Below are 55,538 nucleotides of genomic sequence, written 5' to 3' on the forward strand. Positions count from 1 at the left end.
GTCGAAGTCCAGCACGCCCTCGAATGCGGCCAGGCATTCGTCGAAGGCGGCGCGGAACACGGCGTCGGACGCGTGCAGTTCCCGTCCCATGCCGGCGTACTGCGCCCCCTGGCCGGGGAACATCAGCACCGGCTGCGGCACCCGCGCGCCGGTCGAACCCGTGGCCGAGGCCGGTGAGTCGTTGCGCAGTGCCGCGGCGGCCGCGACCGCGTCGCCGGCGACGACGCAGGCGCGGTGCGCGAAGGCCTTGCGGCCGACGCGCAGCGTGTGGGCCACGTCCGGCAGCGACAGGCCGGGGTGGGCATCGAGGTGATCGGCAAGCCGCTGGCGGGCCATCGCCAGCGCGGCCGGCGAGCGCGCGGACAACAGCAGCAGCTGCGGCGCCGCGGAAGGATCCGACGCGGCGCGCAACGGCGCCTCTTCGACAATCACGTGGGCGTTGGTGCCGCCGACGCCGAACGAACTCACGCCCGCACGCCGCGGCGTGTCGCCGCGCGGCCATGCCTGCAGCCGGTCGTTGACCCGGAACGGCGTGGCCTCGAAATCGATGGCGGGATTGGGCGCCTCGAAGTGGATCGATGCGGGGAGCTGCCCGTGGTGAAGGGACAGCGCGGTCTTGATCAGGCCGGCGGCGCCCGCCGCGGTGACGAGGTGGCCGACGTTGCTCTTGACCGAGCCGATGCGGCAGAAGCCGGTGTCCGGCGTCTCGCGTGCGTAGGCCCGGCGCAGCCCCTCGATCTCGACCGGGTCGCCCATCGGCGTGGCGGTGCCGTGCGTCTCGACGTAGGAGATGCTGCGGGCATCCACTCCGGCAGATGCCAGCGCTGCCGAGATCACGGCGGCCTGGCCATCGATGTTGGGGGCCGTGAAGCTGGCCTTGGCGCCGCCGTCGTTGTTGACCGCCACGCCGCGCAGCACGGCATACACCGGGTCGCCGTCGGCCAGCGCGTCGCTGAGCCGCTTGAGCATGACCACGCCCGCGCCGTCGGAGAACACGGTGCCCTGCGCCTTAGCGTCGAAGCTGCGCGTGTGGCCGTCCGGCGAGAACATGGCGCCCTCTTCATGGAGGTAGCCGCTGCGCGGCGGGCAGGTGATCGCGATGCCTCCGGCCAGCGCCACGTCGCATTGGCCGGAGCGCAGCGCGTGGAAGGCCTGGGCGACAGCCACCAGCGAGGTCGAGCAGGCGGTGTGGATCGCGATCGCCGGCCCGGTCAGGTTGAGCCGGTGCGCCACGCGCGTCGCGATGTAGTCCTTCTCGTTGGCGAACAGCACCTGCAGGGCGCCGAACTCCTCGACCATTTCGGGCTGCTTCTGGAGGTGCTCCAGGAAGTAGGTCGCGGTGTGCATGCCGGCATAGACGCCGACCGATCCCGGGTAGCGGTCGGGAACATAGCCCGCCCGCTCGATGCATTCCCAGCAGACTTCGAGAAACAGGCGCTGCTGGGGGTCCATCAGCTGGGCTTCCTTCGGGCTCATGCCGAAGAAGGCGGCGTCGAACCATTCGACGTCGTCGATGACGCCGCGCGCGGGCACATAGTTCGGGTTCGCCCTCAGCGCCGCGTTGACGCCGGCGTCGAGCGTGGCGTCGTCGAAGAAACTGATCGAATCGCGACCGGCGCAGAGGTTGTCCCAGAACTGCTCGACATCGGCAGCGCCGGGGAAGCGGCCCGCCACTGCGATCAGCGCGATCGGCTCCTCGTCGCGGCCGGCGGTGGCCGGCGGCTGCCGCTGCGGCAGCGCGCGCGCCTGCGCGTCGCCCTCCAGCTCCAGTGCCAGCGCCTGCGGCGTCGGCTGCTGGAAGAACAGGTTCGGAGTCAGGCGCTGGTCGGTCGATGATTGCAGGTCGGCCAGCACCGACATCACGAGCAGCGAATCGCCGCCGAGGTCGAAGAAGTTGTCCGCGCGGCCCACCTGGTCGATTCCGAGCGCCTTGGCGAAGGCGGCGCAGATGCGGGCTTCGGCCGGCGTGCGGGCCTCTTCGTAGGGCACGCTCAGCTCGGGGCGTCCGGTGTCCGGCTCGGGCAGGGCCTTGCGGTCGATCTTTCCGTTCGGCAGCAGGGGCAACGCGGGGAGGACGACGACGTGCTGGGGCACCATGTACTGGGGCAGGCGCGACAGGAGGATCTGGCGCAGGGCGGCGCGGTCGTAGACGGCGCCTGGCGCCATGGCGAGGTAGGCGACCAGCCGCACATCGCCGGGGCGGTCCTCGCGGGCCAGCACGACGCTGGCGGCCACGCCCGGGGCTTCGTTGCAGCGGGCCTCGATCTCGCCGAGCTCGATGCGGTAGCCGCGCACCTTGACCTGGAAGTCGAAGCGTCCCATGTGCTCGAGCAGGCCGTCGTTGCGCCAGCGGCCGCGGTCGCCGGTGCGGTAGAGGGTGGCGCCGGGGCTGCCCCAGGGGTCGGGCACGAAGCGCTCGGCGCTGAGCTCGGGGCGCTCCAGGTAGCCCAGCGTGACGCCGACGCCGCCGATCACGATTTCGCCCGGCACGCCGATCGGGCAGCGCTGGCCGTTGCTGTCGAGGATCCACACGGTGGTGTTGGCGATCGGCTGCCCGATGGAGACGCCGCGCTGCGCCACCTGCACCGGATCGACCCGCCAGAGCGTCGACCAGATCGTTGTTTCGGTCGGCCCGTACATGTTCCAGAGCTCGCCGCAGCGCTGCAGCAGGGACTGGGCGAGCTCCGGCGGCAGGCCCTCGCCGCCGACCAGGGCCTTGAAGGCGGGCGTGCCGCGCCATTGCGCATCGAGCAGCAGCCGCCAGCCGCTGGGCGTGGCCTGCATCATGGTGGCGCCGCTGTCCTCGACCAGCCGGCGCAGCGCCTCGCCGTCCATGGTGGTCTCGCGCGGCACCAGGATGACCTCGGCGCCGGCCGTGAGGGGCAGCATCAGCTCGAGCACGGCGATGTCGAACGACAGCGTCGTCACGGCCGCCAGGCGGTCGTCGGCGGTGATGCCGGGCAGCTGGCGCATGCTCTGCAGGAAGTTCGCGACCGCGCGATGCGGCACGCACACGCCCTTGGGCTTGCCGGTGGAGCCGGAGGTATAGATCACGTAGGCCGCGTCTCGCGGCAAGGCGTCCTGGGGCGAAGGCGCGAGCGCGCTCGAGGGCTGGTCCAGCCATGCGGTGTCGCGGTCGATCGCGAACACGCGCCGGGCCGCGTCGGCGCACCAGCTGGTGGGCGCCACGGTGACGTCGGAGCCGGTCAGCAGCAGGCTCAGGGCGGCGTCCTCCGCGTAGTAGTCCAGGCGCGCTTTCGGGAAGCCCGGGTCCAGCGGCACGTAGGCGGCGCCGGCCTTCAGCACCGCCAGCAGCGCCACCATCATGTCGGCATTGCGCTCCAGGCACAGGCCCACGCGCTGGCCGCGGGCGACGCCGCGCTCGCGCAGGGCGTGCGCGAGCCGGTTGGACTGTTCATCGAGTTCGCGGTAGCTCCAGCGGCGGCTGCCGTCGTTCAGGGCGGGGCGTTGGGCATCCAGCGCGGCGCGTTCGACGAAGCCGGCGTGCATCAGCGCCTGGCCGTGCAGCGGCGTGGCCGCCGGCTGCAGGGCGTCGAGCTGGCCGGCCTGGGCGTGCGACAGCAGCTCGAGCTTGCCGACGGGCTGCGTGGGGTCGACCGTCACGCTGCGCAGCAGGCACTCGTACATGTCGAGCCAGCGGTGCACGCTGGCGTCGTCGTAGAGATCGGCGTTGTACCGGGCCTGCATCTGCAGGCCGCCGGGGACGGCGACCAGCTGGAGGAACAGATCGAAGTCCTCGCTGCCCGGGACGGCCTTCGGCCCGGGGAAGTCGCCGTCATCGGTGGCGGCGTCGAACAGCACGCTGACCAGGGGCAGCCGGCTGGGGTCGCGCGGCACGGGCAGCTTGTCGAGCAGGGCGGCGTAGCTCAGGGACTGGTGCTCGAAGGCGTCGAGCAGGTGGCCGGCAGATTGGCGCAAGAGCGCATCGAAAGGCGTCCGGCCCTCGACGGCGACGCGGATCGGCAGCAGGTCGGCAATGCCGACCACGAGGTCGTCCTGGGCGCTGAGCCGGTGCAGGGTGGCGGCAAAGGCGGTGAACAGCGTCGCGAAGAGGCTGGCGCCCGAGGCTCCGCCAGTCTTGCGCAGGGCGTCGATCAGGGCCTGGTCGAGCAGGCGGTCGATGCGCCCGGAGCTGAAGGTGCGCACGGCCGCGCGCGGGTGATCCTGGGGCAGTTCGAGCACCGGCAGGCTGCTGCCCGCGAAGCGCGAGAGCCAGTAGTCGACATGGCCCTGCATCTCGGGGCCGGCAGCAACGGCCGACTCCGCGTCGAAAGGGGGGGGCGCATGATGTTCCATGGGATACCTGCTGATAAGTCCCGTTACAAAATCTCACATAAAGGCGCGTAGTTGTGCAACACCTTGTCGTTGAACCGTATCGTTATGCAAGCAATGGTGAGCAATGGGAGACCCCTTGCCAACCCCCCAAAGGCATAGCCTCTTGAGGGACCTACCCCACCGACCGGGATATGCCGGATGCAATTCGTTTCCATTAACCGATTGACAACGCCGGCTACAGAGTCATTTTGCATCCGTTTTTACATTTTGAATACTTAGGATTGACAGAATTCGCTGAGAAATTGGCTCTATCTGATAGAAAAGTTCTATGTGAGCCGTCGGCCGTCGCGGATCAGGCCGTTGCTTCGTCGAGCGGACCTGTGTTCAGGTGCCCGACATCGCCCCAGCCGACCAGGGTGAAGCCCTGCGGCGTCCAGAGGAGGCGGTTGATGGCGGCGTTTCCGAGGTGCCAGGTGCGGGGTGCCTGCAGTTCCTGGCCAGTCGCCGCCCGGTAGAGCACGTCCATCACGCCCCCGTGCGCGACCAGCACCACGAGTTCGCCCGGATGCAGCGCCGCCAGCCCGGACGCCGTGGCCGTGACCCGATCCCTGAAGGCGAGAAGCGACTCGCCGCCTTCGGGCGCGAACTCGGGATCCCGGGTGCGCCAGAGCCGGGCCTGATCCGGCAGGTTGGCGTCGATGTCGGCGAAGGTGCGGCCCTCGAACAGTCCGAAAGCGCGCTCGCGCAGGCCGGGTTCGGCGCCCACGTCGATGCCGCGCGGTCCGGCGATCGCCTGTGCGGTCTGCCAGGCGCGCGACAGGTCGCTGGCGTAGATGGCCCCGATCTGCTCTTCCTCGAGCGCCCGGGCGACCTGGTCGGCCTGCCAGAGCCCGATTTCGTTGAGCGCTATATCGAGCTGGCCCTGAAGCCGGGTATCGACATTCCAGGCGGTTTCGCCATGGCGTACGGCGATGACGCGGGTGGCCTCCATCTTGACGGATCAATCCTGGCGGGTGGCCCGCGGGATCTCGATGTTGACCCGGCGCACCCCCAGCGGAGGATTCGGAAAGCCCTGCAGCGAGGCCTGGAACATCACGGGCAGGATGGTGGCGCTGTTGCTGTAGGGACCGTCGTTGCGGGCATGGGTCTCGAACACCACCCGGTTGGACGGCAGTTCGCGCAGCACGATGCTGACCTCGCGCGCGAACCAGGGAGTGGGCGGCGGCCCGAAGGCCGGTCCGTACCAGCCCCCGCCGTACCATCCGCGCGGGCCTCCCCATCCGCCCCAGCCGCGCCCGCAGCCCCAGGCGCCGGCGCAGCCCCAGCCCGGACCGGGCCCGAACCAGGGCCCGCCGACCAGCCACGGGTCGGCCCAGGGCGACAGCTCGGCGCTCACGCGGGCGCCGATCAGGGCGCTGAGCTGCGGCGCGGCGTCGCCGCGCCGCAGGCCCACGCCGTCGAGCGCCGCGCCGGCCATCGCTTCGAGCTGCTGCTGCGTCGCCTCTTCGACCTGCTGGGAGGGCAGGCGCTCGAAGCGGTAGGTGGCACCGGCGGGGACGCCGGCCATGCTGGAGAAGGTCCGCACATCGCTGTCGACCACCCAGCGCGTGGCGCAGCCGCTCAGGGCGGTGGCGGCCAGCAGGACAGCGAGGATCTTCTTCATGCTCAGAGTTGGACGATGCGCAGCGCAGAGGGCGCCGGCAGATCGGGCGGATCGAAGGCCTTGTCGCCGTTTTCGTCGGCCACGCCGGTCGCCTTCAAGCCCTTGAAGTCGAAGGCCTTGGCGTCGAGCAGGTGGGAGGGCACGATGTTCTGCATGGCGTTGAACATGTTTTCGATCCGGCCCGGGAATTTCCGTTCCCAATCGCGCAGCATCTCGCCGACCTGCTTGCGCTGCAGGTTCTCCTGGCTGCCGCACAGGGTGCACGGAATGATCGGGAACTCGCGGTGCTGGGCCCAGCGGACCAGGTCCTTCTCGGCCACGTAGGCCAGTGGCCGGATCACGACGTGCCTGCCGTCGTCGCTCACCAGCTTCGGCGGCATCGACTTGAGCTTGGCGGCGAAGAACATGTTGAGGAAGAAGGTCTGCAGCATGTCGTCGCGATGGTGGCCCAGCGCGACCTTGGTGGCGCCCAGTTCGTCGGCCACGCGGTACAGGATGCCGCGGCGCAGCCGGCTGCAGAGGCCGCAGGTGGTCTTGCCTTCGGGGATCACGCGCTTGACGATCGAGTAGGTGTCCTGCTCCTCGATGTGGAAAGGCACGCCCAGCGCCTTCAGGTAGCCCGGCAGCACGTCTTCCGGGAAACCCGGCTGCTTCTGGTCGAGGTTGACCGCCACGATGTCGAAGTGGATCGGCGCCCGGGCCCGCAGCTTCAGCAGGACGTCGAGCAGCCCGTAGCTGTCCTTGCCGCCCGAGACGCAGACCATGACCTTGTCGCCTTCCTCGATCATGTTGTAGTCGACGATCGCGCGGCCGACTTCGCGGCACAACCGCTTCTCGAGCTTGTGGGTCTCGCGCTCGATCTTCAGGTCATTGGTGGACGAGGGCGTTTCGTCGATCCATACGGCACTCATGTCACTTGCTCCGGAATACTTCGACGCCTACTGCGTCACAGTCGGGGTAGACGTCGGGCTTGGCGGTCGATACCCGCGCGGCCTGCACCTTCGGATGCGCCAGCACCTGCGTCAGGATGTCGTCGCACAGTGTCTCCTGCAAGTGGATGTGGCCCTTGCTCAGGCGCGTGGCGACCGTGCGGCGGATGAAATCGTAGTCGACCACCTCGTCGAGCTCGTCGGCCTTCGGCGTCGAGACGGCCAGCGGCACATAGAGGTCGACATTGATGATCACGCGCTGCTCGGCGCGCTTCTCGAACTCGTGCACGCCGATGTTGATCCAGACTTCGTAGTCGCGCAGGAAGACGCGCCTGCAGGTCAGCAGAAGGGGGTCGAGGGCAGCGGTGGTCATGGTGAAGCTTTCAGCAGTTCGTCGACGACGAACATGATGTCGCGCGCCAGCGGCACCAGGTGCTGGCCGTTGTCGACGCAAAGGGTGGTGCCGGTCACGCTGGGCGTGCCGGCAAGGAAGACGCAGGTCCGGGCGACATCGGCCGGATCGATGGCGCGGCGCAGCAGGTTGGCCTGCGAAGCGCGCGCGAAGTTGGCCTCGTTCTGCGGGCCGCTCGGGTAGAGGATGCCCGGCGCCACGCCGCAGACGCGCAGCGCGGGCGCCAGCGACTGCGCCTGCAGTGCCACCGCGCGCTCGAGTGCCAGCTTCGACACGGTGTAGGAGAAGTAGTCGGGGTTCAGGTTGTAGACCTTCTGGTCCAGCACGTGAATCGCCGAGCGGTCGATGCCGTCGCCGGGCGAGGCGCGCCGGGCCAGCAGCCGCGCGAAGGACAGCGGCGCGATCAGGTTCACACCGAGCTGGCGCAGCGCCGCGTCGGCGTCGAAGTCGAGCCCGGTGTCGGGCTCGAAGGCCGAGGCGTTGTTGACGATGCAGGCCAGGGGCCCGCCGGCCGAGGCCTCTTCGACCAGCGCGATGCGGCCCGGCTCGCTCCCGATGTCGGCTTCGATGGCGGTTGCCTCGTGGCCCTCGTCGGCGAGGCGCGCGCACAATGCGAGCGCCTGCACCCGCGAGGCGCGGTACTGGCACCATACGCGCCAGCCCGCCCGCGCGAAGGCCTCGCAGACCGCGGCGCCCAGGCGCTGGCCGCCGCCGGTCACGAGCACGCCTCGGCGTGGGGTCGATTCAGCCATCCTGATAGATTTCCCTTATTTATGAACCTGGAGCAGGGCGCCGAGCGCGCCACCCCGTTGACCCGAATTATCGACGCCGCGCTGGAGCGTGCCGGCGGCTGGCTGCCCTTCGACCGCTTCATGGCCCTGGCCCTGTACGCGCCGGGGCTGGGCTACTACGCGAGCGCGAGCCGCAAATTCGGCCAGATGCCGGCTTCGGGCAGCGATTTCGTGACCGCGCCGGAACTGACGCCGCTGTTCGGCCGCACCCTGGCGGTGCAGGTCGCCGAGGCGCTCGAGCGAACCGGCACGCAGGAGGTCTGGGAGTTCGGCGCCGGTACCGGAGCGCTGGCCCTGCAATTGCTCGATGCGCTGGGCGACCGCATCGGGCGCTACCGCATCGTCGACCTGTCCGGCACGCTGCGCGAGCGCCAGCAGCAGACGCTCGCCAGGCACGCCGGCAAGGTCGAGTGGCTGGCCGAGCTGCCCGGGGAAATGCACGGCGTGGTGGTCGGCAACGAAGTGCTCGATGCGATGCCGGTGCAGCTGCTGGTGCGCAAGGGCGGCCAATGGCACGAGCGCGGCGTGGTCCGCCAGGGCCAGGGCTTCGGCTGGGACGACCGGCCCACCGCGCTGCGGCCGCCGCTCGAGGTCGACGGCGCGCACGACTACCTGACCGAGATCCATCCCCAGGCCGAGGCCTTCGTCGCGACGCTGGCCGACCGGCTGAAGCAGGGCGCGGCCTTCTTTATCGACTATGGCTTCCCCGAGGCCGAGTACTACCACCCGCAGCGCCACATGGGCACCGTGATGTGCCATCGCGGCCACCAGGCCGACGGCGATCCGCTGGCCGATGTGGGCGCAAAGGACATCACGGCCCACGTCAACTTCACCGGCGTGGCGCTGGCGGGGCAGGATGCCGGCTTCGCGGTGCTGGGCTACTGCAGCCAGGCGCGGTTCCTGCTCAATGCCGGCATCCTGCCGATGATGGAACAGGCCTCGCTGGCCGAGCGCGCGATGGCCGCGCGGCTGATCCACGAGCACGAGATGGGCGAATTGTTCAAGGTGGTCGGCTTCACCGTCGGCGAGCCCTGGGACGCGATCGGCTTCGCCGAAGGGGACCGCAGCCACACGCTGTGAGGGCGATCGCGGCACCGGAGCTGGGTTCTAATCCCTCCATGAGCTCCACCTTCACACCGGCCGACGACCTGCGCGTCGCCCAAGCACTGGCCGATGCGGCGGCCTCGCACTCGCTGCGCCTGTTCCGCACTCCGCTCGACGTCATCTCCAAGGCCGACGAAAGCCCCGTGACCCAGGCCGATCGCGCGGCCGAGGCCGCGATGCGCGAGATCCTCGGCGCCGAGCGTGCGGCCGACGGCATCTTCGGCGAGGAGCATGGCCTGGAGCGCATCGACGCCGAGCGCGTGTGGGTGCTCGACCCGATCGACGGCACGCGCAGCTTCATCACCGGCTCGCCGCTGTGGGGCACGCTGATCGCGCTGGTGCGCGGCGGCCGGGTCGAGCTCGGCATGGTCGACATGCCGGTGCTCGGCGAGCGCTGGATCGGCCAGGCCGGCCTGGGCGCGCAGCGCAACGGCCAGCCGGTCCGTGCAAGCCGATGCAGCCTGGTCGCCGAGGCCCGCATCGTCACCACCTCGCCCGACATCTTCAACCCGGCCGACTGGCAGGCCTTCGACCGCCTGAGCCGGAAGTGCGCGATGCGCCGCTTCGGCGGCGACTGCTACGGCTACGCCCAGCTGGCCGGCGGCACCATCGACCTGGTGGTCGAGACCGGCCTGCAGCCCTACGACTACCTCGGCCCGACCGGGCTGATCGAGGCCGCCGGCGGCATCGTCACCGACTGGCAGGGCCAGCCGCTGGGCCTGCAGTCCGACGGCCGCGTGGTCGCAGCGGCGACGCGCGAACTTCACCGACAGGCGCTGGACCTGCTGGCGTCCTAAACTGCATCCATGATTCGCTGGCTGATCGTCGTCGTCCTGGCGCTGGTGCTGATGAGCGGGCTCACGGCCTGGCTGCGTCGCTTCGGCTTCGGGCGGCTGCCCGGCGATTTCGAGTTCCGTGCCTTCGGCCGCGACTGGCAGCTGCCGATCGCGAGCACGGTTTTGCTGAGCATGATCGCGGCCCTGGTCGCACGATGGATCTGATTCGATGAGCGCAGTGCAGAGCGTGGGGGACCACCGATGAGAGCTTGTGTCGATCTCGGTGGCACCAAGGTGGCCGTGAGCCTGTCGGCCGACAGCGTCTCGCCGCTGATCGGCCGCCGCAGCGAACCCACCGCCAAGACCGGCGACAACGACGCCGTCGCGCTGCAGATCATCCGGCTGGTCGAGGAAGTCTGTGCCGAGCAGCGTATCGACGCCGCCAGCGTCGACTGCGTCGGCGTCTCGACCGCCGGTCCCTTCGAGCTGCGCGATGGCGTGGTCGAGCTGGCCACCCCCAACATCTGCGGCGGCATCGCCGGCCCCGCGCGGGGACTGCCCAACCAGTGGATGACGGCGCTGCTCGAAGCGCCGCTGCGCCGGCGCTTCGCCCGCGTGCGGGTCGAGAACGACGCGGTCGCCGCGCTGGAGGCCGAGCGCCGCTGGGGTGCGCTGCAGGGCGTCGACCATTGCGCCTACGTCACCTGGAGCACCGGCGTCGGTGTCGGGCTGTGCGTCGATGGCCGCGTGCTGCACGGCAAGAACGGCAACGCGGGCCATGCGGGCCACAGCTTCGTCTCCGACGACGACAACAGCGCGCTGTGCGGCTGCGGCAACCTCGGCGACGTCGAGGCGCTGGCAGCGGGCAACGGCATCGCGCGGCGCTTCGGCGCGCCCGCGGCCGACCTGTTCGCCGCCGCCGCGCGCGGCGAGCCGCAGGCGCTGGCGACCACCGACGCGCTGTGCCGGATCATGGGGCGCATGCTCTTCAACCTGATCGCCACGCTGGACCTGCAGCGCATCAGCCTGGGTGGCAGCGTGTTCTGGAACAACCGCGACTTCCTGCTGCCGCGCCTGCAGGCCCAGGTCGACGGCAAGCTTGTCGCGCTGACGCGCGGGGCCCTGCTGGTGCCGGCCGGACTCGGCGACAGGGTGGGGGACTACGGGGCCTTGGCGTTGGTCGACTGACGGATCGGGATCAACCGCATATGAAGCTTGGCAGGATCGTTCTCGGCGCGTTCGCCGTCGCCGCCGTGGCCGCCACGGCAGCCTGGTTCAACCTGGACAAGGAAACGCGCGGGCTGCTCGCCACCCTGCCGACCGACCGCGACGTGCTGTTCTGGAGCCAGCCGCAGCGCGATGCGGCATTTCGCGCGCTCGACCGGCTGCCCGTGCTCGCCAAGGCGCGTGCCGTCCCCGCCGGCGCCACGCCCTTGCCCTTGCCGCCCGGCCCGCCGCTGGTGCTGCCGCTGGATGTCGACGCCTACATGGCGCAACAGAGAAGCGCCGCCCTCGTGATCCTGCACGACGGCAAGCTGCGCCTGGAGCGCTACGGCCTGGGCTTCGACCGCGAGGGGCGCTGGACCAGTTTCTCCGTCGCCAAGTCCATCACCTCCACGCTGCTCGGCGCCGCCGTTCGCGACGGCCAAATCCGCAGCCTCGACGACAAGGTCAGCGACTACATCCAGGAGATGAAAGGCTCGGCCTATGACGAGGTCAGCATCCGCCAGTTGCTCACCATGACGTCCGGCGTGCGCTGGAACGAGGACTACGCCGATCCGAATTCCGACGTGGCGCGCTTCAACAACCACAAGCCCGAAGAGGGCGTCGATGCGCTGGTGAGCTACCTTCGCAAGCTGCCGCGTGCGGCGCCGGCCGGCACGCGCTGGAACTACAGCACCGGCGAGACCAACCTGGTCGGCGTGCTCGTCACGCGGGCGACGGGCAAGCCGCTCGCGGAGTACCTGTCGGCAAAGATCTGGGCGCCGGCCGGCATGGAGCAGCAGGCGACCTGGATCCTGAGCCGGACTGGGCAGGAGATCAGCGGCTGCTGCATCCAGGCGGCCACGCGCGACTTCGCGCGCTTCGGGCAGTTCATCCTCGACGGCGCGCGCCTCGCCGGCAAGCCCATCGTGCCGGACGATTGGCTGGCCCAGGCCACCGCACGTCAAGCGGACATCGGCCGACCGGGCCGCGGCTACGGCTTCCAGTGGTGGACCTACGACGACGGCAGTTTCGCGGCCCGCGGCATCTTCGGGCAGGGCATCTTCATCGATCCGAAGCGCAGGCTGGTGATCGCCTCCAACGGCAACTGGGCCGGCGGCGCCACGGGCGCGGCCGAGATGGCGGCGCGGGAGGACTTCTACAAGGCGGTGCAGAAGGCCGTGGCCGACGAGGCGGCGGGCAAGGCCGGCGGCTGATCGCCGCCTGCGGTCGCCGAGTTCGACTGGAGCTAGGCGCCGGCGCCCAGGTCAGCCAGAAAATCCCGAGCACGCTCTGACGACCTGGAGACAAGATTCATTGCCTGGGAGGCAGCCAAAGCAACGCGAGGACGAGCGCCTTCATCCAAGTCGGCTACAGCGGTCGTGAGCCAGTCTGGAAACTTCTCCATCAGCGCGTCGATCAGCACCGTGGCCTGTCGGCGGTCCTTGTCAGCCTTGAGCGCGCGCGACGGGTCTCGAAGCGTGCTGACGATGAGTTTATGAAGGGCAAACCTGGCAGGGTCCGGCAGCATCACCGGGACCACATGTTCCTTGCCAAGGACAAAGCCACGCGTTGCGTCTGAAATCAGATAGCCGAAGTAGGGCAATCCCGTCGCGTGTGCTCGTATCTGGGGCAAGGGCTTCGTTTCGTACGCCTCGGTGCCCGGCACGAGCAAGTCAACCTTGAGCGGGCGACCGCGGGCCTTGAAGGCGGTCGAGGGCTTCTGAGGATCCAGCTCCGGGACCTCGAAGAAGGCAACGCCGCTGTCGCGAAGGATGTCGAGAAAGCTGCGCTCCTGGGGAATGGCCACGGAGATGGACCCGGCGCTTCCGATGTCGATGTCTTCGGTCGCGTAGTTCGCGGCAAGGCGAACGCCCAGGCTGTTCAGCAGCGCACCGAATGCATGAGAGCCGACGAGGACCCCCCCGTGGCTGAAGATTCCGGCATTGAAGAGCGTGGCGAGAGTCAGCGCCGACGAGTTGTCCGCGGCTGCAAAGCCCGCCTTGCGCAGAAGCTGGACCTCGCTGGCGAGTTCGCGCATCTCGGCGCTCTCGAGGCGCTTCTCTTCGAGTGCCGCTTCGCAACGAGGATCTCCCACGCGGCCCAGCGAGGTTTCCTTGTGTTTTCCGGACGCCAGGTACACCCGCCAGTAGAGGTATGTCTTGCCGGCCACAGTCTTCTGGGCGGCGGACCCGGGAGAGTGCAGCGGGATGCAGGACTGCGCGCTGGCGCGCTCGCTGACTGAGGCATACAGCGTCTGTAGCGCATCGTTGTGGAAGCTGGCCATGGTCGAGATTTATACCTCAGTGTTTGGTTTTGAGGTATAAATTCCTTGCACAGCCGCGCATTCCGCCAACCGTCGCGACTCAACGCCGTCCCTCAAGCCGCCATCCGCCCCTCCACCCCTCGCACCACCCTTGATTCGCAAGCAATCTCCCCCAGCCGTCGCAACCCGCCTTCGATCGCGTCGGTGAAGGGCCAGCCGCAATTGATGCGCAGATAGTGGTCGAAGCGCGAGGAGTTCGAGAACAGCGCGCCCGGCGCCACCAGGATGCCCTCGCGCAAGGCCCGGTCGAACACGGTCATCGACGGCAGCCGGTCGGGCAGCTCCACCCACAGCTGCAGTCCGCCCGGCGGCAGGTTCAGCCGCGTCCCGGCGGGGAAGTGCGCCGCGATGGCATCGGCGGTGCGCTCGCGCTGCTCCCGCAGCCGGTCGCGCAGGCGCCGCAGGTGGCGGTCGAAGGCGCCGGTGCCCATGTATTCGCCGGCCGTCCACTGCGACAGCTCCTCGTTGCTGCGGGTCTGCGTGTACTTGAGCATCTCGACCCGCCCATGCCAGCGTCCGGCCGAGATCCAGCCGAGCCGCATGCCCGGCGCCAGGATCTTGTGCAGCGAGGCGCAGTGGATCACGTTGCCCGTGCGGTCCCATGACTTGATCGCCCGCGCCGGTGTGTCGGTGTCGAGCAGTTCGCTGTAGGTGTCGTCCTCGATCAGCGCCACGCCGCGCTGCTCGCAGAGCGCGACCAGGCGCTGCTTGTGCGCATCGGGCATGACGCTGCCCAGCGGGTTCTGCAGATGCGGCACCACCACCACCGCCTTGATGTTGTCATAGGCATCGAGCGCCATCTCCAGGGCCTCGACCGACAGCCCGGTCTGCGGGCTGGTGGGGATCTCGACGGCGCGCATGCCCAGGCTCTCGAGCACCTGCAGCAGGCCGTAGAAGGTCGGAGATTCGACCGCCACCGTGTCGCCGGGCTGGGCCACGGCGCGCAGCGCGAGGTTGAGCGCCTCGATGCAGCCGTTGGTGGACAGCACCTCGTCGGGCGCGAGCGTCATGCCCGCGCGCATGCCGCGCCGCGCCGCGGCTTCGCGCAAGGGCGTGCGGCTGCGCGAGGGCGCGGCGGTCGTCAGCAGGGCGGGCCGCTGGCGCAACAGCCGCATCATGATCGTCTGCAGCGCCTGCGCGGGATAGAGCTCCGGCGCACCGCGGGCCAGCGAGAAGTCGATCCGCACCGCGCCCTGGCGCCTGCGGGCGACGAATTCCGAGACCTTCCCATGGATGCCGACGTACTGCGCCGGGTCGGGCGCCACATCGGCGGCCGGCTCCTCCATGGCCGCGATCGCGAGCCGCCGCGGGCGCTTCACGAAGTAGCCCGAGCGATCGCGGGCCTCGACCCAGCCTTCGCCTTCCATCGTGCGGCACAGCTGCAGCGCGGTCGACAGGCTGATGCCGTGCAGGCGCATCAGGCTGCGCAGCGAAGGCAGCTTGTCGCCCGGCTTCAGCGAGCCGGCACGGATCGCGTCCAGGTAGTGGACGGCCAGTTGGCGATAGAGCGGTGACGGTTCCATGCGGTCGATGCTCGCGCAGACGGCAGCGGGGAAACAGATGCAGTTCGGCGGGAATGGGACCATAACAGATGGACATGCAGAGCCACTGTTGTGGCCGGGAAAGCCATTCTCTGTGCCTGTTTTTCAGGCACTGCGATGCCTACGATGAAGTCATTGCAACTCTTCGACAGGGCACCTGCGATGACCACCGAACTCCCCGAATCCACCTGCCTGCAGCGCGGCCAGACGCTGCGCATGGCCGTCGATGCCGGCTTCGCGCTGAGGGTCGCCCAGGGCAGCGTCGACCTGAGCGGACCGCCTTCGTGGCTGGGCGAATCGGTCTTCAGCGTGAAGACGCGGCTCGAGGAGGGCCAGGTCCATGTGGTCGAGCGCGGCGGCTGGATCGAGGTGAGGGCGCTGGCGCCCGCGCGGGTGGGCCCGGTGGCGATGCCCGCGGCCAACGGGCCGGCGGCGGCTTCGCGGCTGGCGCGCCTGGTGCATCTGCTGGCCGGCCGAATGGCCTGGCGTTGACAAGGCCGCCGCCTAGCGCTCGCTCGCGGCTTCCCGCAGTGCCAGCAGGAAGCCGTTGCGCCACCAGTGCACGTCCTGCTCGCGGATGCGCGCCAGCAGTTTCTGGTGGCGCTCCCGGCGTTCCTCCAGCGGCATCTGCAGCGCCTGCTGCACCGTCTCGGCGGTGCCGTGGGTGTCGTAGGGATTCACCAGCAGCGCTTCCCTGAGCTGCTCGGCCGCGCCGGCGAAGCGCGACAGCACCAGCACGCCCGGGTCGGCCGGGTCCTGGGCCGCGATGTACTCCTTGGCCACCAGGTTCATGCCGTCGCGCAGCGGCGTCACCAGCCCGACCGCGGCCGCCCGGCAGAGGCCGGGAACGCGCTTGCGCGCCACCATGCGGTGGATGTAGCGCACCGGCATCCAGTCGAGCTCGCCGTAGTCGCCGTTGATCGCGCCGCACAGCGACTCGAGCTCGCGCCGGATGTCGCCATAGGCATCGACGGTCTCGCGCGTCGGCGAGGCGATCTGGATCAGGGTCGCGCTGCGGCGGTTCTCGGGGTAGTTGGCGAGCAGCTCCCGGAACGCCCGGACGCGCTGCGGAATGCCCTTGGAGTAGTCGAGCCGGTCGATGCCCAGCAGCAGGCGCCGGCTCGAGTACTCGCGCCTCATGGTCTCGTACATGTCGCGCGATTCCTTGGCGTGCGTGAGCGCCGCGAACTCGTCGACGTCGATGCCGATCGGGAACGCATTGCAGCGCACCTTCTGCCCGTAGGCGCGGTACATGTGGTCGGCCAGGATCTCGCCGTGCGCCTCGTTCTTCACGTAGTGCTCGAAGTGCTGCACGTCCTGCTCGGCCTGGAAGCCGATCAGGTCGTAGGCGAACAGCGAGCGCATCAGCCACTCGTGCTGCGGGATCGCGGCGATGATGATCTGCGGCGGCAGCGGGATGTGCAGGAAGAAGCCGATGCGCTGCCTGCAGCCCATCGCGCGCAGCTCGGCCGCCAGCGGGATCAGGTGGTAGTCGTGCACCCAGATGATGTCGTCGTCCTGCAGCAGCGGCATCAGCTTGCGCGCGAACAGCTGGTTCACGCGCCGGTAGCCGCCGATGAAGCCGGCATCGAAGTGCGCCAGGTCGAGGCGGTTGTGGAACACCGGCCACAACACGTCGTTGCTGTAGCCCAGGTAGTAGCTGTCGTGGTCCTCGCGGCTCAGGTCGATGGTGGCCAGCGTCACCTTGCCGGCCTGCTGGCGGTGCAGCTCGCCTTCGCCGGTCGGGCCTTCCTCGACGATCGCGCCGCTCCAGCCGAACCACATGCCGCCGGTCTGCTGCAGGCTCTCGCCGAGCGCCACGGCGAGGCCGCCGGCGGCCGGCTTGCGCGGATCGGCCACCCGGTTCGATACCACCACCAGTCTGCTCATAGGCAGGCCCCCACGTTCGGCACTGGCGTGTCCCCGGCGTCGCTCATATGCACGAATCCCAGGGCGCCGACAGTCTCACTGCCGCATTGATGATGCCGACCATCGAATAGGTCTGCGGGAAGTTGCCCCACATCTCGCCGGTCACCGGGTGGGTGTCCTCGGACAGCAGGCCGAGCGGATTGCGCGCCGCCAGCATGGTCTCGAAGATCTGCCGGGCCTCGGCCTTGCGGCCGATCTTGGCCAGCGCGTCGATGCGCCAGAAGGTGCAGATGTTGAAGGCGGTCTCGGGCTTGCCGAAGTCGTCGGCGGCCTCGTAGCGGCGCATGTAGGGACCGTCGCAGAGCGACTTCTCCATCGCCTCGACGGTCGAGATGAAGCGCGGGTCGCGGGCGTCGATCAGCCCGACCTCGACCATCAGCAGCACGCTGGCGTCGAGCTCGTGGCCGCCGAAGCTCTCGGCGAAGGCCTGCCGCTCCTCGCACCACGATTTCTCCAGGATCTCCTCGCGCATGCGCGAGGCATGGCCGTGCCAGTAGGCGGCGCGCTCGGGCAGCTCCAGGGTGCGCGCGATCTTCGCGAGGCGGTCGCAGGCGGCCCAGCTCATCAGCGCCGAGCTGGTGTGGATGCGGGCCCGGGTGCGCAGCTCCCACATGCCGGCGTCGGGCGTGCCGTAGACCCGGATCGCCTGCTCGCCGACCGCTTCGAGGTAGGGAAACTCGTTGACGCCGGCCCGGCTCAGCAGCCGATGGTCATGGAAGGATTGCGCCGCGCCGAGCACGATGTTGCCGTAGACGTCGTGCTGGAAATGCTCCTGGGCCTGGTTGCCGACGCGCACCGGCCCCATGCCGCGATAGCCGCCCAGGCCTTCGACGAAGGATTCGGGCAGTTCGCGCTCGAGCCCGATGCCGTAGAGCGGCTGGATGTGCTCGCCGTGCGAGCCGATCACCACGTTCGACAGCCAGCGCAGGTAGTCCTCCATGGTGCCGACCTCGGACAGGCTGTTGAGCGCGCGCACCACGAAGAAGGCGTCGCGCAGCCAGCAGTAGCGGTAGTCCCAGTTGCGCTGGCTGCCCGGCGCCTCGGGGATGCTGGTGGTCATCGCGGCGACGATCGCGCCGGTGTCCTCGTAGAGCGAGAGCTTGAGCGTGATCGCGGCGCGGATCACCGCTTCCTGGAACTCGAACGGGATCGCCAGCCGCTTGCTCCAGGTGCGCCAGTAGGCGATGGTCTCCTGCTCGAAGTGGCGCGCGGTGTCGGCGATGCCGTCGGTCAGCGTCTCGTCGGCGCCGAGCACGAAGTTGTGCTCGCGCGAGAGCACGAAGGGCTGGCGCGAGAGGATGTGCGAGACCGAGGCGTCGGTGTTCAGCCTGAGCGTGAAGTCGGGCCCGACATAGCGGATGTGGTTGCTGCCGCGCGTGATGGTGGGCGGCATCGCCCCCCACTGGAAGCGCGGAGTCAGCGCCACGCGGATGCGCGGCGTGCCCTTGATCGGCTTGACCCGGCGCACCATCGTCAGCGGCCGGAAGTAGCGCGAGCGGCTGTGGAAGCGCGGCGCCAGGTCGGTGATCTCGATGCCCTGGCCGGCGCTGTCGAAGAGCTGGGTGCGCAGCACCGCGGTGTTCGGCTCGTACCACTGCTTCGAGGACGCGAAGTCCTCGATCTCGATGGACCAGGCGCTGGCATCGGCGCCGGGATCGAGCAGCGCGTTGAAGACCGGATCGCCGTCGAAGCGCGGCAGGCAGCACCAGACCACCCGGCCGCGGGCGTCGACCAGCGCGCTATAGGCGCAGTTGCCGATCACGCCGACATCGAGCGAAGCCGGCGCCGGCGGCAAGAAGCCGCCGTGCGGCATCGGGGTCGAGGTGCCGGCATGGTCTTCGGCGATCGCCTCTGCGTGTGGGGGGGTCATTCCTCGGTCCTCCTCGGGGTGTCGTTCTTGTTGTTCGGCGCTGCCAGCAGGTCCCGCGCCGCCACCAGCCACTCGAACACCGCGCGCGGCGAATCGAGCCGGTGCAGCGCCTGGCTGGGGCCGGAGCCCACCTTGATCGCGATGCCGCCGCGGGGCTGCACCACGGCGAAGCCGTTCTCGTCGGTGGTGTCGTCGCCGGCGAACACCGGCGTCCGGCCGGCGAATGGCGCTTCCTCCATGAAGGCGGCGATCGCGACGCCCTTGTGGATGCCTGCCGGCTTGACCTCGAACACGAACTTGCCGTGCATCAGTTCGAGTTGCGGCTGGTCGAAGATGATGCGCGCCATCGCGTCGCGGCAGACCGCTTCGAGCTGCGGCGCCAGGCGGTAGTGGAGCGCGATGGCGGCGTGCTTGCGTTCCACCAGCAGGCCTTCATGCACGCGCGCGAGTTCGTTGGCGGCGTCGAGCACCCGCGTCAGCTCGGGCGCGCGCTGCTCCTGCATGCGGCCTTCGGCGTCGCGGCGCTGCACGCCATGCTCGCCGGCGGCCGGCAGGCGCAGCGGGGCGAGGAAGCGGTCGAGCACGTCGATCTGGCGGCCCGAGACGACCGCCAGCGCGCCGCCGAGCAGGTCACGCAGGTCGCCGAGCAAGCCCACCATGGCAGGCGGGACGTGGATCGCCTCGGGGGTCTCGGCAAGCTCCACCAGGGTGCCGTCGAAATCGAGGAAGAGGGCCGCGTCGGGAGTAAGTCGGGGGGGCGTCTGCATGGAGGGAAAACCATAGCAGACTCGAAGCCCCCGCAGCGTCGGTCAATGTCGATAGATCGCTCTGCGCCCGATCTCAGGGCGCCGGCAGCGCCGCCGCGATCGCTGCGATCCGGGCGCGGGCGATCGCCTCGCCGATCTTCGGGCCGGCGGCACCGGCCGCCTGGGCTTCGCGCGCGATCGGCTCGGTGGCCACCGCGCGGGCGGCCGCCAGCGCCGCGAGCAGCCGCTGGCGCTGCGGATAGGGCGCGTCTTCGAGGCCCAGACGCCCGCGCGCATCGCACTCGCAGGCCAGCAGCACGTCGTCGAAGCGCTCGGGCTTGCGGAAGGCGTCGCAGCGCTCGAGCAGCCGCACGAGAGCGGCCGCGTTGAGATCTGCACTGCGGTGGATGTTGCCGTGCTCGCGCGCCACCACGTCGGCCAGCTCGCGCAACTCGACCGGCACCCGCCAGCGCTCGCACACCGCGCGCAGCAGCTTCGCGCTGCGCTGCTCGTGCCCGATGTGGCGCGGCAGCGCGTCGGCCGGCGTCGTGCCCTTGCCGAGGTCGTGCACCAGGCAGGCGAATCGCACGCCCAGCGGCGCCGCCAGCCGCGCCGCCATGTCGAGCACCATCATCAGGTGCACGCCGGTGTCGACCTCGGGATGATGGGCCTCGGGCTGCGGCACGCCCCACAGGCGATCGACCTCGGGCAGCAGCACCGGCAGCGCGCCGCAGGCTCGCAGCAGCTCGAACATCCGGGACGGCGAGCCCTCCATGAGGCCGCGCGAGAGTTCCTGCCAGACCCGCTCGGGCACCAGCGCGTCGACCTCGCCGGCCGCCACCATCTCGCGCATCAGCGCCATGGTCTCGGGCGCCACCCGGAAATCCGCGAAGCGGGCTGCGAAGCGCGCCACGCGCAGGATGCGCACCGGGTCCTCGCGGAAGGCCTCGGTGACGTGCCGCAGCCGCCTGTGCTGCAGGTCCTGCTGGCCATGGAAGGGATCGATCAAGTCGGCCGGGTCGAGCCCGAGCTGGTCGGCGGCTACGCGTTCGGCCGGCAGTGCGATCGCGTTGATCGTCAGGTCGCGCCGCGCCAGGTCCTGCTCGAGCGTGACGTCGGGTGCCGCATGGACCACGAAGCCGCGGTACCCCGGCGCGCTCTTGCGCTCGGTGCGCGCGAGGGCGTATTCCTCGCGCGTCTCGGGATGCAGGAACACCGGGAAGTCGCGCCCCACGGGCAGGAAGCCGCGTGCCGCCATCTGCTCGGGCGTGGCGCCGACGACGACCCAGTCGCGGTCGCTGCCGGTACGGCCGAGCAGTGCATCGCGGATCGCGCCGCCGACGAGATAGGTTTGCATCCCGCGAGTCTAGGGCGGACACGCCCTGGGCGAAGCAGGCAGGTTCAGCGGCCGCTGCGGTAGGGCTCCTCGAAGGCAAGGAAGTCCTTCTCGGCCAGCGCGTCGTCGATCCAGGCCTTGACCCCCGGCAGGGCCTGCACGCGTTCGATATAGGCCGTGATGGCGGCGGGCACCGGCAGCCCGTAGGTTTTGATGCGTGTGCCGACCGGCGCGAAGTACGCGTCCGCGATCGTGAATCCGCCGAACAGCATCGGCCCGCCATGCTGCGCCAGCAGGTCTCCCCACATCTGGACGATGCGTTCGAGATCGGATTTCACCTCCGGCTGCTCGCGCAGCAGCCGGGCGCCGACTTCGGGCAGCGAGGCCTCGATGTTCATGCCGCAGTGGCTGCGCAGGCCGCCGAAGCCCGAGTGCATCTCGGCGCAGATGCTGCGCGCGCGGGCGCGGTCGGCGGCCGCCTGCGGCCACAGCTTCTTGTCGGGATGGGTCTCGGCCAGGTACTCGGCGATCGCCAGGGTGTCCCAGATCACCAGGCCACCGTCGACCAGCACCGGCACCTTGGCGACCGGGTTGAGCGCGCCGATGGCGTCCTTGAACTGCGAGCCGGCATCGAAGGAGTCGAAGCGCAGGATGACTTCGTCGAACGGGATGCCGGCCTGCTTCATGAGCACCCAGGGTCGCATCGACCACGACGAGTAGTTCTTGTTGCCGATGTAGAGCTTGGTCATGACGGGCCTCCTGTTGATGCAAAGCCCTCGATGCTAGCGGCGTTGCCGCGAAAGATTGATGCCGTTGCGGCCCGGAATTGATGTCAGGGCCCGGGCTTGTCGTCGGGCGAGGCGATCACGCGCGCCGGGGCACCGGCTTCCGCCGGCGGTCCGACCACCTTTTCGATCAGCGCCACCAGCCTCGGCACCAGCGACAGCACCGCCAGCGCCAGCAGCGCGCTGAGCACCGCCGTGACCTCGCGGCCCAGCCCGCAGGCCATGCCGATGGCGGCCGTCATCCAGAGGCCGGCGGCGGTGGTCAGGCCCTGGACGTTCTGCTCGTCCCGGCCCTGCTTGAGGATGGTGCCGGCGCACAGGAAGCCCACGCCCGCCACCAGTCCCTGGATCACGCGGCTCATGTCGGCCGGCGCGATCCCGGCCTGCTGCGGCACCAGCACGAACATCGCGGAGCCGATCGCGACCAGCATGTGGGTGCGCACGCCCGCGGCCTTGCCCTGCTGCTCGCGCTCGAAGCCCAGCATGAAGCCGAGCACGGCGGCCAGCAGCAGGCGCACGAGGATGCGCAGCACTTGCGCGAGGTCGGGAACGTCGGAGAACTCGGCGGCGAGCACCTCGGTGGTCGCGGCCCAGAAAGATGCGGCCATGCTGCGGCGGGAAGTGGGCGAGGCCGCAGTGTGGCCCGGGTGCCGCGCGTCTGACTGTAGGACGGCGGCACTTTCGGCGCGCTCAGGCGGGCGGCTGCGGCTGCGAGGCGGCCGGCGGGACCAGCTCCACCGTGCGCGGCAGTGCGGGGGCGCTGCCGTGCCAGCGCCGCACGGCGCGCTGGAAGAACATGCTGTTGGGGATCTTGAGCGTCGTGCCTTCGTGCGCGCTGCCGCTTTCCTCGAGCGTGGTGAAGACCAGGTTGATGTCGAGCACGCGGCCCTTGAGTCCCGGCTTCTCGCCGTTCTCCAGCACCTCCACCGTGTCGCCGGGCCAGAACATGCGCGTCATGAAGATCAGCAGCGCGCAGAAGATGTTCGACAGCACGCTCCAGGCGGCGAAGAAGGCCACCGCGCCGACGGCGGCGAAGCTGGTGAAGGCGGTCCACAGCACGCCGCCCGAGACGCCCAGCCGCTCGAGGCCCCACAGCAGGGCGCCGCCGTAGATCAGGAAGGCGGCCGCGCGGCGCGTGACCAGGTCCACGTTGGAGGGCAGCGCGTAGCCCGTGGTCACGCGCAGGATCAGCCGGCGCGCGAATCGGTACAGCAGCCAGGCGCCCGCCAGGATCAGCGCCACCTGGGCCATCGGGATGATGATTTCAAGCCATTCGACGGCCCAGGGCGGGAGCTGGGCGCGCAGGCTCTGCAGGGTTCGGTTCACGCCCGTCCCTCAGGGCAGGTCTTTGTTGGGCTCGGGTTCGCCGGCGTTGCGCGGCCCCACGTTGCCCAGGCGGGACTTGAGCGACTGCGGCTGGCCGCTGATGACGGCCGCGTAGTTGGTGGTGTTCGCGAGCACCTTCTTGACGTAGTCGCGGGTCTCGTTGAAGGGCACGTTCTCGGCCCAGATCGCGGCTTCCATGACCGGTCCGTTGCGCCAGTTGCGCGGCCGGCCGGGGCCGGCGTTGTAGGCCGCCGCGGCCAGGGCCATCGAGCCGTCGAAGTCGTCGAGGGCGAGCTTCAGGTAGTTGGTGCCGATCGTGATGTTGGTGTCGCGGTCGTTGATCTGGCCCGGCGTGAAGTCGCCCATGCCGATCTTCTTGGCCGTCCAGCGCGCGGTGGCGGGCATCACCTGCATCAGTCCGGAGGCGCCGACGCCCGAGCGGGCATCCATGATGAAGCGGCTCTCCTGGCGGATCAGGCCGTAGACGTAGGCCGGATCGAGGCCGATCTCCTGGCTCTTGCGGATCACGGTGTCGTGGAAGGGCATCGGGAAGCGCTGGTCGACGTCGATCACGCCCTTGGTGCGTTCGCTGGTGTTGATGCAGCGGTCCCACACTTCGCGCTGGCAGGCCAGGTCGGCGGCGGCCAGCAGTTCGCGGTCGGCCATGCCGCCCTTGTCGTGCAGGTTGGTGGCGTAGTTCCACTCGCGCGTGCCCTCGGGGCGCAGCCCGATCGCGATCGCGTACAGCGCGCGGTTGAGCGCCGGGTTGCCGCGGGCGGCAGCCTTTTCTTCCGGGGTGAGCGGTGCCGGCCTGGTCGGCGCGGCAGCGCGCTGGCCCAGTTCCTCGAGCGCCAGCAATTCGTAGAAGCCGCGCGTCCCGGCGATGCTCTCGAACAGGACGCGGGCCTGCTCGCGGCGCGCGTCGCCGCCGCCGGCGAGCAGGCCGCGGGCCTTCCAGTAGACCCAGGTCGGGTCTTGCTGCTGGGCTTCGCTCATCGCGTCGATGGCGGCCTGCACGTCCTTCCAGCTGCGCGTGCGCAGGGCTGCGCGGGCCTTCCAGGCCAGCATGTCGTCGGTCAGGTCGCCGAGCTTGGTGACGTTGGCGAAATAGGCGTTGGCCTGCGGCGAGAGCTTGATCGCGAACTGGCGGCCGATCGAGCCCCAGAGCCAGTTGCGCTCCTCGTTCGACAAGGTGGTGTCCCACTTGCCCTCGAGCTGGGCGGCGGCCACGCCCGGGTCGGCGGCGGTCATCTTGAGCAGGGCCAGCACGACCAGCTCGCGGCGCGACTTGGCGACCGCGGTGACCCGGCCAGCCAGGAACTTGGCCGGGCTGGCATTCATTTCGTCGAACAGCGCGATGGCATCCGGTGCCACCAGCATCACGGCGGCGCGCGCCGCCTGCGGCCGGCTGGCCTCGATCGCCAGCCGCGCCTTCTTCCAGGCGTCGTTGGGCGACATCAGGCGGGCGCCGATCATGCGGTCGGCCGCGGTCAGGCAGCCGTCGTCGAGCTCGCGCTGGGCGAACCAGTTGCGCCTCACCTCGTCGGCCTGGGCCTGGGTGGCGCTGCCCGAGCGCAGCGTCTCGACCAGGATCGCGTAGCAGCGCACCTGGGCGTCGTCGTTCATGCGGTATTCGGGATGCAGCGCGCCGAAGCTGTCCCAGTCGCGGCGCTGGCCGGCCAGCAGCAGCCAGTCGTTGCGCATCCGGTCTTCCTGGTAGGTGCCGGCATAGCGGGAGAGGAAATCCTGCACCTCCTGCGGGCTGGTCTCGCCCAGCCGCGCCTTCAGTTCCCAGTAGGCGGCCCAGGGCTCGAGCACGTGGCCGCGCGCCTGCGGCAACAGGGCCGCCAGCCGGGCCTTGTCGCCGCGCTGCGAAGCCTGCTTCATCTGCAGCAGGACGTCGTCGCTGCCGCTTTGCGCGTGGGCCGGCTGCAGCCATGCGGCGGCGGCCAGGACGAGCGAAAAGGCGAGGGTGGAAAAAGAGGCCTGGGGGAGGCGTCGCGCGGATGCCAAAATGCTTGCGAACTGCATCGGGGGATTATGGACAAGTCAAAGGGTGCCGACACCTCGTCAACGGCCACTTTTCTCAAGGGACAACTGCGTGCGGCGCTGATCGAGCAGCGCCTGGCGATGCCCGATCGCCTGGCGCGCGCCGACCTGCTTCAGCGCGTGATGCGGATCTGGCTGGTGGGCCGGCCCGACACCGTGATCGGCGCCTACTGGCCGATCAAGGGCGAGTTCGACCCGCTGCCGGCGCTGCACCGCTGGAAAGAGGACGGCGAACTGCTCGACGAGCCGCAGCGCCGCCGCATCGGGCTGCCGGTGGTCGACCGGGTCCACAAGACGCTGACCTTCCATGCCTGGTACCCGGGCTGCCCGATGGAAAACGATGCCTTCGACATCCCCAAGCCCAAGGACACCGAGCTGATCGTGCCGACGCTGCTGTTCGTGCCCTGCCTCGGCTACAGCGCCGGCGGCTACAGGCTGGGCTACGGCGGCGGCTTCTACGACCGCACGCTGGCGGCGCTGGAGCCGCGGCCGTTCACGGTCGGGCTGGGCTTCGGCAACGGTTTCATCGACGACTTCGAGCCCGAGGCGCACGACCTGCCGCTCGACGCCATCCTGAACGACAACGGCGTCGTCTGGCCGATCGGTTGAGCTCGCCCCCAGCTTGCCCGGCGCTGCGCCGGCCGCTTGAAGTCAATCGATGTTGTCGACGGTGTCGGGGTCGGGCACCTCGCCGATCGTTTCCCGGGTCGTCACGGCCTGGGCCTGCAGCCATTCGCAGAAGGCCTGGATCTCGGGCCGCGGCGCGCTGCGCGGGCCGGTGATCAGCCAGTAGGCCATCGGCGAATCCATGCGGTGCTGGGGCAGCACCTCGACCAGGTCGCCGTTGGCCAGGCTTTCGGCGATCAGCGAGCTGCGCGCCAGCACCACGCCTTGCCCGGTGAGCGCCGCCTGCACCATCTGGTAGGCATAGTTGAAGTAGAGCCAGCGCCGGGGCTGGGCGCGCGGCATGTCGTTGACCTCGAACCAGCGGCGCCAGGTCAGCCACTCGAGGTGCGTGCGATGGGCGTCGCCGGCCTCGATCAGGGTGAAGCGGGCGATGTCGGCCGGCGCCTTGATCGCCGGATTGCTCTTGATCAGCCAGGGGCTCGCCACCGGGGTGATGGTTTCGCCGAACAGGCGCAGCGCCCCGGCCGGCATGTTCTCGCGCGGGCCGTAGCGCAGCGCGATGTCGACATCGGCGACGTCCATGTCGAGCGCGACGTCGCTGGCGTCGATGCGGATGTCGATTTCCGGGTTGTCGCGCTGGAAGGCCTCGAGCCGCGGGATCAGCCACATCGAGGCGAACGAGGCGAAGGTGGTGAGCGACACGCTCTTGCGGCCCGCGTTCTGGCGGATCTGGCGCACCGCACCGTCGATCCGCGGCAGCGACTGCTGCACCGCCAGCAGCAGCTGGGCGCCGGCGCCGGTCAGTTCGACCGCCCGCGTGTGGCGCAGGAACAGGCCGACCCCCACCTCTTCCTCGAGCGACTGGATCTGCCGGCTCACGGCCGATTGGGTCAGCGCCATTTCCTCGGCGGCGGCGCGGAAATTCAGGTGCCGGGCCACCGCCTCGAAGGCTCGCAGGTGGCCGGCGGAGATCGGGCGGGAACGCAGATGGGTCTGGGAATGAAGCACGGCGGGGGGCCTCGGCCAAGGATTGATTGATGCGAAACCGGAATCAGTAGGCTACCGCGTTTTCATTGGACTGCCAACGAGCCGAGGAAGATCATTCATTCCCGAAGCGCGCCATTGCGGAGCGCTCAACCAGGAGTCCAACATGTCTGCCGTCTGCACCACCACCTCGCTTTCGTCCGCCGCCCTGGCTCGCCCGGCCGCCGTGCCGCCCGCGGTGCGTCGCGGTGCATGGCAGCTCGATGCCGGCCACGCGATGAGCCTCAGGGCCGCCAGCGCCAGCGTGCTGCGCATTCGGCAGGGCAGGGTCTGGGTGACCCGCGACGCCACCGCCCACGCCGGCAGCGAGGATCTGGTTCTGGCACCGGGCGAGTCGCTGGCGGTCGCGGCCGGCGAACGGATCGTGATGGAGCCGTGGGACAGCCACGGCACCACCTACAGCTGGGACGCGGCCTGAGCCCATCGGGCCGGAGCGGGCGCGGCTTGCGCGCCCTCGCTCAGCCTGCAATGTCGAAGCGCGGGCGCAGCGAGAGGAAGCGCTGCAGCGCCTCGGCGCCCTGCAAGGCATGGAAGTCCGCCAGGTCCTCCTGTTCCTCGACCTGCGCCAGGCCCATCTCGAAGCGCTGGTAGCGCCGCGCCGCCAGGCTGCCCTCGAACAGCACGCACAGGTCCGTGTGGCGTCGATCGGCTTCCAGTCGCATCATCAGCGAGCGGACTTTCTCGCGCGGCCCCTCGAAGTGCTGGCAGAAGCGCTGGCCGTCGAACACCAGCAGGCCGGTGATGCCGTCGTCGGCATTGCGGGCGCGGGCCCGCGAGACGATGCGGCCGACCACCTCGGTCGGCTGGTCCGGCGCCAGCAGGCTGCAGTAGAGGATTTCGTGGAGTTCGTGCATCAGTGTCAGGAAGGGAGGGCGAGCGCAGTGTAGGAGCCGCCCCGCCGCGCGAAAATGTCAAAAGACACAGCGGCCTGGCCTATAGTGTTCAAGTGAAATTCGAGGACTATCCGGCCCCTGTCTCCCCGCCGCGATGCGCCCATCCCTGCGAAGAATGCGGGCTGCGCAGGAGTCCTGCCTTCCTCGCGGTCTCGGCCGCCGAACTGGACGCCATCCAGTCGTTTCGCAGCGGCACGCGGGTGGTCGAGGCCGGCGGACGCATCGTCGGCGAGGACCGGCCTTCGGCCCAGCTCTACACCCTCTATTCGGGTTGGGCCTTCCGCTACAAGACGCTCAGCGACGGCCGCCGCCAGATCCTCAGCTTCCTGCTCCCCGGCGATTTCATCGGCCTTCAGGATGAATTCGCCGACGGCCACACGCATGGGGTCGAGGCCGTGACCGGCACCACCCTGTGCACCTTCGAGCGCGACACCTTGTGGGAACTTTTCCACACCCAGCCCAAGCTGGGCTACCACATCACCTGGCTGGCCGCGCGCGAGGAGAAACTGGTCGACGACAACCTCGTGACCGCCGGGCGACGCAACGCCGGCGAAAGAGTCGCGATGCTGCTGATGCACCTGTACCGGCGCGCCGAGCGTGCCGGCATGGTGCGCGACGGCTGGGCCGAGTTTCCGTTCAATCAGCAGCACATCGCGGACGCGCTCGGCCTGTCGCTGGTCCACACCAACAAGACCCTGCGGCGTCTCCAGCGACTGGGGCTGTACAAGCTCGACAGCGGCTGGCTGCGCATCCTCGAGCCGCATGCCCTGGAGGCGCTGGGCGACTACTTCGAGCGGCCGATGCTGCCGGCGCCGCTGATCTGAGCCCCCACGCAGTCCGCCTTGGGGCGGCCCGGCGGCGGACTGAATCCGGTCGCGCTCAGGTGCGGCGGTAGACGCGCCCGATGAGGCTGGCGACCGCGAGCGCCAGCCGGCGCTTGGCCAGGGCGCCGTCCGAGTACACCTTGATCGGCGCATTGGCGAAGCGGTAGTAGGCCTTGCTGGCGAGCGAGGGCGGGCGGCCGCCGAGCGCCTGCCGCACGTGGCCGCCGTGCCAGGGCTTGACCGAGCCGATCGCGTGCGACAGGTAGTAGCCGCCGTTCGCGAAATCCATGGCCTCCGGACCGGCCGTGTTGAGCGGCGCCTCGGTGACCGTGAGCGCGAAGTTCATGGCATCCTGGTCGGTCGAATGGAACAGCGTCGCGGAGCCGCCGGCCTTCAGCGTCCGGGCGTTGGCGTTGTGCGACACCACCAGGTCGCACAGGCGGCGCCAGAGGTCCAGAAAGTCGAGGTGCTGGCGCGAGACCGCGATGAACCCGGCGTTGTAGTAGCGCTCGAGCTGCCGCCGGGGCGTCGCGCCGTGGGGCGCGAAGAAGCGGTTCCACAGCAGCCGCTTCGGATGGCGGGCCGGAAAGCAGGCGTTGACGTCCTCAACCAGCGAGATGCCGTCTTCGGTGAACCAGCCCATGAACGACGGCCAGTCGCACTTGACCACGATGTCGGGGTCCACGTACGCCACAACGGTCGCCTCCGGCGCATGCCGCTCCAGCATCTCGCGCAGGAAGGTGGGCTTGTAGTAGGTGAAGTGCAGCGGCGTGTCGAGCTCGAGCAGGCGCAGCCGGAGGGTCGGCGCGACCTGGATCTCACCGGTCGCCTTCTCGTAGCCGGGCGCGTCGACGATCCATGCAGGGAGCGGGCCGCGGTATCCGACCCACAGGTCGCCCACGTAGCCCGAGGCGATCAGGGAGTTGGACAGCGCCGCCACACCGAAGTGGTAGTTTCCTTCGAAGAGCGTGCAGAGTGTGATGTTCATGAAGCGTCAAGGAAATTGCCGCCAAGTGTAAACAAATGTTCTAAATGTGGGGTGGACTTCCGGCGCTCATTGCGGGGCTGCCAACTCGCGCAGGTCGTCTTCGTAGCGCTGCAGCCGTCGCGCGGCCTGCTCGCGCTGGCTGGCGCTGGTCTGGTTGTGAAGTGCGGCGATGGTGGTGCAGGACTCCTGGCGCATCCGGCGCTGGCGCTCGCGCGAGGGCCCGGGCGGCGGCTCCGCGATCCGCATCATGTAGGCGTGCAGCGCCGCCCGCGCCGTGGCCTGCGGCGGCTTCTCGGCCTGGAACCGGCCCAGCAGCTGCAACGCCTCCTGCTGGCGCTGGCGGCGCTCGTGGTCCAGCTCGCGCGGATCGAAAGCGGATCGCTCGACCAGCTGGCGCAGGAATTCGCGCTGCCCGCCATCGAGCCGGCCATAGAAATCCTCGCTGCGGTCGAGGAACTGGTCGTAGCGCTTCTCTCGCTGCTGGGCCGGGCTTCGATCGAGCCAGTCTTTTCTGTATTCGGCGTTGACCTTTCCGTACTTGCGGGCGAGATGATCCAGCTGCGACGCGTTGAGACTGAGCGCCAGCGCCGTGCCCGCGGGTTCCGCCTGCTCGGCCAGGGCCAGCACGCGCAGCCGGACGGCGTCGAACACCTCGCAGGCCTGCTCCGGCGTCAGATCGGCTGCCGCCAGCGCCTGCGCCTGCTGCAGCAGGTCGGCGATCTTCGGCAGTTCCTCGCGCCGGTGCCAGTCCAGCAGCCGGTGCAGTTCGTCGCGGACCCGCGGCGTTTGCCCGGGGTCGAAGTCGACGTAGCCGTCGAGCCACCAATAGCCGACTTCGGGCAGGTTGTTGTAGGCGAGCTTGACCGCGCTGCAGGCGGCGAGGGCGGCGCCGACCATCAGCGCACCGATAATTCGCGCCAGCATTGCGCAACGTATTCGGGAAAGTGGCATGAATCAGATTCCGCAGGACAACCAGGAGCCTCTAGACGTCGTCATCATGGCGGCCGGCAAGGGCACGCGCATGAAGAGCAGCCTGCCCAAAGTGTTGCATCGTTTGGGCGGACGCGCACTGGTGGCGCACGTGATCGCCACCGCGAAGGGCATCGGCGCGCGCCAGATCGTGGTCGTTACCGGGCATGGCGCGCCCGAGGTCGAGGCCACCCTCGAGGGGACCATGGCCGATGCGCCGCTGCAGTTCGCGCGCCAGATGCCGCAGCTGGGCACCGGCCACGCGGTTCAGCAGGCGGCCCCGCTGCTGCCCGACGACGGCACTGTGCTGGTGCTGTCCGGCGACGTGCCGCTGATCGATGGCGAGACGCTGCGCGCGCTCGCGGCCGACAGCGCCGGGCGCCGGCTGGCGCTGTTGACCATCGAGGTCGACGAGCCCAGGGGCTACGGCCGCATCGTGCGCGTTGCGGGCGGCTCCGGGGACGAGGGCGAGATCCAGTCGATCGTCGAGGAGAAGGACGCCACCGAGGCTCAGCGCGCGATCCGCGAGATCTACAGCGGCGTGATGGCGGTGCCGGCGCGGCTGCTCAAGACCTGGCTGGCGCGGCTCGACAACAAGAATGCCCAGGGCGAGTACTACCTGACCGACATCGTCGGCTTGGCGACCGTGGACGGCGTGCCGGTGGTCGCGCACCGCACCGAGGATGCGCTGCAGGTTGCGGGTGTCAACAGCCCTGCGCAACTGGCGGCGCTCGAGCGCGCCTACCAGCTGCGCCAGGCCCAGGCGCTGATGGCCGAAGGCGTGCGGCTGGCCGACCCGGCGCGCTTCGACCTGCGAGGCACGCTGGTGTGCGAGTCGGATGTCGAGATCGACGTCAACTGCGTCTTCGAGGGCGCGGTATCGCTGGGCGCGGACGTGCGCATCGGCGCCAACTGCGTGATCGCCAATGCGCGCATCGAGTCCGGCGCGGTGATCCATCCCTTCACCCACATCGACGGCGAAAAGGCCGGCGTCACGGTCGGCGCCGGCGCCCTGGTCGGGCCGTTCGCGCGGCTGCGGCCCGGAGCCCGGCTCGGCGCCGAGGTCCACATCGGCAACTTCGTGGAGGTCAAGAACTCGACGCTCGCCGACGGCGCCAAGGCCAACCACCTGGCCTACCTGGGTGACGCCACGGTCGGCCAGCGCGTCAACTACGGTGCCGGCAGCATCACGGCCAACTACGACGGCGCCAACAAGCACCGCACGATCATCGGCGACGACGTCCACGTGGGCAGCAACTGCGTGCTGGTGGCGCCGATCACGATCGGCGCCGGCGGCACCATCGGCGGCGGCTCGACCATCACCAAGAGCACCGAGCCCGGGGCGCTGACGATCTCGCGCGCCAGGCAGGCCAGCTTCGCCGCCTGGAAGCGGCCGCAGAAGGCGCCGAAGAACTAGGACGCGTGCTGGAAGACCGGGTCAGTCCGTGCCGGGCAGCGGCAGCTGCGGCGCGAACTTGGCCCGATGGAGGCTGAAGAAGGCCTTGACGTTGCGGACATTGGCATCGCTGGTGAACAGGCGCTGCGCCAGCGCCTGGTAGCCGGGCATGTCGCGCACCGTGACGATCAGCACGAAATCGGGTCCGGGCGACACGCGGTAGCACTGCTGCACGGCGTTGTCCGGTGCGACCCTTCGCTCGAACGCCTCCAGGGAGGCGGCGTCCTGCCGGTCGAGCGAAACCTCGATCACGGCGGTCAGCAGCGGCCCGATGCGCGCCGGGTCCAGGATCGCGACCTCGCTCTGGATCCATCCGTCCTCGCGCAGCCGGCGCAGCCGCCGCAGGCAGGTCGGCGGCGAGATGTCGAGGCGCTCGGCCAGCGCCTGGTTACTGGCCGAGGTGTCTCGCTGCAGGGCGTCGAGCAGGCGCAGGTCTGTTTCGTCTAGGTCTGAAAATTTCATGGATTTGCTTGATTTGAAATTTTCGTACGGTTCATGAGATCGATGAAATATTCGGACAAATCTGATCGGGAAACGATCTCAATTTTCATTCCACGAAGCCTACCATCGCAACTTCATTTCGAAGGAGCAGTCCCATGTGTGGCATCGTCGGCGCCGTTTCAGGCCGCAATATCGTTCCCGTCCTGGTGCAGGGCCTGCAGCGCCTCGAGTACCGCGGCTATGACTCCTGCGGCGTGGCGGTTCATGCCCAGGGGCTGCAGCGCGCTCGCACCACGTCGCGCGTGGCCGACCTGCTGGCGCAGGTGCGGGACGACCGCATCGAGGGCAGCACCGGCATCGCGCACACGCGCTGGGCCACGCACGGCGCGCCGGCGGTGCACAACGCCCATCCGCATTTCAGCCACGGGCCGGGGGCCGACGCCGAGAGCGCCCGGCCCGGGCGGGTGGCGATCGTGCACAACGGCATCATCGAGAACCACGAGAGCCTGCGCGCCGCGCTCCAGGCGAAGGGCTACGTGTTCGCGAGCCAGACCGATACCGAGGTCATCGCCCACCTGATCGACAGCCACTACGACGGCGACCTGTTCGAAGCCGTGAAGACCAGCGTCAAGCAGTTGCACGGCGCCTACGCCATCGCCGCGATCTGCCGCGACGAACCGCAGCGCGTGGTCGGCGCCCGCGCCGGCTCGCCGCTGATCCTCGGCGTCGGCCAGGAGGCCGGCGAGAACTTCCTGGCCAGCGACGCGATGGCGCTGGCCGGCGTGACCGACCAGATCGTCTACCTCGAGGAGGGCGACGTGGTCGACATCCAGCCGGGCAAGTACTGGATCGTCGACCGCGCCCACAAGCCGGTGACCCGCGCCGTGCGCACCGTGCAGGCGCACAGCGGCGCCGCCGAGCTCGGCCCCTACCGGCACTACATGCAGAAGGAGATCTTCGAGCAGCCGCGCGCGATCGCCGACACGCTCGAGGGCATCGAAGGCATCGTGCCCGAGCTGTTCGACGGCGTCGGCGTCGACGGCGCGCCGGGCGCCGCCGCGTGGCGCGTCTTCAAGGAGATCGACCGCGTGCTGATCCTGGCCTGCGGCACCAGCTACTACAGCGGCTGCACCGCCAAGTACTGGCTCGAGGGCATCGCGCAGATCCCGACCCAGGTCGAGATCGCGAGCGAGTACCGCTACCGCGACTCGGTGCCCGATCCCAGGACCCTGGTCGTCACGATCAGCCAGTCGGGCGAGACCGCCGATACGCTCGCGGCGCTCCGGCATGCGCGCTCGCTGGGCATGGAACAGACCCTGACCATCTGCAACGTCGCCACCAGCGCCATGGTGCGCGAGTGCAAGCTGGCCTACATCACGCGCGCCGGGGTCGAGATCGGCGTGGCCTCGACCAAGGCCTTCACCACCCAGCTGGCGGGGCTGTTCCTGCTGACGCTGGCGCTGGCGCAGGCCAAGGAGCGCCTGAGCCCGGGCGACGAGGCGCGCTACCTGAAGGAGATGCGGCACCTGCCGGTGGCGCTGCAGTCGGTGCTGGCCCTCGAGCCGCAGATCATCAGCTGGTCGGAGGATTTCGCGCGCAAGGAGAACGCGCTCTTCCTCGGCCGCGGGCTGCACTATCCGATCGCGCTCGAAGGTGCGCTCAAGCTCAAGGAAGTGACCTACATCCACGCCGAGGCCTACGCCGCCGGAGAGCTCAAGCACGGGCCGCTGGCGCTGGTGACCAGCGAGATGCCGGTCGTGACCGTGGCGCCCAACGACGCGCTGCTCGAGAAGCTCAAGAGCAACCTGCAGGAAGTGCGCGCCCGCGGCGGGGTGCTTTACGTGCTGGCCGACGGCGACACCCGCATCGAGAGCAGCGATGGCATGCACGTCATCCGCATGCCCGAGCACTACGGGGCGCTGTCGCCGCTGCTGCACGTGGTGCCGCTGCAATTGCTGGCCTATCACACGGCGTGCGCGCGCGGGACCGACGTCGACAAGCCGCGCAATCTGGCGAAAAGCGTCACGGTGGAGTAGGGGAAGCGGCGCTTGCCGCGCCGCAAGAAAGCAAATCCCGATTGCGAAAGGCGGCAATGTTTGTAATAGTTAAGTATGAATGTACTAAACGAAAATACAACAAGTACTGCCATACCCTCCCAACCGGGATCGCAGCGGGTCGCTGCGCCCTGGCTGCCGATCGAGAGGCTTGACGGCAGATCGCTGCAATACGACGACTTTCTCGCTCGCTTCGTGCATGGCGACCGGCCGGTCGTCATCACGAACATCTGCCAGGCCTGGCCGGCGATGCGCGAGTGGACGCCGGAGAAGCTCGCGCGCCGGCTCGGCAGCAAATCGGTGCCGATCGGCTATGGCCGCGAGATGCCCTTCGACCGCTTCATCGCGGAGGTGCTGGCCTCCAGCGCGGAGCAGCCGGGCCCCTACATGTACCGCTCGTTCCTGCACGACGTGCTGCCGGAGCTGCTGCCGGACGTGATGCCACCGCACGACTTCGCCTTCCCGCGCCGCTACGCGAGCCCGCTGATGCCGGAGAAATGGCGTCGGCCCGACGGCTACCTGAAGTTGCTGATCGGCGGGGTCGGCAGCAAGTTTCCGGTGATGCATTTCGACGCCGACAACCAGCACGCCCAGATCACCCAGGTCTATGGCGACAAGGAGTTCGTGGTCTTTTCGCCCGCCGACAGCCCCTGCATGTACCCGCGCGCCGCGTTTCCCAACCAGTCGATGGTCGACGACCCGGTGCAGCAGGACCGCGCGCGTTTCCCGCTGCTCGCCCAGGCCACGCTGTATCGGACCGTGCTCAAGCCCGGGGAGATGGTCTTCGTGCCGGCGCGCTGGTGGCATGCGGCGCGCGCGCTGTCGACCTCGATCTCGCTGTGCACCAACATGCTCGACGAATCCAACTGGCAGGGCTTCCACGACGAGGTGGTGGCCGGGGTGGCGAAGACTTCGCCCGAGGACGCCAGCCGGCTCGGCCGGCAGCTGCAGCGCGTCGACGGCTGGCTCACGCGGCTCGAGCGCTTCCAGCGGCGCCGGCCCGGCCTGGCGCGCGCACTGCTCTTTCCCGCCATGCTCGCGCCGCTCACGGCCGAGTCTGCGCCGGACCCGTCGAGACGCCAGTTGCGCATCCGCGTTCCGAGCGCCTGAACGCTTTCCGGCCGGCCGGGCGCAGGTCGCCGCAGCGGGGCGAAGCTAGGCTAGGGCGCCGTGATCCGCCCGAACCAGAGCAGCGACAGCGTGGCCGCAGTCAGCGCGACCAGTGCCGAGACGAGCGTCAGCAAGCCGGTGAGTTCGGTCTCCCGTGTCATCACCTGCACGCGGGAGCCGAGATTCTCGTAGACGCTGCGCAGCGTCTGCGCGGTGCCGGCATGGTGGTACTCGCCGCCGGTCATGCGCGCCACTTCGCGCAAGGTCGGTTCGTCCAGCTTCATGTAGATCGCCATGCCTTCGGGCAGGGCCACGGCGCCATCCACGGTCCCCAGCCCGACCACGTAGATGCGCACGCCGCGGTCGGCCGCCATCTTCGCCGCCGCCAGCGTATCGACTCCGGTCGTCCGGCGGCCGTCGCTCAGCAGGATGATCGCGGCGGAGTCGTATGAGCCCGGCGCCACCGGCGTGATCTGCCTGGGCGGCGGCTTCGCCTTCTCGTCCAGGCTGCGCCCGGGCTGCCGGCTGCCCAGGGTCATGTCGCCGAGGTCGATGCCGTGCTCCGGAAACAGCTCGGCCAGGCACAGCACGATGGCATCGCCGACCGCGGTCCCCATCTGCATCTGGAAGGCGTCGATGCTGGCGACCAGGGCCTCGCGGTCTAGCGTGGCGCGCTGGGCCACGTGGCTGCTGCCGGCGAAGGTGACGAGCCCGACCTCGATGTGCCGGGGCAGTTCGCGCAGGAACAGCTTCGCCGCTTCCTGCGCTGCGGCGAGCCGGGTCGGCTCGACGTCGCTGACCCGCATGCTGAGGGAAACGTCCATGGCGAGCATGATCGAGGACCGCGCCCCGGGCAGCGCCACGCGGGCCACGGGGCGGGCCGCGGCCAGCAGCAGGCCCGAGCAGGCCAGCAGCAGCAGGACCGGCGGCAGGTGACGGCGCCAGCTGCGGCCGGCCGCGGCCGCGCGGACGTCGACCAAGCTGCTGTAGTGCAGGGCGGCCTTGCTCCGGCGGCGCAGCAGCCAGGCGTAGGCCGCCGGCAGCGGTACCAGCGCCAGCAGGAGCCAGAGGTACTGGGGCCAGAGGAAGGACATGGGCGGGCGTGGCGGATCCGGTGCAACTCGGCCGTCGCGATCCGGCGCCGGCAGGCGAGCACGCGCGTTTCTTCGCAGTGCGGCAATATCGTGCCTGCGAAGCCTTGCCTTCGCAACCTCCTTCGGCCGTGCGAAACGGCCCGGACGCTTCAGCCGCCCGGCTCCTGCGCCGTGACGCGCCAGGCCGCCACCTTGCGGTGGAAGCCCTTGAGTTCCAGCTCGCCGATCTCCTGGATCGACCAACCGGCATCGAGCGGCAGGTCCTGCAAGGCGCCCTGGACGCGTTGCGAGATCAGGATCTCGCCGCCGGCCGCTTCGGCGCACAGGCGTGCCGCCAGGTTGGTCACGGTGCCGATGGCGCCGTAGTCGATGCGGCCGTCGAAGCCGATGCCGCCGAGAGTCGCGAAGCCCTGGGCGATGCCGACGCCCATGTGCAGGTCGTAGCCCCGGCGGCGCCATTGGCCGCTGAGCGCGACCATCTCGCGCTGCATCTGCACGGCCATGCGCAAGGCCCGCGCCGGCGCGTCGGCCACCGGCTGCGGATCGTTGAAGAAGATCATCATCCCGTCGCCCGAGAAGCGCTCCAGCGTGCCTTCATGGTCGAGCACCAGGCGGCCCATCGCGGCATGGTACTGGGCCAGCACGGCCATCACCTCCTCGGGGTCCGCGGTCTCGGTGAAGGCGGTGAATCCGCGCAGGTCGAGGAAGACGACGGTGATCTCGCGCCGGTGGCTGCGCAGCGGATCGTCGGCGCCGCCGGCCAGGATCGCCTCCGCCAGTTGCGGCGAGAAGAAGCGCTTGAGCTGGCCCACGCGCTCGAGCTGCGTCACGCTCTCGGCCACGCGCTGCTCGAGCGTGCTGTTCCACGCCTGCAGCTCGGTGCGCTGGCGCTGCACCTCGTCGTACAGCGCCTTCACCCGAAGCAGGGAACGCACGCGGGCCAGCAGCTCGGCCTGGTGGATCGGCTTGCCGAGGAAATCGTCGGCTCCCGCGTTCAGGCCGTTCACGCGCTCCTGCTCGGGATCCAGCGCCGTCACCAGCACCACGGGCAGGACGGCGAGGGCGGGATCGGCGCGGATCGCGCGGCAGACGTCGTAGCCGTTCATGCCCGGCATCATCACGTCCAGCAGCACCAGGTCGGGCGGGTCGGCGGCGATGCGCGCCAGCGCCTCTTCGCCCGACGCAGCGGTGCTGACGCGGTAACCGCGCGCCGTGAGGACATCGGCCAGCAGCCGGACGTTCTTGTCGACGTCGTCGACGACCAGGACATGCGCATTCATCGAAGCATCTCCGTGCTCATCCGAGGGCCTCCAGGGACTGCAGCGGCAGCACGAAGGTGAAAGTCGCGCCTTCGCCGAGACGGCTTTGGACGCCGAGGGTGCCGCCGTGCAGCTCGACGAAGCGCCGGGCCAGCGGCAAGCCGAGGCCGGTGCCCTCGGCCTTGCGCAGGTAGTCGTTGCCCGCCTGGCGGAATTCGTCGAACACCAGGGCGTGGTCTTCGGGCGCGATGCCGACGCCGGTGTCGGCAACGCTGACCTCGGCCATCGCCGGGCCGGCGGCGCCTTCGACGCGCTGCGCGCTGAGCTGCACGCGGCCGCCGGCGGGCGTGAACTTCACCGCGTTGGAGAGCAGGTTGACCACCACCTGCTTGACCTTGCGCGCGTCGGCAACCCATTCGTGCAAGCCCTCGCCGACCTCCAGCGACAGCGAAAGGCCATTGCGCTGCGCCCGCTCGCGCACCAGGATCATGGCGTTCTCCAGCAGCAGGCCGAGGTCGAAGCAGCTCAGGTCCAGCTCCATCCGCCCGGCCTCGATCTTCGACAGGTCCAGCACGTCGTTGATCAGGGTCAAGAGGTGCTGGCCCGAGGAATGGATGTCCCGCAGGTACTCCATCTGCTTGTCGTTGACCGCGCCGAACATCTGCTCGGTCAGCACCTCGGAAAAGCCGATGATGGCGTTCAGCGGCGTGCGCAGCTCGTGCGACATGTTGGCCAGGAACTCCGACTTGTGCTGGTTCGCGACTTCGATCTGCCGGCTCTTGTCCTCGATCTCCCGGAACAGGCGCGCGTTCTCGATCGCGATCACCGCCTGGTCGGCGAAGGTCTCGACCAGCCGCACTTCGGCATTCGAGAAGGGCTGCACGTGCCGGCGCATCACGGCGATGATGCCGACCGACGCACCCTCGCGAACCATCGGAACCGCCATCACGGTGCGGAAGCCATGGCGCGCCTGCGGCCCGCGCGAATCGGGAAACTCGGCATCGAGCACCCGGGCCACGTCCTGGACGTGCACCGTCCGGCGCTCGGCGAAGGCGCGCCCGACCACCGATCCCCGGGTCAGGGGCAGGACTTCGTCCTGGCCGGCGACCGTGTCGCTGCGGGTGCCGAGGTAGCCGGTCATGGAGCGCAGGTGATCGTCCTCGGGCAGCCAGATCCTGCACCCGTAGGCCCGGCACAGATCCGCCGCGCGCTCCGCGACCGCCTGCAGGACCGGCTGCAGATCGGTCGGCGAGCGGCTGATGACGCGAAGGATCTCGGCCGTTGCCGTCAGGTGCTCGAGCGATGTGCTCAGTTCGGCGGTGCGCTGCTCGACCTTGCGCTCCAGTTCGCCGTAGGACTCGCGCAGCTGCGCCGACATGCGGTTGAACTGGTTGGCCAGGCCTTCCAGCTCGTCGCCCGTGCGGACCTCGATCTGCTGGTTCAGGTCGCCCTGGCCGATGTGCCGCGCCCCCCGCGCCAGCGTGCGGATCGGCTGCACCATGCTGCGCGCCAGCAGCGATGCCGCCACGGCCGAGATCACCAGGCCCGCCAGCAGCAGCACGGCGGCGCGCAGGAAGGAGGCGTTGAGCTTGGCGTACACCTCGGCGATCGGCTGCTCCACGAACACCCGCCAGCCGAGCGGCTGGATCGACGCCATCGAGGTCAGCACCGTGGCGCCCTGCAGGTCGCGCGACACCATCGCCAGGCCCGGCGGTGCGCCATCGGCCAGTGCCGCCTGGACATGCGGCAGCGAGGCCAGGCTGGTCTTGCGCAGCACCAGCCCGATGTCGGGGTCGGCGACCAGCAGGCCGTTGCTGTCGATCACATAGGCCTTGCCGGCCTCGCCGATGTGGATGCGGGACACCACGTCCCAGATGAACTTGAGGTTCAGCTCGGCCATCGTGACCGGGCCGCCCGGGCCGGCGGCGCGGATCGCGACCGTCATGTAGGGCTCGGTGCCGCGGTTGAAGTAGACCGGTCCGAACCACGGCGCGCCGGGAAGGGCGCTGCGGAATGCGGATTCCGACGACCGGTCCCGGCCCGAGCCGACGACGTCCATCCCGACGCGCGACACCACCACCTGCTCGCGGCCGGCGCCGTCGAGCTGCGCGATGTCGGTCACCTCGGGCGCCTGGCGCAGAAGGCGCCAGAACTCCGCGCGCCGCGCTTCCAGGTCGGAGGCCTCGAGCTGGGCCAGCGCGGCATAGGCCAGCTGCTCGAAGACCTGCTGCACGTACTGCTCGATCCGCGATGCCGCGCCGACGGCCTTCTCGTGCTGCAGGCTGGCCAGCGCCGTCTTGTTCTCCTGGTAGGAGAAATAAAGGCTGATCGCGCTGGACGCCAGCAGCACCGTCGTGACCAGCGAGAGGATCAGCAGGAAATACTTGCGGAACAGGCGGCCGCGATGGACGTCCCGCGTGCCCTGCGGCAACGCCGCCGAGCGCCGGCCTGGGGCGGTCGATGCAAGTTCGCCGGGAAGCGAGGCGGGGGACGAATCCGGTGCCTTCATGGCCCGCCCATTGGACAACGTCGCCCGCACGATGGGAAGAGCGGGCGGGTAGGCCTATTGGCCGAGTCGGCATCTCGCCCGCGGCGCGGGCGCGGGCGCAGAATCGATCCAGCGGCTGCCGGCGACAAGGAGAGAACTGATGCGCAGCAGGATCTGGTGGGTACTTCTTTGCGCCATGCTGGCGGTCTGCGCCTCGGTGGCGCAGGCTCAGCAGTCCAGGAAGGTTCCCCGCCTGGGCTATCTGGCGGCCGTTTCGGCCAGCGCCGACGCGCCACGGCTGGAGGCGTTCCGGCGCGGGCTGCGCGATCTCGGCTATGTCGAAGGGCAGAGCATCCTTATCGACTACCGCCACGAGAGCCACGACCTGCAGCGGCTGCCGAGCCTGGCAGCGGAGCTGATCGCCCTCGACATCGACGTCCTCGTCGCCGTGACCTCGAACGCGGCGCAGGCCGCCGCCCGGACCACGCGGTCCGTCCCGATCGTCTTCATGGGCGTCACGGACCCGATCGCCACCGGGCTGGCCGAGAGCCTGGCGCGGCCCGGCGGCAACGCCACCGGCATCACCAACGTGGCGGCGATCCTCACCGGCAAGCGACTCGAGCTCCTGAAGGAGGTCCTTCCCTCGGTCAAGCGGGTGGCGGTGCTGTGGGACCCGCTCGCGCCCGGCTCCGTCCCCCAGTGGCAGGCCAGCCAGGTGCCGGCGGAGACGCTCGGCCTCCAGCTGTATTCGATGGAGGCCAGCAGCGCCGCTGCCTATGTCGATGCCTTCAAGGATGCGGTCAAGGCGCGTAGCACCGCGGTGTGGGTGACCCTGAACCCGGTGGCCAACTCGAACCAGAAGACGATCGCGGAGATGGCCATCGCGCACGGGCTGCCGACGATCTGCGCCCGCAGCGACTACGCCGAGAACGGCTGCCTGATGGCCTACGGGCCCGGCTATGGCAACGAGGGCAAGGACGGCGCGCGCTATGTCGACAGGATCCTCAAGGGCGCCAAGCCCGCCGACCTGCCGATCGAGCAGCCGACGAAGTTCGAGCTGCTGGTCAACCTGCAGACCGCGAAGCGGCTCGGCCTGACGATCCCGCGGGCGGTGCTGAACCGGGCCGACAAGCTGATCCAGTGAACCGGCTGCAGGCCGGCGGCCGGGCGTTCAGTCGTCCGCGGTGCCGGCGGCTGCGCCGCTCGCGGCGAAGAACGGCATCGGATCGATCGCGCTGCCGTTGCGGCGCAGTTCGAAGTGCAGCTTCACGGTGGCGGACTCGGTGTCCCCCATGCGGGCGATCACCTGGCCGCGCTTCACGGCCTGGCCCTCCTTGACGAGCAGCTCGCTGTTGTGGGCGTAGGCCGACATGTAGGTGGCGTCGTGCTTGATCATCACCAGCCGGCCGTAGCCGCGCAGCGTGGCCGCCGCGAAGACCACCTTGCCGTCGCCGGCGGCGCGGACCGGATCGCCCTTCGCCCCCGCGAAATCCACGCCCTTGTTCGAGCGGCCGTCGAAGCGCGCCACGACGGCGCCGCTCGCGGGCCGCTGGTAGCTGCGGTCGGGCTTGACCGACGCCACGGGCCTGTCGGCCTCGTTGCGAGGCTGCGCCTTCTTCGATCCGGCGGCCGGCTTCGCCTTGGAAGCCTTGGCCGACTGGGTCGCCCGCTGCGGCTTGGACGATGGCGTGCCGCGCGAAGCTTCGGTGCGCGCTGCGGAGCTTGCGGCCGAGGCCGGCGCCGCGCTCTTCGGCGGCGGCGAGGTGGATGTCGCACATCCGATCAGCAGCGAGCCCGCGATCGCGCAGGCGAGGCCTGATGCGGCCCGGTGGATGAATGTCTTGGACTGACCTGTCATGCGTCGACTGTAAAGGCAGCTGCGGCAGCCCGACGCCGGACGGCTCACACGAGCTGCGCGGCGAGCAACTCGCGCACGCGGGTGACCAGCTCTGGTTCGGCGCGGCGCGCCGGCAGGAACTGGAAGGCCACGCGCGGCAGCGACGGCAGGCCGTGCGGCGCCGGCAGCCGTGCCACGCCGGCGCAAAGCGCCGATTCGTTGAGGCAGGCCACGCCGAGCCCGGCCGCCAGGGCCGACTGCAGGCCGGCCACGCCGGAGGCGACATGGGCCACCGCGTGCGGCACGCGCCGCTCCCGCAGCAGGCGGATCGTGAACTGGTGCAGCGAACAGCTGTCGGGCAGCACCAGCAGCCGCAGCGGCTCGCCGCGCACGATGCGATGGCCCTCCGCGGCGACCCAGGCGAGCGCTTCGCGGCGCAGCGGCGCGCCGGGCCCGCGGGCGCCGGTCCTGGATGCGGCCGGGTTGATGCGCATCGCCAGGCCGATGTCGAACTCGCCGCGGCCGAATGCGGCTTCCATGGCGCTGCCCTGCAACACGTTCACGTGCAGGCGAAGCTGCGGGTAGCTCTGGCCGAGCCGGCTCAGCAGCCGGCTCAGTTCACCGGGCCTGAAGTAGTCGGTGACCGCGAGCCGCAGCTCGCCCTGCAGCGTCTCGCCGCCGAGGTCGCGCAGGGCCTCGTCGCTCGCCGCGAGCAGGCGGCGGGCATGCGCGAGCAGGCGAAGGCCGGCGGGCGTCGGCGCCACGCCGGCCTTGCTGCGGGTCAGGAGCGTGTGGCCGATGCGCTGCTCGAGCTTGCGCATCTTCTCGCTGACCGCGGACTGCGAGAGGAACACCACCGGCGCCGCCGCGGTCAGGCTGCCCGCATCGACCACCGCGACCAGGGTCCGGAGCTGTTCGAGATCGAGTGGCTGCATTCGGATATCCATTCTAGAAACAGATGACATGTATCATATCTTCCCGCTTTTCAGATGGAAATGCAGTTCCGACAATGAAGTCTCTTTCACTGCATGAGGTTTCTCGCCATGCCGCACATCGTCATTCATCTCTCCGGCCAGCCCGACGCCCGGCTCACCCGCAAGGTCGTCGACAAGGTGTCGCAGCTGACCCAGTCCGTGCTCGACAAGAAGCTGCCCGTGATCGCGATCACGGTGCAGTACATCGCCGCCGACAGTTGGTTCGTCGGCGGCCAGTCGCTCGCGGAGCTCGGGAAGTCGGCCTTTCACCTCGACATCAGCATCACGGACGAGACCAACACCAAGGCCGAGAAGGCGCGCTACCTGCGCGAGGTCCATGCCGCGATGGCCGAGCTCAGGAGCGACCTGCACGAGGTGTCGTACGTGCACCTGATCGATGCCCGGGCCGCCGCCTACGGCTACGGCGGCAAGACCCAGGAATTCCGGCACCAGCAGGCTGGAGTGTGAGCAGAAAGGCCGGCGCCGGGCCGCTCCCAAGGCGGGGCTATACCGCGGCGTAGGCCACGATCTCGATCTTCATGCCCGGCACCACCAGGCCGGCGACGCCCATGCTCGAGCGGTTCGGGTAGGGCGCAGCGAAGAACTCGCGGTACACGCGGTCGATCGCCGGCATGTCCTTGACGTCGGTCATGTAGATCAGCACCTGCGTGACGTCGTCGAGCCGGCCGCCCGCGGCTTGCACCGCGCGCTGCAGGTTGGCGAAGGTCAGGCGGGCCTGATCCTCGATGGCGCCGGTGTCGATGCTGCCGTCGGGGCGCACCGGGCCATGGGCGGTGAACAGCAGGCCCGAGGCCTTCACGGCCCATGAAAAAGGCTGCGCCAGTGCCGGCAGGCCGGTGTCGACGATCTCCTTCACGAGAGCACCGCCGCCATCGACTGCGCGACGTGGTCCACGTTGGCGCTGGTCAGCCCCGACAGGCACATCCGGCCCGAACGCACCAGGTAGACCGCATGCTCGTCGCGCAGCCGTGCCACCTGCGCCTCGCCGAGGCCGGTGTAGCTGAACATGCCGCGTTGCGTGACCAGGTAGCCGAAGTCGCGCCGGCCCTGGAACTTCTCGTCGAGCACCGCCAGCAGGCGTTCGCGCATGGCGCGGATGCGGCGGCGCATGGCGGCGGTCTCGTCGGTCCAGAGCGCGAACAGCGCCGGGTCCTGCAGCACGCGGGTGATCACGCGGGCGCCGTGCGTGGGCGGGGTCGAGTAATTGCGGCGCACCGTCGCCTTGAGCTGGCCCAGCACGGTCTCGGCTGCCGCGCGGTCCTCGCACACCACGCTGAGGCCGCCGCAGCGCTCGCCGTACATCGAGAAGTTCTTGGACAAGGAGTTGGCGGCGAAGAAGGGGATGCCCGCGTCGGCCAGCGCGCGCAGGGCGAAGGCGTCCTCGTCGAGGCCGTCGCCGAAGCCCTGGTAGGCGATGTCGATGAAGGGGATCAGGCCGCGCTCGCGCAGCACCGGGATCAGCGACTCCCATTGCGCTTTCGACAGGTCGACCCCGGTCGGGTTGTGGCAGCTCGCATGCAGCAGCACGATGCTGTGGCGCGGCAGGGCGTCGAGGCTCTCCAGCATGCGGTCGAACGAGAGGCCGCCGGTGGCCGGGTCGTAGTAGGGATAGGTCTTCACCTCCAGGCCGGCGCCTTCGAAGATGGCCCGGTGGTTGTCCCAGGTCGGGTCGCTGACCCAGACGCCGGCTTCGGGGAAGTAGCGCCGCAGGAAGTCGGCGCCGACCTTCAGCGCGCCGGAGCCGCCCAGGGTCTGCAGGGTGGCGATGCGGCCGCTGGCGACGGCCTCGTGCGCAGCGCCGAACAGCAGGCGCTGCACGGCGCTGCGGAAGTCGGCGATGCCCTCGATCGGCAGGTAGGGACGCGGACCGATATCCTGCAGCAGCGCGGTCTCCGCGCGGCGCACCGACCCCAGCACCGGCAGGCGGCCTTCATCGTCGAAATAGACCCCGATGCTGAGGCTGACCTTGTGGGCCCGCGGATCGGCCTGGAAGGCTTCCATGAGGGACAGGATCGGGTCGCCCTCGTAGGGCGGTACATGGCTGAACAGCGAGGGAGACGGAGCGGTCATGAAGAAGTCCCGGGTAGGCGTTGCGAAGCCCAGATTCTTCAATTGGCGGTTCAGTATGCCAAGGGTTTTTTGATCAATGCATGTATTGACCAACAAATGCATTGATAAAGGATGTTTTATGCGCGCCTGCCAGCCACATGCCGGGCAGGCGCGCGAAGGCCTCAGTTGCGCCGGTAGGTGGTGTCGCCGTAGGTGGCCGCGCCTGCCGCCGTGATCGTGCGCGCACCGGCCCGAACCTGGGCCCTGTCAGCCGCATCGACCCGCGCCGCGACGCCGGTGCCGCCGTTGCTGATCTGCATCGGCTGCAGGGCTTGCGCCCGCACCTCGGCGCGCGTCTGCGTCGACTGGAAGGGCTGGGGCGGCAGCGGGTTCTGTTCGCCCTGGAAGGCCTGGGCGACCAGTGCCGAGAGGCCGCTCAGGGCTGCGATCGCGATCTGTCTGGAGTTCATGGCGATGTCCTCGTGAAGTGGATGAAGGCCCTGGCGTGATTCGCGCTCACTTCGGGAGCAGCACCTTGTCGACGACGTGGATCACGCCGTTCGACTGCACGACGTCGGCGATGGTCACGGTGGCCGCGTTGCCGTTGCCGTCGACGACCATGACTTTGCCGTTGGCGGTCTTCGCGGTCAGCGCGCCGCCGGCCACGGTCTTCAGCGAGGCCATGCCGCCGCCGTCCTTGATCTGCTTCAGCAGGGTCGCCGCATCGATCTTGCCGGGCACCACGTGGTAGGTCAGGACGGTCGTCAGCTTGGCCTTGTTCTCGGGCTTGAGCAGCATGTCGACGGTGCCGTCGGGCAGTGCCGCGAAGGCTTCGTTGGTCGGCGCGAACACCGTGAACGGCCCCGCGCCCTTGAGCGTGTCGACCAGGCCCGCGGCTTTCACCGCCGCCACCAGCGTCGTGTGGTCCTTCGAATTCACCGCGTTGTCGATGATGTCCTTGGTCGGCAGCATCGGCGCTCCGCCGACCATGACCTGGGCCATCGCCGTGGCGGCGCCGATGGCAAGCGATGCGGCGAGAGCGATGGAAGCGGCGCGTTTGAATCTGATCTGCATGGAGTGCTCCTGTTGGAATGGGGCCGCCACGAGATCCGCAACGGCTGCTGTTGATACGCGGCCGCGGGCACGACAGATCAGTTCTTCAGTGCGTGCGAGAAGGTAAAGAGACCGACGTCGACGCGGCCGCTGCGAAAGCCCGCCTCGCAGTAGCAGAGGTAGTACTCCCACAGGCGCCGGAACGCGTCGTCGTAGCCGAGCGCCGCGATCGCGGGCCACGCGGCGTGGAAGCGGCGGCGCCATTCGGCGAGAGTCAGCGCATAGCTGGCGCCGAAGGATTCGGCCGTCTGCAGCACGAGGCCGGCGCGCCCGGCCTGTGCCTTCATCGCGCTCACCGAAGGCAGCTTGCCCCCGGGGAAGATGAAGCGCTGCACGAAGTCGGTGCTGCCGCGGTAGCGATCGAAGTGCTCGTCGGCGATGGTGATGACTTGCAGCACCCCCGAACCGCCGGGCGCGAGCCGCTCGCTCAGGGTGTCGAAGTACTGCGGCCAGTAGCGTTCGCCGACCGCCTCGAGCATCTCGATCGAGACGATGCGCTCGTACCGGCCTTCGACGTCGCGGTAGTCCTGCAGCCGCAGGTCGACGTCGGCCAGCCCCTGTTCGCGCAGCTGCCGCCGTGCATGCGCGAGCTGTTCGGTCGACAGCGTCAGGCCGGTCACGCGGGCGCCGTGGCGGGCGGCGAGCGCGGCCGCCAGGGCACCCCAGCCGCAGCCGATCTCGAGCACCGTCGCCTGCGGCGGGAGGTCCAGCAGCGCGAGGATGCGATCGAGCTTGGCGGCCTGCGCCGCTTCGAGCGATTCGTCGCCGCTGGCATAGAGCGCGCTCGAGTAGATCAGTGCCGGGTCCAGCCATTGGGCATAGAAGTCGTTGCCCATGTCGTAGTGGAAGGCGATGTTGCGCCGGCTGCCGCGCCGCGTATTGGCGCGGCTGACGCGGAACAGGTCCCCGAGCCGGCGCGCGAACCACGAGCCCTCGAGCACGCGGCCCCAGCTGGCTTCGTTGCGGATGCCGAACTCGAGCAGGGCGCTCAGGTCCGGCGTGGTCCAGTCGCCGTCGCGGTAGGAGGCCGCTAGCCCGAGGTCGCCTTGCAGCAGCAGCCGGGCCAGCGGCCGCCAGCGTTTCAGCGCAATGAAGGCCTCCGGACCTTCGGCCGCGCCGCGACCCTCGACGCGCGTGCCGTCCGGCAACTGCACGCCGAGCGCGCCGTGGCTCAGGCTGCACAGCAGCCGCGCGAGCAGCCTGCGAAGCGGCCGGCCTCCGCGGGCACGCAGCGCGGCCGCCGTGTGATCGATGTGCTCGTCGCTGCCGAAGCCGTTGGACGAAGTGGATGCACTCATGAATCTCTGGCCTTGGTGATGGTGACCGGCGTCGCCGGCGGAGCGGGGCGCCGGTGCAGGCGCACTCCCTTGAGCCACAGCCGCAGCGCTTCCCAATGGATCGCAGCCACGACCTTGAGCGCCAGTAGCGGATGGGTGAGGAACACGCGCAGCAGCGCCGCATCGCCGAGCGGCCGCCTGCGCGCATCGAGGCGCGCCTGCAGCAGCGTGCCCTCGGCGTCGCTCGCGCTGACGCCGAGTGCGAGGCCGGCACGGTCCGGCCGCGGCGGCTCGACGCGAAAGCCGTAGCGCATCTCGAGGCCGAGGAAGGGCGAGACATGGAAGCGCTTCTCGCACTGCTGCGTGATGCAGTCGCTGCGCGCCTCGGCGGCGTCGACCGGGATCAGGTAGCTGTGCCGCTCGCCGAAGGTGTTGTTGACTTCGTAGAGGATGGCCTGCAGCGCGCCGTCGGGCTGGTGGCAGAAGTAGACCGACAGCGGATTGAAGGCGTGGCCCAGGATGCGCGGCATGCTCAGCAGCCGGATCGGGCCGCCCGCGCTCAGGCCCGCGGCTGCCAGTTGCCGCTCCACGTGCGGGCGAAGACCGCGGCCGTCGCCGTAGTCGCTTTCGTGCAGGCTGAAGAGGTTGAAGCGGTTCACCGAGAACAGCCGCAGCCGGCGATCGAGCTCGGCCAGTTCGTCCAGGTCCGCCAGCAGCGAGAACAGGCGGTAGTCCAGCCGATGCCGCACCGGCCGCAGCCGCTGGTGCATCACGCGACCGACGTAGAGGGCCGATTCGCGGCTCATGTGGTGCGGGCCGCCAGCGGCAGCCGCAGCCGCCCCGATTCGTTCGCCACCTGCCACGGCCGGCGCACCCCGCCGAGCGCCTCGGCCACGGCCAGGCCGGCCTGCAGGCCGTCCTCGTGGAAGCCGGAACCGAAATAGGCGCCGCAGAACCAAGTGCGGCTGCGACCTTGCAGGGACCAGAGTTCGTCCTGTGCGCGGATCGCTGCGGCGTCGAACAGCGGATGCTCGTAGAGCTCGCTGCGGATCAGCTGCCCCGCCGCCGGCTCCTGCATCGGGTTCAAGGTCAGGAACAGCGGTGTCGATTCAGGGATGCCCTGCAGCCGGTTCATCCAGTAGGTCACGCTGAGGGCTTCGCTGCGGCGGCGGTCGGCGGCGTAGTTCCAGCTCGACCAGACAGCGCGGCGGCGCGGCATCAGCGCGGCGTCGCTGTGCAGCACCGCGCGGTTGCGGCTGTAGCGGAAGGCGCCCAGCAGGCGCTTCTCGTCGGTGCTGGCATCCGGCAGCAGGCGCAGTGCCTGGTCGGCGTGGGTCGCGATCACGACATGGTCGAAGCGCTCGGGGGCGGCGCCGCCGGCGCAGCGCACGAAGGCGCCATGCGCGCCGCGCCGGACCTCGATCGCGGCGCTGTCCAGCCGCAGCCGGTCGCCGAGGTGGTGGCTGATGCGCTGCACATAGCTGCGGCTGCCCCCCTGCACGGTGCGCCAGGCTTCGCGCCGCCCCAGGTCGAGCAGCTGGTGGTTCTCGCAGAAGCGCACGAAGGCTTCGGTCGGGTAGTTGCCGATCTGCGCTGCCGGGGTCGACCAGATGGCCGCGGCCATCGGGTACAGGTGGTCGTCGCGGAAGGCGCGTCCGTAGCCTCGCCGGTCGAGGTACGCGTCCAGCGGCATCAGCCCGATGCGCGCGGCGTCGGCCGGCGCCTCCCGGTAGAAGCGGACCAGGTCGCGCAGCATCGACCAGAAGCGCGGGCTGGCGAGATTGCGGGCTTGCGCGAACAGGCCGCGCAGGCCGCTGCCCGAATACTCCAGCGCGCCCTGGTCGAGGCTGACCGCGAAGGACATTTCCGAGGGCCGGGTCGCAACCTCGAGGTGGGCCAGCAGGGCGCTCAGGTTCGGATAGGCGGCCTCGTTGTAGACGATGAAGCCGGTGTCGACGGCGATCGGTCCGCCGGCCGCCGGCACCTCGACCGTGTGGCTGTGGCCGCCGGCCCGCCCGTCGGCCTCGAACAGGGTGACCCGGTGCCTGTGCGACAGCAGCCAGGCGGCCGAGAGGCCCGAGATGCCGCTGCCGATGACCGCGACGTCAAGCATCGATCGGTCGCCGGCGCGGGCGGCTGGAGCGCCGTCGGGCGCGAAATCGGTTCTCATGGTCGGCGGGTCCTGGCACTGGGTCTGGCAGCTTCTACGCAGGCGGGGGGACTTTGGATTACTTCGCGCCAGGCTGCTGTGATCTAATTTCCCGGCTGGTGCGTATCAACGACATGAACACCGTGCGTCAGTCCTCCGCAGCGGCCGCGAGGCCTGTGGCCAGGCCGCCAGGCCGGTCGATCCTGACGCTGCATCAGAACCGGGGAGCGATGGCGACTAGCGAAGAACTCAGCGAGATGCTGCAGGCCGTTGCCCGTACCGGTGACCGGCAGGCATTCGCGGTGCTGTTCCGTCATTTCGCGCCGCGCGTGAAGGCCTACCTGATGCGCGGCGGCAGTGCCGAGGGCCTGGCCGAGGAACTGGCGCAGGAGACCATGGTCAGCGTCTGGCGCAAGGCCGCGACTTTCGATCCGGCGCAGGCCGGCGTCTCGACCTGGATCTTCACCATCGCCCGCAACCTGCGGGTCGATCATTTCAGGCGCCAGGGCGGCGCGACATTCGTCGACGGCGAGGACAACGACGGCAGCGAACTGCCGGACACCGCCCCCGCGCTCGACGAGCAGCTGCGTGCCGGACGGCGCGAGCGTGGCCTGCGCGAGGCGTTCGCGCGGCTGTCGGCCGAACAGGCGCAGGTGCTGCACCTGTCCTTCTATGAAGAGCAGCCGCACGCCCGGATCGCCCAGTACCTGGGCATTCCGCTCGGCACCGTCAAGTCCAGAGTGCGGCTCGCCGTGAACCATCTGCGTCGATTGCTCGACGAGCTAGAACCATGATCCACCACCATCCGGACGACGGACTCCTGCTGGCCGAGGCGGCCGGCACGCTTTCCAGCGGGCATTCGCTGCTGGTTGCCAGCCATGTCGAAGGCTGTGCCCACTGCCGCGCGCGGCTGCGCGAGCTCGAAGCCGTCGGCGGCGCCATGCTGGAGCAGCTCGCGCCCGCCGTGCTGCCGTCGCAGGCGCTGGCCGAAACCCTGGCCGCGATCGATGCGCCGCCGCCGCCACCGGCCGCGCGCCCGAAGTCAAGGCGCACCAGCCGGCCGGCCCTGCCCGACGGCATGGCCTGGCCGCGTGCGCTGCGGGGCTGCAGCGCGACGCCCTGGCGATGGATCGGGCCCGGCATGCGCTGGAGCCGCGTCACCGTGCCCTTCGACGCCGCGGCCAATGTCTTCCTGCTGCGCATTGGAGCCGGCAAGGAGCTGCCCTTCCACACCCACAGCCAGAGCGAGCTGACGCAGGTGCTGCACGGCGCCTTCCACGATGGCCGGGCGCTGTTCGGTCCGGGCGACTTCGACGAGGCCGACGGCGACATCCATCACCAGCCCAAGGTGCTGGCGGCCGGCGAGTGCATCTGCCTCGCCTCGGTCGAAGGCCGGGTCCTGTTCCAGGGCGCGCTGGCGCGCATGCTGGGCTCGCTGGTCGGGATGTAGCCCGGCCTTCAGGGCCCGGTCGGCGCGCCGGCGATGGCGAAATGCTGGCCTGTCATGCGGGGTCCTTGCGCGGCGGCCCGGGCAGGAAGGCGTTGGTGCGCGCGACGTAGTCCCGGTAGGCGGGCCGGCGTTCGGCGATGTCCTGCTCGAGCAGGCTCACGCCCGAGACGCGCAGCAGCAGCAGCGTCATGAGCGCGGGCGAGACCGCGGCCCAGGCTCCGCCCCAGCCCGCGCCCGCCACGGCCATCAGCCAGAGGCCCCACCAGACGCAGGCCTCGCCGAAGTAGTTGGGATGCCGGCTGTAGTGCCAGAGGCCACGGTCCATGACGCGGCCGCGCTGCCCTGGCATCGACTTGAAGCGCGCCATCTGCGCATCGGCGATCGCCTCGAAGGCGATGCCGAAGGCCGCCAGCGCCGCGCCCGTCGCATCGAGCCAGCCGAACGGACGCATCGCCGCCATGCCGGCCAGCAGCGGCGCCGTGACGATCCACGCCAGCAGCGCCTGAAGGCCGAACACCAGGTAGAGGCTCCTGAGTCCGAAATGCGGCTGGTTGCGCTCCCGCATCTGCCGGTAGCGGCGGTCCTCGCCGTGGCCCCGGTTGCGCAGCGTGATGTAGAGGCCCAGGCGCAGCGCCCAGGCGATCGCGAGCGCTGCCATGGCCGTGCCGCGGGCACCGGCGGCGGGCAGCTGGACCGCATAGACCAGCGCCGCGCCGCCGATGAAGGCGGGCCAGGCGCGGTCGGCCAGGCTGGCATCGCGCTGGCGCAGGCTGATCAGCCAGGTCAGCAGCGCGATGCCGGCGATCAATGCCAGCCCGGCCAGGGCCGCCTGGGGCAGCGCCGGCTGCTCAGGCATCGCGCGCGGCCACGGCGCGATGCGGGTTCTCGAACAGGTAGTGGCTCACGCCCCACTGCCTGCCGCCGGCGAAGCCGAACAGTTCGGCCACCGACATGAAGAACACGCGCCACCGGTTCCACCAGATCCCGGCCTGGGCGCCGTAGGTGCTGGCGAACAGGGGGCGCAGGGCGTGCTGGCGGCGGTCCATGTTCTCGAGCCAGGCTTCGGCCGTGCGCCGGTAGTGCGTGCCGTTCCACTGCCAGTGGTCCAGCAGCCGCAGGCTTTGCTGGCAGCGGGCCGCGAGCTCGTCGCTGGGCATCATGCCGCCGGAGAAGAAGTGGCGGCTCATCCAGTCGCTCTCGTCGCGCGCCACGAAGGCGTAGGGCGCGGCGCGATGCGTGAAGACGTGCATGAAGAAGCGCCCCTGCGGTGCCAGCCAGCGCGAGACCTTGGCGAAGGCCCGGGGCCAGTTGCGCAGGTGCTCGAACATCTCGACCGAGACCACGCGGTCGAAGCGCTCCGCGGTGTCGAAGGCGTTGATGTCGGCGGTGACGACCTGCAGGTTGTGCAGGCCGCGGCGCCGGGCCTCGGCTTCGATGTGCAGGCGCTGGCTGTGCGAGTTCGACAGCGCCGTGACCTGGCTGGCCGGGTAGCGCCGCGCGATCCAGAGGCTCAGCGAACCCCATCCGCAGCCGAGCTCGAGCACCTTCTGCCCGTCGGCCAGGCCGGCGTGCTCGCAAGTGAGTGCCAGCGCCGCCGCCTCGGCCTCGTCCAGCGTCCGGGCCCCGGACGGCCAATAGCCGCTGCTGTACTTGCGATGGCCTCCCAGCACTTCGCCGAAGAAGGCGGCGGGCAGTTCGTAGTGCTGCTCGTTGGCCTTGTCGGCCAGGGGTGCCAGCTCTGCGCCATGCATGGCGGCGATGAATTCGCGGGTCAGTCTCGCGGTGGCGGCGCTGTCGCCGCCGCCGAGCTCGGCCAGCCTGGCCCTGAGCAAGCGGCGGATGCCGAAGCGCACGACGCGGTCCGGCACCAGCCCCCTCTCGACCCAGCCGATCGCCCCGGCGATGTGTTTGGACATGCCCGCCTTTCCTTGTCCGGCACCTGAAGCGGCACCGCATCCGCATGTACGCGCCAGGCGGTCGATTGGATCAGCTGCCGGCCCTGGCCAAGTAGAGATGGCGCCAGGTTGCGGCCCGATTGCCGCAAGAATCTCTGCATTGTCAAGACACACTTGTTCTGTTCGTTCCAATTGCCGCCTGGGAACGGTCCGTGTTTAATGCCCAAAAATGGGGCATTGGCCTCAGGAGAAGCTTGGATGAGCCGACGGAAGAGGTGGGAAAAGACGCATCGCGCCGCGCTGTGCGCATTCGTGGGCTCGTTGGCGTTGCTGGGCGCGAGCGCTGCCTCGGCGGCCGAGCCGGATCCCGCGCGCGCGCGCGAGATCGTCGAGGCGGCACAACGCACGCCGCCGGACAGCGTCGCTGCACACCTGGAGTTGGGCCGCGCCTACTTCGTGCTCGGCCAGTATGCCGAGGCGAAGATCGAGTTCGAGACCGTGCTGCGCTTCGACAGCCTGCCGCAGGACTTGCTGAGCCAGGTCGAGATCTACAACAAGGCAGCCAACCAGGCGCTGGACGAGAAGCGTTCGCTCACGGGATTCGGCTATGCCGAAACGGGCATCGGACGCTATCGCGTGAACTCCACCCGCGGCACCGATGCATTCGGCGGCGGCGATCGCAGGGACGACTTCGTCAATGCCCGGGTCGGCGGCGGCCTCAACTATGCGCTGCCGAACGGCTATGCGCTCGACGCCAGCCTCGACTATCGCGGCCGCTACTACGACAACTCGGACAGCCGCAACGACTCCGACCTGCGCTGGCGTGTGGCCGGCAGCCGCTCCTTCGGCGAGAACAATCTCGCCGTCGGTCTCAGGGGGCGCAACAGCTACCGCGGCGACAGCGACTTCCGCAACGACGCCGGCCTGTTCGCCGACTATCGCTACCGCGTCGATCCCGACAACCAGCTCACGCTGGGCGCCGAATACCGGCGCCGGCGCTACCCCGAAGGCCCGTTGCGCGAGCGCAGCCGCACCAGTGCCGACATCTCGGGCGGCTGGGTCCATTCGCTGCTCGACGGCAGCGGCAGCCTCACGGTCACCGCGCATGGCGGCCAGCATTTCGCGACCAGTCGGCCCGACGGCAATTCCAACTTCTACGGCGCCACCGTGGCGCTGGACTTCACGGTCAACAACAAGCTCAGCTGGGGCACTTTCGCGTGGTGGGAGCGCGATGCCTTCAACGCCGACCGGATTCATTTCCATCCCGACACGCTCGACAACAGCGTGTTCCTGCGGCGCAAGGACAACCTCTATGAAGTGGGGGCCTACCTGGTGTGGGAGTTCGTGCCGACATGGACCCTCCGGCCCGAACTGCTCTGGATTCGCGACCAGAGCAACTCGGTCGGCTTCAACTACAGCTCGACCGAGTTCTGGCTCAACGTCCGGAAAGCCTTCTGAAGGTGACTGTGCGATGGCCGAATGTGAGTCTTGACAAACTTTATGGGCACCTCGATCCTAGTTCCAACTTGTAAGAACCAGTACAAGTCCCCAGGCTCGACAAGAACAACGAAGGAGTAGGAATGGCTTCGACTGAACAGAAGATGTCGCGCATGCAGCTCACCGCGATGGTGGTGGGCGGCATGGTCGGTGCGGGGATCTTTTCGCTCCCGCGGACCTTCGCGAACGCGACCGGTCCGCTCGGCGCCGTCATCGCATGGCTGATCGCGGGCACCGGCATGTACATGCTGGCACGGGTGTTCCAGTCGCTTGCCGAGCGCAAGCCCGACCTCGATGCCGGCGTCTTCGCCTATGCGAAGGCCGGCTTCGGCGACTATCCCGGCTTCCTGTCGGCCTTCGGCTACTGGATCGGCAGCTGCATCGGCAACGTCTCGTACTGGGTGCTGATCAAGTCCACCCTGGGCGCCTTCTTCCCGGTGTTCGGCGACGGCAACACGGTGGTGGCGATCGTGGTCGCGTCGGTCGGCATCTGGCTGTTCCACTTCATGATCCTGCGCGGCATCAAGCAGGCGGCCTTCATCAACAGCGTCGTCACGGTGGCCAAGGTGATCCCGATCCTGGTCTTCATCGTGCTGCTGGCCTTCGCCTTCAAGATGGACCTGTTCAGCGCCAACCTGTACGGCGGCGGCCTGGAAGGCGGCATCTTCGAGCAGGTGCGCGCCACGATGCTGGTCACGGTGTTCGTGTTCCTCGGCATCGAGGGCGCCAGCGTCTATTCGCGCTTCGCGAAGGAGCGCGCCGACGTCGGCAAGGCCACCATCCTCGGCTTCATCGGCGTCACCGGCCTGATGGTGCTGGTGACGATGCTGCCCTACGCGGCGCTGCAGCGCGCCGACATTGCCGGCATGCGCCAGCCCTCGATGGCCGCGGTGCTCGAGGCGGTGGTCGGCCCCTGGGGTGCGGTGTTCGTCAGCGTGGGACTGATC

At 69.5% G+C, this 55,538-nt stretch carries 53 protein-coding genes (2 of these 53 running past the window's edge); 18 read left to right on the forward strand and 35 right to left on the reverse strand.

Translation table 11 applies throughout. The features are described from left to right. The 6 genes from QTI45_RS09230 to QTI45_RS09255 form a co-directional block, all read right to left on the reverse strand. Window positions 1-4,317, reverse strand: the 5' portion of a protein-coding gene (locus QTI45_RS09230; protein WP_286654126.1) for a non-ribosomal peptide synthetase/type I polyketide synthase. Its footprint begins 3,150 nt before the window's first position; the window shows 4,317 of its 7,467 coding nt (coding positions 1-4,317); the start codon lies at window positions 4,315-4,317; its stop codon lies off the left edge, out of view. Window positions 4,318-4,648: 331 nt separating this feature from the next. Further along, the gene (locus QTI45_RS09235; protein ID WP_286654127.1) at window positions 4,649-5,287 is read right to left on the reverse strand and encodes a histidine phosphatase family protein; all 639 of its coding nucleotides are present in this window, start codon (window positions 5,285-5,287) and stop codon (window positions 4,649-4,651) included. A 9-nt stretch (window positions 5,288-5,296) separates the two neighbouring features. Continuing rightward, on the reverse strand, window positions 5,297-5,959 hold the full coding sequence (locus QTI45_RS09240; RefSeq protein WP_286654128.1) for a DUF4136 domain-containing protein: 663 nt from the start codon (window positions 5,957-5,959) through the stop codon (window positions 5,297-5,299). 2 nt (window positions 5,960-5,961) lie between these two features. Next, a complete protein-coding gene (gene ttcA / locus QTI45_RS09245; RefSeq protein ID WP_286654129.1) occupies window positions 5,962-6,870 on the reverse strand; it encodes a tRNA 2-thiocytidine(32) synthetase TtcA in 909 nt (302 codons plus the stop codon). 1 nt (window position 6,871) lies between these two features. Next, window positions 6,872-7,261 carry a dihydroneopterin aldolase gene (locus QTI45_RS09250; RefSeq protein WP_286368918.1) on the reverse strand — a complete coding sequence of 130 codons (390 nt, stop codon included), beginning with the start codon at window positions 7,259-7,261 and terminating at the stop codon, window positions 6,872-6,874. After that, a complete protein-coding gene (locus tag QTI45_RS09255) occupies window positions 7,258-8,052 on the reverse strand; it encodes an SDR family oxidoreductase (protein ID WP_286654130.1) in 795 nt (264 codons plus the stop codon). Before QTI45_RS09255 ends, QTI45_RS09250 begins: the two co-directional genes overlap by 4 nt. A 21-nt stretch (window positions 8,053-8,073) precedes the next feature. On the opposite strand from QTI45_RS09255, the gene QTI45_RS09260 reads away from it, so the two are divergent. The 5 genes from QTI45_RS09260 to QTI45_RS09280 are packed head-to-tail and all read left to right on the forward strand — an operon-like array spanning window position 8,074 to window position 12,391. Beyond that, a complete protein-coding gene (locus QTI45_RS09260; protein WP_286654131.1) occupies window positions 8,074-9,171 on the forward strand; it encodes a class I SAM-dependent methyltransferase in 1,098 nt (365 codons plus the stop codon). Between the two features lie 38 nt (window positions 9,172-9,209). Further along, on the forward strand, window positions 9,210-9,992 hold the full coding sequence (hisN, locus tag QTI45_RS09265) for a histidinol-phosphatase (protein ID WP_286654132.1): 783 nt from the start codon (window positions 9,210-9,212) through the stop codon (window positions 9,990-9,992). Between the two features lie 9 nt (window positions 9,993-10,001). Next, window positions 10,002-10,196, forward strand: a complete 195-nt coding sequence (locus tag QTI45_RS09270) for a DUF2905 domain-containing protein (RefSeq protein WP_286368922.1) — start codon at window positions 10,002-10,004, stop codon at window positions 10,194-10,196. A 36-nt stretch (window positions 10,197-10,232) separates the two neighbouring features. Then, a complete protein-coding gene (locus QTI45_RS09275) occupies window positions 10,233-11,159 on the forward strand; it encodes an ROK family protein (RefSeq protein ID WP_286368923.1) in 927 nt (308 codons plus the stop codon). Between the two features lie 20 nt (window positions 11,160-11,179). After that, window positions 11,180-12,391: a serine hydrolase domain-containing protein gene (locus QTI45_RS09280; RefSeq protein WP_286654133.1), complete on the forward strand. Its 1,212-nt coding sequence runs from the start codon at window positions 11,180-11,182 to the stop codon at window positions 12,389-12,391. 32 nt (window positions 12,392-12,423) lie between these two features. On the opposite strand, the gene QTI45_RS09285 is transcribed toward QTI45_RS09280, so the two are convergent. After that, a complete protein-coding gene (locus tag QTI45_RS09285; protein ID WP_286654134.1) occupies window positions 12,424-13,461 on the reverse strand; it encodes a GSU2403 family nucleotidyltransferase fold protein in 1,038 nt (345 codons plus the stop codon). Between the two features lie 92 nt (window positions 13,462-13,553). Further along, window positions 13,554-15,023 carry an aminotransferase-like domain-containing protein gene (locus QTI45_RS09290; protein ID WP_286654135.1) on the reverse strand — a complete coding sequence of 490 codons (1,470 nt, stop codon included), beginning with the start codon at window positions 15,021-15,023 and terminating at the stop codon, window positions 13,554-13,556. A gap of 180 nt (window positions 15,024-15,203) precedes the next feature. On the opposite strand from QTI45_RS09290, the gene QTI45_RS09295 reads away from it, so the two are divergent. Beyond that, window positions 15,204-15,533 (forward strand): hypothetical protein, encoded by a 330-nt coding sequence (locus QTI45_RS09295; RefSeq protein WP_286654136.1) that lies wholly within the window; start codon window positions 15,204-15,206, stop codon window positions 15,531-15,533. 12 nt (window positions 15,534-15,545) lie between these two features. Here the strand turns inward: QTI45_RS09295 and otsA are convergent, their stop codons facing one another. The 8 genes from otsA to QTI45_RS09335 all read right to left on the reverse strand — a co-directional run bounded on the left by otsA (window position 15,546) and on the right by QTI45_RS09335 (window position 25,064). Beyond that, a complete protein-coding gene (gene otsA / locus QTI45_RS09300; RefSeq protein WP_286654137.1) occupies window positions 15,546-16,931 on the reverse strand; it encodes an alpha,alpha-trehalose-phosphate synthase (UDP-forming) in 1,386 nt (461 codons plus the stop codon). A 43-nt stretch (window positions 16,932-16,974) separates the two neighbouring features. After that, complete coding sequence (locus tag QTI45_RS09305) at window positions 16,975-18,783, reverse strand: glycoside hydrolase family 15 protein (protein WP_286654317.1); 1,809 nt, start codon at window positions 18,781-18,783, stop codon at window positions 16,975-16,977. Window positions 18,784-18,836: 53 nt separating this feature from the next. Further along, a complete protein-coding gene (gene otsB / locus QTI45_RS09310) occupies window positions 18,837-19,607 on the reverse strand; it encodes a trehalose-phosphatase (RefSeq protein ID WP_286368927.1) in 771 nt (256 codons plus the stop codon). A 73-nt stretch (window positions 19,608-19,680) separates the two neighbouring features. After that, on the reverse strand, window positions 19,681-20,943 hold the full coding sequence (locus tag QTI45_RS09315; protein ID WP_286654138.1) for a multifunctional CCA addition/repair protein: 1,263 nt from the start codon (window positions 20,941-20,943) through the stop codon (window positions 19,681-19,683). A 44-nt stretch (window positions 20,944-20,987) separates the two neighbouring features. Further along, entirely contained in the window at window positions 20,988-21,671 is a 684-nt protein-coding gene (locus tag QTI45_RS09320) for a glutathione S-transferase family protein (RefSeq protein WP_286654139.1), read from the reverse strand. Window positions 21,672-21,754: 83 nt separating this feature from the next. Beyond that, entirely contained in the window at window positions 21,755-22,315 is a 561-nt protein-coding gene (locus QTI45_RS09325; protein WP_286654140.1) for an MgtC/SapB family protein, read from the reverse strand. Between the two features lie 82 nt (window positions 22,316-22,397). Continuing rightward, a complete protein-coding gene (locus tag QTI45_RS09330; RefSeq protein ID WP_286368931.1) occupies window positions 22,398-23,033 on the reverse strand; it encodes a mechanosensitive ion channel family protein in 636 nt (211 codons plus the stop codon). 9 nt (window positions 23,034-23,042) lie between these two features. Next, window positions 23,043-25,064: a lytic transglycosylase domain-containing protein gene (locus QTI45_RS09335; RefSeq protein ID WP_286654141.1), complete on the reverse strand. Its 2,022-nt coding sequence runs from the start codon at window positions 25,062-25,064 to the stop codon at window positions 23,043-23,045. Between the two features lie 9 nt (window positions 25,065-25,073). Here QTI45_RS09335 and QTI45_RS09340 point away from each other — a divergent pair, with 9 nt between their 5' ends. After that, complete coding sequence (locus tag QTI45_RS09340; protein WP_286368933.1) at window positions 25,074-25,691, forward strand: 5-formyltetrahydrofolate cyclo-ligase; 618 nt, start codon at window positions 25,074-25,076, stop codon at window positions 25,689-25,691. Window positions 25,692-25,733: 42 nt separating this feature from the next. On the opposite strand, the gene QTI45_RS09345 is transcribed toward QTI45_RS09340, so the two are convergent. Beyond that, window positions 25,734-26,717, reverse strand: coding sequence for a LysR substrate-binding domain-containing protein (locus tag QTI45_RS09345; protein WP_286368934.1), 984 nt, complete (start codon window positions 26,715-26,717; stop codon window positions 25,734-25,736). Window positions 26,718-26,859: 142 nt separating this feature from the next. Here QTI45_RS09345 and QTI45_RS09350 point away from each other — a divergent pair, with 142 nt between their 5' ends. Beyond that, window positions 26,860-27,171 carry a DUF2917 domain-containing protein gene (locus tag QTI45_RS09350; RefSeq protein WP_286368935.1) on the forward strand — a complete coding sequence of 104 codons (312 nt, stop codon included), beginning with the start codon at window positions 26,860-26,862 and terminating at the stop codon, window positions 27,169-27,171. Between the two features lie 40 nt (window positions 27,172-27,211). On the opposite strand, the gene QTI45_RS09355 is transcribed toward QTI45_RS09350, so the two are convergent. Beyond that, complete coding sequence (locus QTI45_RS09355) at window positions 27,212-27,607, reverse strand: BLUF domain-containing protein (RefSeq protein ID WP_286368936.1); 396 nt, start codon at window positions 27,605-27,607, stop codon at window positions 27,212-27,214. 92 nt (window positions 27,608-27,699) lie between these two features. Between QTI45_RS09355 and QTI45_RS09360 the strand changes: the two genes are divergently transcribed. After that, window positions 27,700-28,470 carry a Crp/Fnr family transcriptional regulator gene (locus tag QTI45_RS09360; protein WP_286654142.1) on the forward strand — a complete coding sequence of 257 codons (771 nt, stop codon included), beginning with the start codon at window positions 27,700-27,702 and terminating at the stop codon, window positions 28,468-28,470. A gap of 55 nt (window positions 28,471-28,525) precedes the next feature. On the opposite strand, the gene QTI45_RS09365 is transcribed toward QTI45_RS09360, so the two are convergent. Further along, window positions 28,526-29,458, reverse strand: coding sequence for a hypothetical protein (locus QTI45_RS09365; protein WP_286654143.1), 933 nt, complete (start codon window positions 29,456-29,458; stop codon window positions 28,526-28,528). A 66-nt stretch (window positions 29,459-29,524) separates the two neighbouring features. After that, a complete protein-coding gene (locus QTI45_RS09370) occupies window positions 29,525-30,382 on the reverse strand; it encodes a DUF6279 family lipoprotein (protein WP_286654144.1) in 858 nt (285 codons plus the stop codon). Window positions 30,383-30,407: 25 nt separating this feature from the next. Between QTI45_RS09370 and glmU the strand changes: the two genes are divergently transcribed. After that, window positions 30,408-31,844 carry a bifunctional UDP-N-acetylglucosamine diphosphorylase/glucosamine-1-phosphate N-acetyltransferase GlmU gene (gene glmU / locus QTI45_RS09375; protein WP_286654145.1) on the forward strand — a complete coding sequence of 479 codons (1,437 nt, stop codon included), beginning with the start codon at window positions 30,408-30,410 and terminating at the stop codon, window positions 31,842-31,844. A gap of 21 nt (window positions 31,845-31,865) precedes the next feature. On the opposite strand, the gene QTI45_RS09380 is transcribed toward glmU, so the two are convergent. After that, window positions 31,866-32,345, reverse strand: a complete 480-nt coding sequence (locus QTI45_RS09380) for an Lrp/AsnC family transcriptional regulator (RefSeq protein WP_286368941.1) — start codon at window positions 32,343-32,345, stop codon at window positions 31,866-31,868. A gap of 134 nt (window positions 32,346-32,479) precedes the next feature. Here QTI45_RS09380 and glmS point away from each other — a divergent pair, with 134 nt between their 5' ends. Together glmS and QTI45_RS09390 are read left to right on the forward strand one after the other, a co-directional pair. Further along, entirely contained in the window at window positions 32,480-34,360 is a 1,881-nt protein-coding gene (glmS, locus tag QTI45_RS09385; protein WP_286654146.1) for a glutamine--fructose-6-phosphate transaminase (isomerizing), read from the forward strand. A gap of 75 nt (window positions 34,361-34,435) precedes the next feature. After that, window positions 34,436-35,488 carry a cupin-like domain-containing protein gene (locus QTI45_RS09390; protein WP_286654147.1) on the forward strand — a complete coding sequence of 351 codons (1,053 nt, stop codon included), beginning with the start codon at window positions 34,436-34,438 and terminating at the stop codon, window positions 35,486-35,488. Window positions 35,489-35,538: 50 nt separating this feature from the next. Here the strand turns inward: QTI45_RS09390 and QTI45_RS09395 are convergent, their stop codons facing one another. The 3 genes from QTI45_RS09395 to QTI45_RS09405 form a co-directional block, all read right to left on the reverse strand. Then, complete coding sequence (locus tag QTI45_RS09395; RefSeq protein ID WP_286654148.1) at window positions 35,539-36,582, reverse strand: VWA domain-containing protein; 1,044 nt, start codon at window positions 36,580-36,582, stop codon at window positions 35,539-35,541. A gap of 149 nt (window positions 36,583-36,731) precedes the next feature. Next, on the reverse strand, window positions 36,732-37,862 hold the full coding sequence (locus QTI45_RS09400; RefSeq protein ID WP_286654149.1) for an adenylate/guanylate cyclase domain-containing protein: 1,131 nt from the start codon (window positions 37,860-37,862) through the stop codon (window positions 36,732-36,734). A gap of 16 nt (window positions 37,863-37,878) precedes the next feature. Further along, window positions 37,879-40,350: a sensor histidine kinase gene (locus tag QTI45_RS09405; protein WP_286654150.1), complete on the reverse strand. Its 2,472-nt coding sequence runs from the start codon at window positions 40,348-40,350 to the stop codon at window positions 37,879-37,881. Between the two features lie 139 nt (window positions 40,351-40,489). Between QTI45_RS09405 and QTI45_RS09410 the strand changes: the two genes are divergently transcribed. Then, window positions 40,490-41,473, forward strand: coding sequence for an ABC transporter substrate-binding protein (locus QTI45_RS09410; protein ID WP_286368947.1), 984 nt, complete (start codon window positions 40,490-40,492; stop codon window positions 41,471-41,473). Between the two features lie 27 nt (window positions 41,474-41,500). Here the strand turns inward: QTI45_RS09410 and QTI45_RS09415 are convergent, their stop codons facing one another. Together QTI45_RS09415 and QTI45_RS09420 are read right to left on the reverse strand one after the other, a co-directional pair. Then, complete coding sequence (locus QTI45_RS09415; protein WP_286654151.1) at window positions 41,501-42,187, reverse strand: M23 family metallopeptidase; 687 nt, start codon at window positions 42,185-42,187, stop codon at window positions 41,501-41,503. 44 nt (window positions 42,188-42,231) lie between these two features. Further along, window positions 42,232-43,101, reverse strand: a complete 870-nt coding sequence (locus QTI45_RS09420; RefSeq protein ID WP_286654152.1) for a LysR family transcriptional regulator — start codon at window positions 43,099-43,101, stop codon at window positions 42,232-42,234. Between the two features lie 108 nt (window positions 43,102-43,209). Here QTI45_RS09420 and QTI45_RS09425 point away from each other — a divergent pair, with 108 nt between their 5' ends. Beyond that, window positions 43,210-43,608, forward strand: coding sequence for a tautomerase family protein (locus QTI45_RS09425; protein ID WP_286368951.1), 399 nt, complete (start codon window positions 43,210-43,212; stop codon window positions 43,606-43,608). A 37-nt stretch (window positions 43,609-43,645) separates the two neighbouring features. Here the strand turns inward: QTI45_RS09425 and QTI45_RS09430 are convergent, their stop codons facing one another. The 7 genes from QTI45_RS09430 to QTI45_RS09460 form a co-directional block, all read right to left on the reverse strand. Further along, window positions 43,646-44,017 carry a RidA family protein gene (locus tag QTI45_RS09430; protein WP_286368952.1) on the reverse strand — a complete coding sequence of 124 codons (372 nt, stop codon included), beginning with the start codon at window positions 44,015-44,017 and terminating at the stop codon, window positions 43,646-43,648. After that, entirely contained in the window at window positions 44,014-45,210 is a 1,197-nt protein-coding gene (locus tag QTI45_RS09435; RefSeq protein ID WP_286654318.1) for an amino acid aminotransferase, read from the reverse strand. The genes QTI45_RS09430 and QTI45_RS09435 overlap by 4 nt, the downstream gene beginning before the upstream one ends. A 182-nt stretch (window positions 45,211-45,392) precedes the next feature. Next, entirely contained in the window at window positions 45,393-45,680 is a 288-nt protein-coding gene (locus tag QTI45_RS09440) for a DUF4148 domain-containing protein (protein ID WP_286654153.1), read from the reverse strand. A 46-nt stretch (window positions 45,681-45,726) separates the two neighbouring features. Beyond that, window positions 45,727-46,284: a fasciclin domain-containing protein gene (locus QTI45_RS09445; protein ID WP_286654154.1), complete on the reverse strand. Its 558-nt coding sequence runs from the start codon at window positions 46,282-46,284 to the stop codon at window positions 45,727-45,729. Window positions 46,285-46,361: 77 nt separating this feature from the next. After that, window positions 46,362-47,621: an SAM-dependent methyltransferase gene (locus tag QTI45_RS09450; protein ID WP_286654155.1), complete on the reverse strand. Its 1,260-nt coding sequence runs from the start codon at window positions 47,619-47,621 to the stop codon at window positions 46,362-46,364. After that, window positions 47,618-48,406 (reverse strand): DUF1365 domain-containing protein, encoded by a 789-nt coding sequence (locus tag QTI45_RS09455; protein WP_286654156.1) that lies wholly within the window; start codon window positions 48,404-48,406, stop codon window positions 47,618-47,620. Before QTI45_RS09455 ends, QTI45_RS09450 begins: the two co-directional genes overlap by 4 nt. Continuing rightward, window positions 48,403-49,770, reverse strand: coding sequence for an NAD(P)/FAD-dependent oxidoreductase (locus QTI45_RS09460; protein WP_286654157.1), 1,368 nt, complete (start codon window positions 49,768-49,770; stop codon window positions 48,403-48,405). The genes QTI45_RS09455 and QTI45_RS09460 overlap by 4 nt, the downstream gene beginning before the upstream one ends. Before the next feature lie 53 nt (window positions 49,771-49,823). Between QTI45_RS09460 and QTI45_RS09465 the strand changes: the two genes are divergently transcribed. Both QTI45_RS09465 and QTI45_RS09470 read left to right on the forward strand, forming a co-directional pair. Further along, window positions 49,824-50,543 (forward strand): sigma-70 family RNA polymerase sigma factor, encoded by a 720-nt coding sequence (locus QTI45_RS09465; protein WP_286654158.1) that lies wholly within the window; start codon window positions 49,824-49,826, stop codon window positions 50,541-50,543. Beyond that, window positions 50,540-51,199, forward strand: a complete 660-nt coding sequence (locus QTI45_RS09470) for a ChrR family anti-sigma-E factor (protein WP_286654159.1) — start codon at window positions 50,540-50,542, stop codon at window positions 51,197-51,199. Before QTI45_RS09465 ends, QTI45_RS09470 begins: the two co-directional genes overlap by 4 nt. Before the next feature lie 52 nt (window positions 51,200-51,251). On the opposite strand, the gene QTI45_RS09475 is transcribed toward QTI45_RS09470, so the two are convergent. Then, window positions 51,252-52,055: a DUF1295 domain-containing protein gene (locus QTI45_RS09475; RefSeq protein WP_286654160.1), complete on the reverse strand. Its 804-nt coding sequence runs from the start codon at window positions 52,053-52,055 to the stop codon at window positions 51,252-51,254. Next, window positions 52,048-53,115, reverse strand: a complete 1,068-nt coding sequence (locus QTI45_RS09480; protein ID WP_286654161.1) for an SAM-dependent methyltransferase — start codon at window positions 53,113-53,115, stop codon at window positions 52,048-52,050. The genes QTI45_RS09475 and QTI45_RS09480 overlap by 8 nt, the downstream gene beginning before the upstream one ends. Before the next feature lie 237 nt (window positions 53,116-53,352). Between QTI45_RS09480 and QTI45_RS09485 the strand changes: the two genes are divergently transcribed. Together QTI45_RS09485 and QTI45_RS09490 are read left to right on the forward strand one after the other, a co-directional pair. Next, the gene (locus QTI45_RS09485) at window positions 53,353-54,552 is read left to right on the forward strand and encodes a porin family protein (protein WP_286654162.1); all 1,200 of its coding nucleotides are present in this window, start codon (window positions 53,353-53,355) and stop codon (window positions 54,550-54,552) included. A 122-nt stretch (window positions 54,553-54,674) separates the two neighbouring features. Then, on the forward strand, window positions 54,675-55,538 hold the 5' portion of the coding sequence (locus QTI45_RS09490) for a basic amino acid/polyamine antiporter (RefSeq protein ID WP_286654163.1). Its footprint extends 558 nt past the window's final position; the window shows 864 of its 1,422 coding nt (coding positions 1-864); the start codon lies at window positions 54,675-54,677; its stop codon lies beyond the right edge, outside the window.

Origin of the sequence: Variovorax saccharolyticus, assembly GCF_030316765.1 — a bacterium.
Taxonomy (GTDB): Bacteria; Pseudomonadota; Gammaproteobacteria; order Burkholderiales; family Burkholderiaceae_C; genus Variovorax; species Variovorax saccharolyticus.

Coding starts and splice junctions, on each gene's coding strand:
- QTI45_RS09235 (WP_286654127.1), bottom strand. CDS start 5,287: ATGGAGGCCACCCGCGTCATCGCCGTACGCCATGGCGAAACCGCCTGG.
- QTI45_RS09240 (WP_286654128.1), bottom strand. CDS start 5,959: ATGAAGAAGATCCTCGCTGTCCTGCTGGCCGCCACCGCCCTGAGCGGC.
- ttcA (WP_286654129.1), bottom strand. CDS start 6,870: ATGAGTGCCGTATGGATCGACGAAACGCCCTCGTCCACCAATGACCTG.
- QTI45_RS09250 (WP_286368918.1), bottom strand. CDS start 7,261: ATGACCACCGCTGCCCTCGACCCCCTTCTGCTGACCTGCAGGCGCGTC.
- QTI45_RS09255 (WP_286654130.1), bottom strand. CDS start 8,052: ATGGCTGAATCGACCCCACGCCGAGGCGTGCTCGTGACCGGCGGCGGC.
- QTI45_RS09260 (WP_286654131.1), top strand. CDS start 8,074: ATGAACCTGGAGCAGGGCGCCGAGCGCGCCACCCCGTTGACCCGAATT.
- hisN (WP_286654132.1), top strand. CDS start 9,210: ATGAGCTCCACCTTCACACCGGCCGACGACCTGCGCGTCGCCCAAGCA.
- QTI45_RS09270 (WP_286368922.1), top strand. CDS start 10,002: ATGATTCGCTGGCTGATCGTCGTCGTCCTGGCGCTGGTGCTGATGAGC.
- QTI45_RS09275 (WP_286368923.1), top strand. CDS start 10,233: ATGAGAGCTTGTGTCGATCTCGGTGGCACCAAGGTGGCCGTGAGCCTG.
- QTI45_RS09280 (WP_286654133.1), top strand. CDS start 11,180: ATGAAGCTTGGCAGGATCGTTCTCGGCGCGTTCGCCGTCGCCGCCGTG.
- QTI45_RS09285 (WP_286654134.1), bottom strand. CDS start 13,461: ATGGCCAGCTTCCACAACGATGCGCTACAGACGCTGTATGCCTCAGTC.
- QTI45_RS09290 (WP_286654135.1), bottom strand. CDS start 15,023: ATGGAACCGTCACCGCTCTATCGCCAACTGGCCGTCCACTACCTGGAC.
- QTI45_RS09295 (WP_286654136.1), top strand. CDS start 15,204: ATGACCACCGAACTCCCCGAATCCACCTGCCTGCAGCGCGGCCAGACG.
- otsA (WP_286654137.1), bottom strand. CDS start 16,931: ATGAGCAGACTGGTGGTGGTATCGAACCGGGTGGCCGATCCGCGCAAG.
- QTI45_RS09305 (WP_286654317.1), bottom strand. CDS start 18,783: ATGCCGCACGGCGGCTTCTTGCCGCCGGCGCCGGCTTCGCTCGATGTC.
- otsB (WP_286368927.1), bottom strand. CDS start 19,607: ATGCAGACGCCCCCCCGACTTACTCCCGACGCGGCCCTCTTCCTCGAT.
- QTI45_RS09315 (WP_286654138.1), bottom strand. CDS start 20,943: ATGCAAACCTATCTCGTCGGCGGCGCGATCCGCGATGCACTGCTCGGC.
- QTI45_RS09320 (WP_286654139.1), bottom strand. CDS start 21,671: ATGACCAAGCTCTACATCGGCAACAAGAACTACTCGTCGTGGTCGATG.
- QTI45_RS09325 (WP_286654140.1), bottom strand. CDS start 22,315: ATGGCCGCATCTTTCTGGGCCGCGACCACCGAGGTGCTCGCCGCCGAG.
- QTI45_RS09335 (WP_286654141.1), bottom strand. CDS start 25,064: ATGCAGTTCGCAAGCATTTTGGCATCCGCGCGACGCCTCCCCCAGGCC.
- QTI45_RS09340 (WP_286368933.1), top strand. CDS start 25,074: ATGGACAAGTCAAAGGGTGCCGACACCTCGTCAACGGCCACTTTTCTC.
- QTI45_RS09350 (WP_286368935.1), top strand. CDS start 26,860: ATGTCTGCCGTCTGCACCACCACCTCGCTTTCGTCCGCCGCCCTGGCT.
- QTI45_RS09355 (WP_286368936.1), bottom strand. CDS start 27,607: ATGCACGAACTCCACGAAATCCTCTACTGCAGCCTGCTGGCGCCGGAC.
- QTI45_RS09365 (WP_286654143.1), bottom strand. CDS start 29,458: ATGAACATCACACTCTGCACGCTCTTCGAAGGAAACTACCACTTCGGT.
- QTI45_RS09370 (WP_286654144.1), bottom strand. CDS start 30,382: ATGCTGGCGCGAATTATCGGTGCGCTGATGGTCGGCGCCGCCCTCGCC.
- glmU (WP_286654145.1), top strand. CDS start 30,408: ATGAATCAGATTCCGCAGGACAACCAGGAGCCTCTAGACGTCGTCATC.
- QTI45_RS09380 (WP_286368941.1), bottom strand. CDS start 32,345: ATGAAATTTTCAGACCTAGACGAAACAGACCTGCGCCTGCTCGACGCC.
- glmS (WP_286654146.1), top strand. CDS start 32,480: ATGTGTGGCATCGTCGGCGCCGTTTCAGGCCGCAATATCGTTCCCGTC.
- QTI45_RS09390 (WP_286654147.1), top strand. CDS start 34,436: ATGAATGTACTAAACGAAAATACAACAAGTACTGCCATACCCTCCCAA.
- QTI45_RS09395 (WP_286654148.1), bottom strand. CDS start 36,582: ATGTCCTTCCTCTGGCCCCAGTACCTCTGGCTCCTGCTGGCGCTGGTA.
- QTI45_RS09400 (WP_286654149.1), bottom strand. CDS start 37,862: ATGAATGCGCATGTCCTGGTCGTCGACGACGTCGACAAGAACGTCCGG.
- QTI45_RS09405 (WP_286654150.1), bottom strand. CDS start 40,350: ATGAAGGCACCGGATTCGTCCCCCGCCTCGCTTCCCGGCGAACTTGCA.
- QTI45_RS09410 (WP_286368947.1), top strand. CDS start 40,490: ATGCGCAGCAGGATCTGGTGGGTACTTCTTTGCGCCATGCTGGCGGTC.
- QTI45_RS09415 (WP_286654151.1), bottom strand. CDS start 42,187: ATGACAGGTCAGTCCAAGACATTCATCCACCGGGCCGCATCAGGCCTC.
- QTI45_RS09420 (WP_286654152.1), bottom strand. CDS start 43,101: ATGCAGCCACTCGATCTCGAACAGCTCCGGACCCTGGTCGCGGTGGTC.
- QTI45_RS09425 (WP_286368951.1), top strand. CDS start 43,210: ATGCCGCACATCGTCATTCATCTCTCCGGCCAGCCCGACGCCCGGCTC.
- QTI45_RS09440 (WP_286654153.1), bottom strand. CDS start 45,680: ATGAACTCCAGACAGATCGCGATCGCAGCCCTGAGCGGCCTCTCGGCA.
- QTI45_RS09445 (WP_286654154.1), bottom strand. CDS start 46,284: ATGCAGATCAGATTCAAACGCGCCGCTTCCATCGCTCTCGCCGCATCG.
- QTI45_RS09450 (WP_286654155.1), bottom strand. CDS start 47,621: ATGAGTGCATCCACTTCGTCCAACGGCTTCGGCAGCGACGAGCACATC.
- QTI45_RS09455 (WP_286654156.1), bottom strand. CDS start 48,406: ATGAGCCGCGAATCGGCCCTCTACGTCGGTCGCGTGATGCACCAGCGG.
- QTI45_RS09460 (WP_286654157.1), bottom strand. CDS start 49,770: ATGAGAACCGATTTCGCGCCCGACGGCGCTCCAGCCGCCCGCGCCGGC.
- QTI45_RS09470 (WP_286654159.1), top strand. CDS start 50,540: ATGATCCACCACCATCCGGACGACGGACTCCTGCTGGCCGAGGCGGCC.
- QTI45_RS09475 (WP_286654160.1), bottom strand. CDS start 52,055: ATGCCTGAGCAGCCGGCGCTGCCCCAGGCGGCCCTGGCCGGGCTGGCA.
- QTI45_RS09480 (WP_286654161.1), bottom strand. CDS start 53,115: ATGTCCAAACACATCGCCGGGGCGATCGGCTGGGTCGAGAGGGGGCTG.
- QTI45_RS09485 (WP_286654162.1), top strand. CDS start 53,353: ATGAGCCGACGGAAGAGGTGGGAAAAGACGCATCGCGCCGCGCTGTGC.